This window comes from Streptomyces sp. NPDC091279, assembly GCF_044757465.1.
GTDB lineage: Bacteria > Actinomycetota > Actinomycetes > Streptomycetales > Streptomycetaceae > Streptomyces.
In genome coordinates, this window is record NZ_JBIVVA010000015.1 from 112,979 (window position 1) to 166,186 (window position 53,208).

A 53,208-nucleotide genomic window follows, 5' to 3' on the forward strand; every position below is an offset into this window, starting at 1 on the left:
CGGTGCGGGTGAAGCGCTCTCTCCGGGAACGGCGTCGAGGGCGGTCGGGGCGCGGCGGCTCAGCCCGCGTAGGGGTCGGCGACCTTGCCGGGACGGGACAGGAACGCGAAGTCGCAGCCGGTGTCGGCCTGCGTGATCTGCTCGTTGTAGAGGGCGCCGTAGCCGCGTTCGTACCGGGCGGGCGGCGGGGTCCAGGCGGCCCTGCGGCGCGCCAACTCCTCGTCGTCCACGTGGAGATGGAGGGCGCGGGCCTCGACGTCGAGGGTGATGGGGTCGCCGGTGCGGACCAGCGCGAGGGGGCCGCCGATGTACGACTCGGGGGCCACGTGCAGCACGCAGGCGCCGTAACTCGTGCCGCTCATGCGGGCGTCGGAGATCCGGACCATGTCGCGCACGCCCTGCTTGAGCAGGTGGTCGGGGATCGGGAGCATGCCGTACTCGGGCATGCCGGGTCCGCCCTTGGGCCCGGCGTTGCGCAGCACCAGCACACTGTCGGCGGTGATGCCCAACTCGGGGTCGTTGATGGTGCGTTGCATGGCCTGGTAGTCGTCGAAGACGACCGCGGGGCCGGTGTGCCTGAGCAGGTGGGGTGCGGCGGCGATGTGCTTGATGACGGCGCCGTCCGGGCAGAGGTTGCCGCGCAGCACCGCGACCCCGCCCTCGGCGGCGACCGGGTCGGTGCGGGTGCGGATGACGTCGTCGTTGTGGACCTGGGCGCCGGCGAGCTGTTCGCGCAGGGTGTCGTGGGAGACGGTCGGCCGGTCGAGGTGGAGCAGGTCGGTGACGCGGGAGAGGAACCCGGGCAGGCCGCCGGCGAAGTGGAAGTCCTCCATGAGGTAAGTACGGCCGCCGGGGCGGACGTTGGCGAGGACCGGAACGGTGCGGGCGATGCGGTCGAAGTCGTCGAGGGTGAGCCGGACGCCGGCCCGGCCCGCCATCGCGATCAGATGGATCACGGCGTTGGTGGAGCCGCCGAGCCCGAGGACGGTCAACACCGCGTCGGCGAAGGCCTCCTGGGTGAGGATGTCGCTCAACTTCCGGTCCCGGTGGACCAGTTCGACGATCCGCATGCCGGACTGCGCGGCCATCCGGTCGTGCCCGGAGTCGACGGCCGGGATGCTGGAGGCGCCCGGCACGGTCACGCCGAGCGCCTCGGCGGCGGCGGTGAGCGTGGACGCGGTGCCCATCGTCATGCAGTGGCCGGGCGAGCGGGCGAGGCCGCTCTCCAGTTCGGTCATCTCGCAGTCGCCGATGAGTCCGGCCCGCTTGTCGTCCCAGTACTTCCACATGTCGGTGCCCGAGCCGAGGGTCTCGCCCCGCCAGTGGCCCGGCAGCATCGGACCGGCCGGCACGAACACCGTCGGCAGGTCGACGGTGGCCGCGCCCATCAGCAGCGCGGGCGTCGACTTGTCGCAGCCGCCGAGCAGCACCGCGCCGTCGACCGGGTAGGAGCGCAGCAGCTCCTCCGTCTCCATGGCGAGGAGGTTGCGGTAGAGCATCGGGGTCGGCTTCTGGAACGTCTCGCTGAGGGTGGCGACCGGGAACTCCAGCGGGAACCCGCCGGCCTGCCACACCCCGCGCTTGACCGCCTGGGCCCGGTCCCGCAGATGGACGTGGCAGGGGTTGATGTCGGACCAGGTGTTGAGGATCGCGACGACCGGCTTGCCGAGGTGCTCCTCGGGGAGGTAGCCGAGCTGGCGGGTGCGGGCGCGGTGGCTGAACGAGCGGAGCCCGTCGGTGCCGTACCACTGGTGGCTTCTGAACTGCTCCGGTGTCCTGCGGGGCGCGTTCACACCGACCATCCGGCGGCTATCGCGGCGACCTCGGCGCGCTCCTCGGGCGGCAGCGGCCTGCTGGGCGGCCGGACGTCGCGGCGGCACAGGCCGAGGGAGGCGAGGGCCTCCTTGACGACGGTGACGTTGTTGGCGGAGCTGGAGTCCGCGCGCAGTTCCTCGAACCGGCGGATCTGCTCCCAGACCTTCATCGCGGCCGGGTAGTCCCCCGCGCGCAGCGCCTCGATCATCTGGAGGGAGACCGCGGGGGCGACGTTGACCAGGCCTGATGTGAAGCCGGTGGCGCCGGCGGAGAAGTAGGAGGGGGCGTACGGCTCGGCGAGCCCGGCGACCCACACGAACCGGTCGAGGCCCGCGTCCCGGGCGAACGCGGCGAACTTCGCGGCGTCCGGGACGGCGTACTTCACGCCGATGACGTTCGGGCAGGCGTCGGCGAGTTCGGCGAGCCGGGCACCGGCGATCTGCGGGTTGCGGAGGTAGGGGACCACCCCTAAGCCGGGCACCGCCTCGGCGATGGCCCGGTGGTAGTCCACCCAGCCCCCCTGGGAGACGTAGGGGTGTACGGGCTGGTGGACCATGACCATGGCGGCGCCCCGCTCCCCCGCGTGCCGGGCGGAGGCGATGGCGGTGGGCACGTCATGGCCGACGCCGACCAGGATCACGGCGCGGTCGCCGGCCTCGTCGATCGTCAACTCGGTGACCAGGTGCCGTTCTTGAGGGGAGAGCGCGTAGAACTCGCCGGTGTTGCCGTTGGGGGTGAGGGTGGTGATGCCGCCGTCGAGCAGGCGGCGCAGCAGGGCCCGGTGGGCGTCCTGGTCGACGGTGCCGTCGGCCGCGAAGGGGGTCACCGGGATCGCCACCACGTCGGCCAGCGCGGCCCGTTGGGTCTCGAAGGTCGCGCCGCTCATGCCTGGGCCTCCCTGGCCGTGTCGGTGTCGGTGTCGGTGTCCGTGGCCGTGTCGTGTCGGGGGTACGCGCGCTCCACGAAGGAGCCGATGTGGGCGTGCAGGGCGGCGGACGCGCCGTCGGCGTCACCGGCGAGCGCGAGCCGCAGGATCTCCCGGTGCTCGCCCGCCTCCCGCTCCCACGAGGGGGAGGAGGCCCAGGCGACGGCGGAGACGAGGGCGGCCTGGTCGCGGACCTCGTCGAGCATCCGGCCGAGCAGCGGGTTGCCGCACGGCAGGTAGAGGGCGCGGTGGAACTCCCGGTTGGCCAGGGACCGTTCGGCGGTGTCGGTGGCCTCGTCGGCCCGGGTGAGCGCGGCGCGGGCGGCGTCCAGGGAGGCTCCCCGGCGCACGGCCCGGCGCAGCGCCTCGGGCTCCAGCAGGAGGCGTACGTCGTAGACCTCGCGTGCCATGTCCGCGTCCACCATGCGCACGGTGACGCCCTTGTACTGGCTCATCACCACGAGTCCGGTCCCGGCCAGCGTCTTCAGCGCCTCGCGCACCGGGGTCTTGGACACCCCGAACCGCGCGGCGAGTTCGGTCTCGACCAGCGCCTGTCCCGGCGTCAACTGGCCGGTGAGGATGCGGCGTTTGATCTCCTCCTGCACATACTGCGTGCGGGAGGGGATCGGCGTGGGCACAGAGGTCATGCGCGCCTCTCGGAAGTCGCGGACTCAGATGCGGACTCGGATGCGGACTCGGATGCCGATATCGCGTATCTGATCTCGCGTATCTGATCTCGCGTATCGCGTCTCATATATGACGTACGAAGTACGACGCGATGAACGTAGGAGGGGGCGCGTGTTTCGTCAATGCTTCTGACTGATATCCGTGGGCGGATTAGGGGTTCACGGGGTGGGGGTCCCGTACGGGTCGCGGCCGCTGAGGCCGAGTGCGCGGTCCAGCAGCGGGGCGTCGGCGGGGACCGGGACCACGGGCCCGAACAGGCCACCACCTCGGTCGACGGCGACGGCCAACTCGTCGAGCGCCAGGGGCAGTCGGGCACGCCAGCCGGGTTCCAGGGCGGGCACGGAGTCGGCGGGGCTGGTGTCGGTGGTGGGCCCGAGGCCTTGCGGGCGGCGTCCCGGAAGGCGACGGCGAGCCCGGCCAGACGCCCGAGGAGATGCCGCAGGGCACGGTCCGGGAGCGGCGTCGGCGTCCCCTAGGGGACGCTTTCAGGACGTAGGGGGACGCTTTCAGGACGCCGGATCTTTTCCGGTCACCTTTCCCGGACTCCGGTATTCCGGATTCCGCCTCCGCCCTCAGCTCCCGGACGCCGAATGCCGCTGCGTTCTCCGCCGCGTTCTCCGCTCCGTTCTTCGCTGCGTTTCCCGCGCCCGGACGCCATTCCGGTTGACGGTTCTGAAGGGGGGACCGGAGACAGCTCGGAAATTCATCGCCGGTCCGCCCTCAGCCTCGGGCGACCGTCACGGCCTCGCCCGTCGTCGCAGCTCACCCGGGTTCCGTCCGACGGCACAACGACACAGCGCACGCACCGGTCCGCAGCTCACGCGCCCCCGCGAGGAGGCACCGGCAGAGGCAGTGATCGCGTTCCCCTTGAGGCAGCGCACGACGCCCTCACCGCCCCGCCAACGCCCCCCGTACCGTCTCCAGGTCCGCGTCCGACGCCAACCCGGCGTGATACAGCCGCACTTCGGTGGCGCCGAGCCGCCGCGCCTCGGTCAGGTGTGCCGCGAGGCCGCCCGGGTCGCCGCCCATGCCGGAGACGATCGGAAAGTTGGCGGCGATGACGGCGCCGTTTCGGCCCTGTTCGGCGAACGGGGTGAGCAGGGCGGGGCCGTCGGCACAGGGGACGACCACGCCGTCCGCGACGGAGAGGACGTGCGCGGGGTCGACACCCGGGTTGGCGCCGACGTGGAAGGGCACCGGGTCGGCGTGCAGCAGGACCTGGAAGCCGGTCGGTGCTGCCGCGCGGACGGCCGCGACCGCCGCCTCCTGGAGGGTGCGGGCGACCTCGTCGCGCCAGGCGCGGGTGGCCGCCGCCGTCGTTTCCCCGAGCAGCTTCTCGACGCCCGGCCAGCCCTCGACGGCGTCCGGCGCGCCCTGCCACAGGGGTTCCAGGGCGGTGCGCACTCCGGCCGCCAACGCGTCGGCGTCCAGGCCCTGTTCGCCGTATCCGGTGCGGCAGACCGGGCAGAAGCAGAGCGCCATCAGGTACTGGGCGGCCTCACCGAGGGAAACGCCGCCGGTCTTGTCGTGGGCGTGCAGATGGGCGAGGCCGTACCAGCCGAGGGACTCCAGTTCGGTGCCGCGCGCGCCGGGGCGGGTCGCGGCCTCGGCGGCCAGCTCCACCAGATAGGCCCGGGTGGCGGGTTGGGCGATGCAGGGGGCCCACGGGTAGCGGTCGCCGTAGGCGTTGACGAGGCAGGTGCCCGGATGGTCGGCGCCCAGACGGGAGTTGTGCGCGAGGACGACCCAGGTGTGGACCTCCAGACCGGCTGCGGTGAGCGCGGCCGCCGCCTCGCCGTAGGCGTCGCCCGGGGCCCAGTCGCCGGCCGGGCAGGGGCTCAACTCCCGCCCGTTCCAACGGTCGTCGGGCGGATACAGCACGGCCGCGTGCTCGGCGGTGACGATGCGGTGGCGCGGGTGGCGGGGGGTGAGGGCGCGGGTGGAGTGGTAGGCGGCGGCCAGCGTCACCTGGTCCACGCCGAGTGCGGCGATCCGGGCGGGCGCGGCGGGGTCGCCGTTGATGTCCCAGGGGTAGACGAAGGTCGAGGCTTTCACCGGTCCTCCTCCAGCAGCGCGTGGCCGCGTTCGATCAGCAGGGCGAGCTGCCGGACATGATCCTCGGTCGGCTCGTGCAGCGGCGGCCTGACCTCCCCCACGTCGAGCCCGGTCATCCGCACCCCGGCCTTGACCAGGGAGACGGCGTACCCGCGGCCCTGGGCGCGCAGTTCGACGAACGGCCGGTAGAAGCCGTCGAGCAGGCGGTGGGCGGTGGTGTCGTCGCCGGTGGCGAGGGCGCGGTGGAAGGCGAGGGCGAGGTCGGGCAGGAAGCAGAAGACGGCGGAGGAGTAGAGCGTGATGCCGATGCCCCGGTAGGCCAGCTGGGTCTGCTCGGCGGTGGGCAGGCCGTTGAAGTAGAGGAACCCACCCGGGACTTCGGTGCGGACGGCGCTGACGACGCGCTGCATGAGGTCGAGGTCGCCGACGCCGTCCTTGAAGCCGATGACGCCGTCGGTGCGGGCGAGGGCGACGACGGTGTCCGGGGTGAAGACGGCGTTGTCGCGCTGGTAGACGATGACGGGCAGGTCGGTCGCGGCGGCGATCTCCCGGTAGTGCCGCAGCAGCCCCTCCTGTCCCGCGACCACCAGGTAGGGCGGCAGGGCGAGCAGTCCGTCGGCGCCCGCGGCCTCGGCGAGCCGGGCGTAGCGGACGGCGAGCGCGGTCCCGTACCCGGCGCCGGCCACCACCGGCACCCGCCCGTCGACGGCCTCGACGGCGGCCCGCACGCAGCTCGCGAACTCCTCGGGCGTGAGCGCGTGGAACTCGCCGGTGCCGCAGCAGGCGAAGACGGCGGCGGCACCGGCCTCGACGCCGCGTCGCACGTGCGTGCGGTAGACGTCGAGATCGAGGGAGCCGTCGGCCCGGTAGGCGGTGACGGGGAAGAACAGCGGCCCGCTGGGGATGCTGAGCCGGGCGGCGAGAGGGGCAGGCGTCACGGACTCTCCCTGGAGGCAGGCGCATACGGTCCACGGTCAGGCGCGTACGTCCCGACGCGGGCACGTACGTTCTTCTGATCGATGTCCATATTCATGAACGTCGTCACCCTATGAAGGCGACTCCCGGCCGGTCAAGCGCGCACCGAGGCCGAACATCGGCCAATCACCAGCGGAAACGGCGTGGATGCGCGGGCTCCCCGCCACCCTTGACGAGGCCCACCACCCCTCCCTAGCGTGTCCACGCATGTGAACACCCCTCCCCCCTGACGTCACCCGCGCGTGACGTCGGGAGCACGTAGCGCCCCCCATCTGTACAGAGGAGACCCGCGGATGCCCGCACCCCGTACCGTCCTGCTCACCGGCGCCGCCGGCGGGCTCGGCACCCTGATGCGGGAACTGCTCCCGGCCCACGGCTACCAGCTGCGCCTGTTCGACCTGCTGCCCGTCGAGGGCGCCCCGGACGCGATCACCGCGGACCTGGCGGACCGGGCGGCGGTGCGGGAGGCCGTGCGGGGCGTCGACGCGATCATCCATCTCGCGGGCATCTCCCTGGAGTCGTCGTTCGAGAAGATCATGCGGGCGAACATCGAGGGCACGTACCACCTCTATGAGGCCGCGCGTGAGGAGGGCGTCGGGCGGATCGTGTTCGCCTCCTCCAACCACGCCGTGGGCTTCACGCCACGCCCCGAGGGCGACGACCCGCTCATCCCGGTCGACACCCCGCGCCGCCCGGACACCTTCTACGGCCTGTCCAAGTCGTTCGGCGAGGACCTGGCCCAGCTGTACTGGGACAGGCACGGCCTGGAGACGGTGTCGGTGCGCATCGGCTCCTGCTTCCCTGAGCCCACCAGCGTGCGGATGCTGTCGCTGTGGATGAGCCCCGCCGACGGCGCCCGCCTCTTCCACGCGGCGCTGACCGCCGAGCGGGTCGGCCACACCGTCGTCTACGGGTCGTCCGCCAACACCCGGCTGTGGTGGGACCTGTCCAGCGCGCGGGCGCTCGGCTACGACCCGCAGGACGACTCCGAGCCGTACGCGCCGAAACTGATCGCTGAGCAGGGTGAGCTGAATCCGGACAACGCCGGACATGCCTGCCTCGGCGGCCACTTCGTCAACGACCCACCGATCTGGCCGTACTGATCCTTCCGCACGGACGGTCCACCCCGGGGCGGGCAGCGAACGGGCCCGCCCTCGCCGCGTCCGGGCACCGCCCGTGCCCGCTCCCACGTCCCGCACAGCTGACGCGCAGGTCCGCACGGTGGCCCCGCGCCGTGAAACGGGCCCACCCGGGCAGCATCGGGCGTGCGACAGACCTGGTCAGTGCCGCACCGCCGCTGTAGAACTTCCCCCATGGGTCCCACCGGGCCCGAACGGGCAGGTTCTGCGGGCGGAGAGGCGGTTGTCAGCCATGGACGCGAGAACGGCGGAGGAACGCCAGCGCGAGATCGTGCGGGTCGCCCGGGCCACCGGCTCGGTCGACGTCACCGCGCTCGCCGACCGTCTCGGCGTCGCCAAGGAGACCGTACGACGGGATCTGCGCGCCCTGGAGGACCACGGTCTGGTCCGCCGCACCCACGGCGGCGCCTACCCCGTGGAGAGCGCCGGTTTCGAGACGACGCTCGCCTACCGCGCCACCAGTCACGTCCCCGAGAAACGCCGGATCGCCGTCGCCGCGGCCGAGCTGCTCGGGGACGCCGAGACGGTCTTCGTCGACGAGGGCTTCACCCCGCAGCTCATCGCCGAGGCCCTGCCCCGGGACCGGCCGCTGACCGTGGTCACCGCGTCCCTCCCGGTCGCGGGCGCCCTCGTCGAGGCCGAGGCGGTCTCGGTGCTGCTGCTCGGCGGCCGGGTCCGCCCCGGCACGCTGGCCACCGTCGACCACTGGACCACCAAGATGCTGGCCGGTTTCGTCGTCGACCTCGCCTTCATCGGCGCCAACGGCATCTCCCGCGAACACGGTCTGACCACGCCGGACCCCGCTGTCGGCGAGGTCAAGGCGCAGGCCGTCCGGGCCGCCAGGCGCACGGTGTTCGCGGGCGTTCACACCAAGTTCGGCGCGGTCAGCTTCTGCCGGTTCGCGGAGGTCGGCACGCTGGAGGCGATCGTCACCAGCACCCAGCTGCCGTCGGCGGAGGCCCACCGTTACTCGCTGCTCGGCCCGCAGATCATCCGCGTCTGAAAACGTTCGCCGGCCCTCCCCACCGGGGCACCCGCACCCCAGGAACCGCCCCGCGCTGCCCACGAACGCCCATGAAGTGCCGTTATCCACCCATATATTCAGGAGCGATCCATGCGCACCCCGAGCCGACGGAGGCCGCGAGCCACGCTCGCCATGGCCGCCGTAGGGACGCTGCTCGCCCCGCTGCTCTCCGGCTGTTGGGTCGGAGCGGGCGGGTCAGGTTCCGGCGGTGATTCCGTCAACATCCTGATGGTCAACAACCCCCAGATGGTGGAGTTGCAGAAACTCACCGCCGCCCACTTCACCCGAGAGACCGGCATCAAGGTCAACTTCACGGTGCTGCCGGAGAACGACGTCCGCGACAAGATCAGCCAGGACTTCGCCAACCAGGCCGGCCAGTACGACGTGGCGACCCTCAGCAACTACGAGATCCCGATCTACGCCCGCAACGGCTGGCTCCAGGACATGAACGGCTCTGTGGCCAACGACCCCGGCTACGACGAGAAGGACATCCTGGGACCGATGCGCGAGTCCCTGACCGGCGACGACGGCAAGCTCTACGGCCAGCCCTTCTACGGCGAGTCGTCGTTCCTGATGTACCGCAAGGACGTGTTCGAGGACCAGGGCCTGACCATGCCGGCCCATCCCACCTGGACGCAGATCGCCGACCTCGCCGCCCGGGTCGACGGCGCGCGACCCGGCATGAAGGGCATCTGCCTGCGCGGGCTGCCCGGTTGGGGCGAGCTGATGGCGCCGCTCACCACCGTCGTCAACACCTTCGGCGGCACCTGGTTCGACAAGGACTGGAAGGCCCGCCTCGACTCCCCCGGCTTCGAGAAGGCGACGAAGTTCTATGTCGACCTGGTCCGCAAGCACGGTGAGTCCGGCGCCGCCCAGTCCGGTTTCGCCGAGTGCCTGAACAACCTCACCCAGGGCAAGGTCGCCATGTGGTACGACGCGACCAGCGCGGCCGGCTCCCTGGAGGCCGCGAACTCGCCGGTCAGGGGCAAGCTCGGGTACGCCCCGGCGCCGGTGGAGAAGACCAGCTCCTCCGGCTGGCTCTACACCTGGGCCTGGGGCATCCAGAAGGCGTCCCGCAACCCCGACAAGGCGTGGAAGTTCGTCTCCTGGGCGTCCAGCAAGGAGTACGAGGAGCTGGTCGGGAAAACCAGCGGCTGGGCCAACGTGCCGGCCGGCAAGCGCGCGTCGACCTACACCAACGCCGACTACCGCAAGTCCGCCGCGTCCTTCCAGGAGATGACGAAGGAGTCCATCGAGAGCGCCCGCCCGAACGACCCCGGCGTGCAGCCCCGGCCCGCGCCCGGCATCCAGTTCGTCGACATCCCCGAGTTCACCGACCTCGGCACCAAGGTCTCCCAGGAGATCAGCGCGGCCATCGCGGGACGCCAGTCCGTCGACTCCGCCCTGAAGAAGTCCCAGCAGCTCGCCGAGAAGATCTCCGAGGAGTACGAGGGACGATGACCGCGACAACGGCGGCCCCCACGGCCGCGCCCGAGGCACGCACGTTCCACCACCCCCCGGCCCGGCTGCGCGCCTGGGCCACCCGGGCCCCGCTGCTGCCCGCCCTGATCTTCATGATCGCGGTGACCCAGCTCCCCTTCGTGGCCACCCTGGTCATCTCGTTCTTCGACTGGAACGCCCTCTACCCGAAGGCCCGCCGCTTCACCGGGTTCGCCAACTACCAGCAGGTGCTGACCGATGCCGACCTGCGCCACTCGGTGTGGACGACGGTGCTGCTGACCGCCGCCGTGGTACTGGCCAGCCTGATCCTGGGCCTCGGGCTCGCGCTGCTGCTCGACCGCAGGTTCCGCGGCCGGGGCGTGGTCCGCACGCTGCTGATCGCGCCGTTCCTGGTGGTCCCGGTGGCGGCGGCGCTGCTGTGGAAGCACGTCCTCTACAACCCCGAATACGGCCTGTTCAACGGCCTGTTGCACTATGTGGGCGGCCCGCAGCCGGACTGGATCTCCAGCACCCCGCTGCTCGCCGTCGAGGCGTCGCTCGTCTGGCAGTGGACGCCGTTCATGATGCTGATCCTGCTGGCCGGGTTGCAGAGCCGGGACGGGCAGCAGATGGAGGCGGCCCGGGTGGACGGCGCGAGCGACTGGCAGATCTTCCGCCATCTCACGCTTCCGCATCTGCGTCGTTACCTCGAACTGGGCGCGCTGCTCGGTTCGATCTACATCGTGCAGAACTTCGACGCCGTCTTCACGATCACCTCGGGCGGCCTGGGCACCGCCAACCTGCCCTACACCGTCTACCAGAGCTTCTACCAGGCCCATGAGAACGGCCTCGCCTCGGCCGCCGGGGTGCTGGTGGTCATCGGCTCGATCATCATCGCGACCTTCGCCCTGCGCGTGGTGTCGTCCCTGTTCCGCGAGGAGGTGGGCCGCGCATGAGCGCGACGACAGCAACGGCCGTACGCCGCAGGGGCGTTGGCCTCGGTCTGCTGGCCTGGCTGGCGGGGATCGTCTTCGTCCTGCCCCTCGCCTGGATGGTGCTCACGTCCTTCCACTCCGAGGCCGACGCGGCGACCAACCCGCCGTCCTTCGGGGCCGCGCTGACCCTGGACGGCTACCGCGACTTCTTCGGCACGGGCGGCGGCGCGAGCCCCTGGCCGGCCCTGGTCAACTCGACGGTGGCGTCACTGACCTCGACGGTGTGCGTGCTGCTCCTCGCCCTGCCGGCGGCGTACGCGCTGTCGATCCGGCCGGTGAAGAAGTGGACCGACGTGCTGTTCTTCTTCCTGTCGACCAAGATGCTGCCGGTCGTCGCGGGCCTGCTGCCGATCTACCTGTTCGCCAAGAACACCGGCATGCTCGACACCATCTGGCTGCTGGTCATCCTCTACACGTCGATGAATCTGCCGATCGCGGTCTGGATGATGCAGTCGTTCCTGGCCGAGGTGCCGGTCGCGATCATCGAGGCCGCGCGCGTGGACGGGGCCCGGCTGCCGACGATCCTCGCGCGCGTGGTGGCGCCGATCGCCCTGCCCGGCATCGCCGCCACCGCCCTGATCTGCTTCATCTTCAGCTGGAACGAGCTGTTGTTCGCACGCGTGCTGACGGGTGTGGTCGCCGAGACCGCCCCCGTCTTCCTGACCGGCTTCATCACCAGCCAGGGCCTGTTCCTGGCCAAGGTGTGCGCCGCGTCGCTCGTGATCTCCCTGCCGGTGCTCGCCGCGGGGTTCGCCGCCCAGGACAAACTGGTCCAGGGCCTGTCGCTTGGAGCCGTCAAATGAAGGCCGCCGTCATCGAGTCCGTGGGCCGTGCCGTCGTCACCGACGTCCCCGACCCGACGCCGGGCCCCCGCGAGGTCGTCGTCGAGGTCGCCGCGTGCGGCCTGTGCGGGACCGATCTGCACATCATGCAGGGCGAGTTCGCGCCGAAGCTGCCGATCGTGCCGGGTCACGAGTTCGCCGGGGAGGTGGTCGGGGTGGGGACCGGGGTCACCGAGGTCTCGGTCGGCGACCAGGTGGCCGTCGATCCGTCCCTGTACTGCTACGAGTGCCGGTTCTGCCGCGCGGGCCACAACAACCTCTGCGAACGGTGGGCCGCGATCGGCGTCACCACGGCGGGCGGCGCCGCCCAGTACGCCGTCGCGCCGGTCGCGAACTGCGTCAGGCTGCCCGAGCACATCCGCACCCAGGACGCGGCCCTGATCGAGCCCCTGTCCTGCGCGGTGCGCGGCTACGACGTCCTCAACTCCCGCCTCGGCGCCCACGTCCTGATCTACGGCTCGGGCACGATGGGCCTGATGATGCTGGAGCTGGCCAAGCGCACCGGCGCCGCCAGCGTCGACATCGTCGACCTCAACCCGGCGCGCCTTCAGACGGCTCAGCGCCTCGGTGTCTCCCAGTCCGCGGCGAACGCCGATGAGCTGGAGCGCCCCCAGGGCTGGGACGTGGTCGTCGACGCCACCGGCAACGCGGCGGCGATCCAGGACGGGCTGGGCCGGGTCGCGAAGGCGGGCACGTTCCTCCAGTTCGGGGTGGCCGACTACGCGACGCGCGTGACGATCGACCCGTACCGCATCTACAACCAGGAGATCACCATCACCGGTTCGATGGCGGTCCTGCACAGCTTCGAACGGGCGGCGGAACTCTTCGCGAACGGCGTCCTCGACCCGGACGTCTTCATCAGCGACCGCATCCCGCTGGAGAACTACCCGCAGGCGCTGGAGCAGTTCGCGGCGGGCAAGGGCCGGAAGATCGTGGTGGTCCCATAGGGCCGCGACCCCTCCCTCTCACCCGAGTGGATGTTCGATCCCAGGTAAGGGAACGGCAAAGTGATGTCGTTCGTTCCCTGTGCATGACCGCTATGACCCCCGGCTCGAACATCCCTCTCTCCACCGCGCGCGTGGCGGTGGACGTCGCCGCCCCCGTGCGGCTCGACGTGTCGGGCCTGCTGCTCACCGCCGACGGCAAGGTGCGCTCCGACGACGACTTCATCTTCTACAACCAGCCGTCCGGCCCGGGCGTGACCTACCGCTCGGGCGGCGGCACGGCGCCGGACGCGATCGTCGTGGACACCTCCGCGGTGCCGCCCGGCATCGAGAAGATCGTCGTCACCGCGAGCCCGGACGCGTCCGGCCAGACCTTCCAGGGCATCGAGCCGACGGCGACGATCCGCGGCGCCGACGACCACAGCGTCCTGGCCACCTTCACGCCCCCGCGGCTCGGCGCCGAGACGGCCCTCGTGATCGTGGAGATCTACTTGCGCAACGGCGCCTGGAAGGCCCGCGCGGTGGGCCAGGGCTACGCCAACGGCCTGGCGGGCATCGCCACCGACTTCGGCGTGACGGTGGAGGAACCCACCCCGACGCCGACGCCGACCCTCACCCCGGCCCCGCAGGTCACGGCACCGCCGATGCCGCCGACCCCGCCCGCCGGGGCCCCCGCCGCCGCGCCGGGCAGCGGAAAGATCAACCTGGACAAGGGCCGCGTCAGCCTCCAGAAGAACCAGACGGTGTCCCTGGTCAAGGCGGGCCGGCCGCTGCTGTCCCGGGTCAAGATGGGCCTCGGCTGGGAGCCCGCGTACCGGGGCAAGGACATCGACCTGGACGCGTCGGTCATCGCCTACGGCCCGCAGCGCAACCACCTCGACAGCTGCTACTTCGGCAAGCTGACGATCCTCGGCGGCGCGATCAAGCACTCCGGCGACAACCTCACGGGCGAGGGCGGCGGTGACGACGAGGTGATCGTCGTCGACCTCGGCCGCATCCCGCAGGAGGCCACGGGCCTGGTCTTCACGGTGAACTCCTTCTCCGGCCAGAAGTTCACCGAGGTCGCCAAGGCCTACTGCCGCCTGGTCGACGCCGAGACCGACCAGGAACTCGTCCGCTTCGACCTGACCTCGACGGAATCCCAGACGGGCGTCCTGATGGCCAAACTCGTCCGCCAATATTCCGGCGAATGGGACATGACAGCCATCGGCGACTTCGTGAAGGCCCGCACAGTCCGCAACATGGTAAAGCCGGGAGCCCAGGCGCTGTAGACGCCGAGGCTCCGGGCAAGAGAAACGCAGGCCAGGTCCCGGGTCGGACCCCTCGCCCACCGCTCCACTCCCTCTGGGTACCGGGAAGCCGGAGTAGGCGAGGGGCCCGGGGCCGCCGAGCACCAGAGCCGTCGGCATGGCCTCGGGCACAGAACGAGAGGAGCACGCAGTGGTCCAGTCCCCGCCCGCCCGTGCGGCGGTGTTCTCGGCCGGTTCCTGGGGCACCGCCGTCGGCAAGATCCTCGCCGACGCCGGTACCGGCGTCGTCCTGCACGCCCGCCGCGCGGAGGTCGCCGACGCGATCAACGGCGTTCACCGCAATCCGGACTACTTCCCCGACCACGAGTTGCCGCCCGCGCTGACCGCGACGACCGACCCGGCCGCCGCCCTCGACGGCGCCGACCACCTCGTACTGTCCGTGCCCGCGCAGCAGCTGCGGCACTGCCTGACCGGGTGGGCGCCGCACATCGGGCCCGGCACGGTGATCGTCTCGCTCATGAAGGGCATCGAGAACGGCACCCGGCTGCGGGCCAGCGAGATCATCCGGGAGGTGACCGGCGTCGGCGCCGAGCGGGTCGCCGTGCTCTCAGGACCCAACCTGGCCCGCGAGATCATGGCGGGACAACCCGCCGCCGCGACGATCGCCTGCGCCGACGAGGACACCGCCCGCCGCTTCCAACAGGCCTGCCGCACCCCGTACTTCCGCCCCTACACCAGCACCGACGTCATCGGCTGCGAGCTGGGCGGCGCGGTGAAGAACGTCATCGCGCTCGCGGTCGGTGTCGCCGCCGGGCTGGGTCTCGGGGCCAACGCCACCGCCACCGTCATCACCCGCGGCCTGGCCGAGGCCACCCGGCTCGGCACCGCGCTGGGCGCCGACCCGCTCACCCTCGCGGGCCTCTCCGGCACCGGCGACCTCGTGGCGACCTGCACCTCCCCGCTCTCCCGCAACCGCACCTTCGGCGTCCTGCTGGGCCGAGGCCTGAGCGTCACCGAGGCGACGGCCGGGACCCGGCAGACCACCGAGGGCGTCACATCGGCCGAGGCACTCCTCGCCCTGGGCCGCCGGCACCGCGTCGACCTGCCGATCACCGGCCTCGTCTCCGGCCTGCTGCACGGGCGCCTCACCCTCGACGAAGCCGTCACCGCCCTCCTGCGACGGCCCCCCAAGCCCGAACGCTGACCCCCACCCCACCCGGATCAGCCCACCGAACGCCCCGGCGGCGCGGTCGGTGGGCTCAACTCGGGCCCGCTGTACGGCTGGAGGCGACGCCCGCCCGTCTCCAGCCGTGAGGTGCGCTCCCGCGAGGAGAGGGCGAACGGCGCCCCGGTGCACCGGCACACCAGCGGCCCCCTCACCTCCTCGTCACATCTTCGTCGCCCCCGCTGCCAGGTCCCGCAGGAAGTGGCGGGAGCCGATGAGGAACACGACGATCAGGGGGACCACGCTCATCAACGCGCCCGCCATCACCACCGCGTAGTCCGTGTTGTAGGCGATGTTGAGGTTGGCAAGGGCGACCTGGAGGGTGACGCGGTCGGGGTCGATCATGACGACCAGGGGCCAGATGTAGTCGTTCCAGAGCTGGATGAACGTGAAGATGCCGAGGAACGCGAGGGCCGGGCGGAAGAGCGGCAGCGCCACCTGCCGGTAGAGGCGGAAGAATCCGGCGCCGTCGATACGGCCGGCGTCGAGGAGTTCGTCGGGCAGGGCGTTGGTGGCGTACTGGCGCATCCAGAAGATGCCGAAGGCGTTGGCCGCGCCGGGCACGACGAGGGCCTTCAGCGAGCCCGCCCAGCCGAACTCGGCCATGGTCACGAACTGCGGGACCAGGGACAGTTGGGCCGGGATCATATAGGTGGCCAGCAGGACGCCGAACAGGATCTTCCGGCCGGGGAACTCGTACTTGGCGAAGGCGAACGCGGCCAGCGAGTCGAAGAACAGCACCAGGACCGTGCCGACGACCGACACCACGACGGTGTTGAAGAGCGAACCGAAGAAGTCGATCCGGTGGATCACCGCCCGCATGTTCTCCAGCAGATGCGGCCCCGGTACCAGGCGCGGCGGATAGGCGTAGATGTCCTGTGTGGTCCCGGACGCCATCACCACCAGCCAGTAGAACGGGAACAACGACACCACCACACCGGCCAGCAGCGTCAGCCGCACGGCGATCCTGGACCGCCTGCTGCCGGAGCCGATGGCGAGAGGGGCGTGGGAGGAGGAGTGGTCAGCGGCCATGGCGGGCCCCCTTGCGCCAGGAGATACGGGGACGGTCCTCGCGTCCGGAGCCGGACACCAGCCGCCAGTTGATGATCGTGAAGACGGCGATGAGAGCGAAGAGCGACCAGCCGATCGCCGCGCCGTAGCCGAACTGGTGGTCGTTGAACGCCTTCTGCCACAGGTAGAGCACGATGGTCATGCCCTGCTGCCCGGGACCGCCGGTGGTGCCGGGGTCGTCGGAGTAGAACAGCACCTGGGACTCGGTGAAGATCTGGAGCCCGTTGATGGTGGACGTGATGACGGCGAACAGGATCACCGGCCGCAACTGCGGCACCACCACCCGGAACAGGGTCTGCCTGCTGTTCGCGCCGTCCATCCGGGCCGCCTCGAACAGCTCGGTCGGCAGCGCCTGGAGACCGGCGAGGAAGATCAGCGCGTTGTAGCCGACCCACCGCCAGATGATCATCAGGGAGAGGGCCGACTTGATCCCGAACGACGACGTCAGCCACCCCACTCCGTCCACACCGACGGCCCTGAGCACCGAGTTGGCAAGACCCGCCTGCGCGAACACCGAACCGAAGACGATCGTCATCGCGACCATCGACGTGACGTTCGGGACGAAGTAGGCCACCCGCAGCGCGGAGGCGTAGCGCACCTGGGAGTTGAGCAGGAACGCGATGGCCAGGGCCAGGAACAGCATCGGGACCGTGGACATGAACCAGATCTCGAAGGTGTTGAGGATCGAGTGCCAGAACACCGCGTCCCGCATCAGCCACGCGTACTGCTGGAGCCCCACGTACCGCATGGCCCCGATGCCGTCCCAGTCCTGGAAGGACAGGTAGAAGGAGAAGACCACCGGGAACGCGCCGAACACGGCGAACAGCACGTAGTACGGGGAGATCGCGAGGTACGGCGGGAGATGGCGCCGCCACCGGCCGCGCGGGGCGTCGGCGCGGGCGCCGCCGTCGGTCCGTTCGCCGCCGTCGGCCGCGGGCACCGGGGCCGTCCCGGTCGCCGTCGCCATGTCAGCTCACCCCCTGCTGGGACAGCGCCGACTCGGCGGCGTTCATGGCGTCCCGCCACGCCTTGTCAGGGTTCTTGCCGAGCGTTTCCACGTTGGTCAGCTCCTGGAAGACGGGGGTGTTGGCGGTGTTCTCGTAGGGGCTGAAGTAGAGGACGGGCGCCTTCTCGGCGGCCGGTCCGAACACGTCGACGGGGATCTGGCCGCCGAAGAACGGGTCGGGCCTGCGCATCTCGGGCCGGGTGTAGACGGCCGGCGTGGTCGGGAACAGCGCCATCTCCTGGTAGGCCTTGAGCTGGTTCTCAGGACCGAGCATCCACTTCAGGAAGGCGAACGCCCCCTGCGGGTCACGGCAGTAGCGGGTGACGGTGAGATAGGAGCCGCCGTAGTTGGTGGGGCCGTCGGGCAGGGCGGTCAGCCGCCAGCGGCCGGAGGTCTTCGGCGCGGTCATCTTCAGTCCGCCCACGTACCAGACCGCCGTGATCATCGTCGCGATCCGGCCATCGCTGACGGCCGCGTTGTAGTCGGGCGTGGAGTCGATGGTGCGGGCGCTCAGCCCCTGCCGGTAGGTCTCCACCGCGAGGTCCCAGGCCCGCTTGACGTGCGCCTGGTCACCGATGAACCGGTTGTCCGCGTCGACGAACTGCTTCGCGCTCTGGTACAGCGCCATCCGGAAGACATAGCTGATCTGCGAGACCAGAAACGGATGTCCGGGCGCCCTCGCCTTCAGCCGCTTGCCGACCTCCAGGTACTTCTCCCAGGTGGCGGTGGCGTCGGCGACCTCGTCGGGCTCGCTGGGCAGCCCCGCCTTCCGGAACAGGTCCCGGCGGTAGTAGAGCGCGGTGGGCCCGGCGTCCAGCGGGAACCCGATCATCCGGCCGCTCGGGCTGATCCCGCTCTTCCACTTCCACGGCAGATACTCCCCCTCGACGGCGTCGGCGCCGAGGTCCTTCAGGTCGAGGAACTCCTGCTCGTCGGGGAAGAACGTGGAGACGTCGGAGTTGGCGGCGGCCAGGTCGGGGACGTAGGCGCGGGCGGCGAGGCTGGTGCGGATCTTCGACCGGTAGTCACCGGCGATCGGCGAGCCCTTGACCTTCAGCCCGGGCACACCGGGTACGCCCCGGGCGGCGGTGGCCAGGAGCTTGTCGCTGAGGGAGCCGTTCCAGTACCAGAGGCCGAGGTGGTCGGTGCCCGCGGAGACCGAGCCCGAGGTGCTCCCGCACCCCGAAAGACCCAGCATCGCGGCGCCCGCACCGCCGAGGGAGGCGCCGAGCAGACGCCTGCGGGAGAGCGGGGGAAGAGGCATGGGCGCGCGCTCGCTTTCCGGAGGAAAAGTGAGGGGGACAACGCTGTCGGTGAGCGCCGTGAACGTTCACGGGAACGTTTCCGATGAGTATTGGGGTGGCTGAAAACGAGTGTCAAGACACCTGCACGGGACGGGCGTTCACAGGTTTCACCTGGTTCGACGGGTCGATCGAGGAGCGTGAAAGAGCGGTCCCGGGCAGGTGTTTCGAGGGGGCGCGGAGAGGTGTCGAGCGGGGCGTACGGGGAGGGCGCCTGCCCGTCGGAACGACGCCGAGGCCGCCGTTGGGCCACAGGGCACCGGGCTGTCGTCGGGCCCTCTCGGGCCGAGGCCCGGGCCTCCGTCGGGCGGCTCTCAGGCCGAGGCGCGGACCACCAGTTCGGGGACGACCCAGGCCTCCGGGCCCGTGAGGGGGTCCTCGCCCGCGCGGAGGCGGGCGACCTGTTCGACCGCGAGCCGTCCCAGGCGCCGTTTGTCGATGTGCAGGGTGGTCAGCGCGGGTTCGACCAGCTCGCCCAGCGAGAGTCCGTCGAAGCCGAGGACGGCCAGGTCGTCCGGGACCCGGCGGCCCGCGCGCCGGGCGGCCCGCATCGCGCCGACGGCGATCAGGTCGTTGAAGCCGACCACGGCCGTCACCCCGGGCCGGGTCGCCAGCAGCTGCGCCATGCCCGCCTCGCCGCCGGTGACGCTGTGCTCGGGGCAGAGCACGATCCAGCTGTCGTCGACCGGCAGCCCGTGCCGCCGCACCTCGTGCGCGAAGGCGGCGCGGCGCCGGCCGGGGATCTCGGGCTCGCCGTCGAGCAGGCCGATGCGGCGGTGTCCGGCGGCGACCAGATGGGCCACGCCCCGCTCGGTGCCGGCGGCGACGTCGATGCCGACGGCGCCGAACCGGGTGCGGCGCGGGTCGCGCTCCAGCACCACCAGCGGAACGCCGCCGAGGTGACGGGCGAGGACCTCGTCGTCGTTGCGGAAGTAGCCGACGACGGCGTCCGCCTGGTGGGAGAGCATGTCGAGGGCGTCACGCTCGCGCCCCGGGTCGGTGCGGGAGTCCCAGACGACGACCTGCCAGCCGCGCTGCTCGGCCGCCTCCAGGACCCCCGCGGCGACCTCGGGGAAGAACGGGTTCATCAGATCCGGGATGACAAGTCCCGTCGTCACCGCGCCCTTGCGGACCAGGCCCCGCGCGAACCGGCTCGGCCGGTAGTCGAGCCGCCTGGCCACCTCCAGGACCCGTTCCTTGGTGGCCGGGTCGATCTCGCCCTTGTCGTTGACCGCGCGGGAGACGGTCTGCCGGGAGACTCCGGCGAGGTGGGCGACGTCGTGGATGGTGGCCCGGCGCCGGGGCCCGTCCGCCCGCCCGGTCCGTGCCCCGCGCTGTTGATCGTCCGCCCGCACGCCGTGCACTGTATCCGGCCAGGGCGGATACGCGCCGTTGTTTTGGGTTCGGCTAGAAGAGGGCGCTGTACGCGTTCAGTGCGGGCTGTCCGCCGAGGTGGGCGTAGAGGACCGTGGAGTCGCGGTCGATCTCGCCCCGGGTGACCAGGTCGATGAGCCCGGCCATGGACTTGCCCTCGTACACCGGGTCGGTCACCATCCCCTCGGTGCGGGCCGCGAGCCGCATCGCCTCCATCGTCGTCTCGTCGGGTATCCCGTACGTCCCGGCGTGGTACCGCTCGTCCAGCTCGATGTCGTCTTCCGTCAACTCCTTTTGAACGTCGATGAGTTGTCCGGTGTTGTGGGCGATCCGGGCGATCTGCTCACGGGTCCTGGCCGGGGCTGCGGAACCGTCGATGCCGATCACCCGGCGCCGCCGGCCGCCCGCCTCCTCAAGCGCGGTGAACCCGGCGACCATGCCGGCCTGCGTGGAGCCGGTGACCGAGCAGACGATCACGGTGTCGAAGAAGACGCCGGTCTGGCGCTCCTGTTCGGCCACCTCGTAGGCCCAGTTGGCGAAGCCGAGCCCGCCGAGGGGGTGGTCGGAGGCGCCGGCCGGGATGGCGTAGGGCTTGCCGCCCGACTCCTCGACCTCCCGCAGCGCCTGCTCCCAGCTCTCCTTGAAGCCGATCCCGAACCCGGCCCGCACCAGCCGGACATCGGCCCCGGCCAGCCGGCTGATCAGGATGTTGCCGACCTTGTCGTAGACGGAGTCCGGCCACTCCACCCAACTCTCCTGGAGCAGCACGCACTTGAGCCCGGCGCGGGCGGCGACGGCGGCGACCTGACGGGTGTGGTTGGACTGCACGCCGCCGATCGAGACGAGGGTGTCGCAGCCCTGTGCGAGGGCGTCGGCGACCAGGTACTCCAGCTTGCGGGTCTTGTTCCCGCCGTACGCGATACCGGAGTTGCAGTCCTCGCGCTTGGCCCACAGGGCGGCGCCGCCGAGGTGCTCGGTGAGCCGGGGCAGCGCGTGGATCGGGGACGGGCCGAAGAGCAGCGGGTAACGCTCGTACGAGGACAGGGACTTGTTGGCTGCGGATGTCATCGTTCCTCCGAAGGGTCAGTCGTCGTGGGCGAGTTGGGCGAGGCTGTGCCAGATCTCGGCGGTGACGCGGACCGCGTCGGCCACGTCACCGCTCGCGCAGGCCTCGATCAACTGCTCGTGCAAGCCCGTCGAACGGCAGTTGCCGCCCTCGCCGAAGCGCCGCCGTTCCAGCCGGCGGATGACGGGGGTGTGGCGGGCGATGGTGGCGGCGGCGGCCCGGTTGCCCGCCACCCGGACGAGAACGTCGTGCAGGTCGTCGTCGGCGCGCAGGGCCGCGTCCACGTCACCCGCGCCGACGGCGTCGGCGAAGCGCTCGTTGGCCGTGCGCATCGCCTCGACGTCGGCGTCGGACAGCAGGGGCACGGCGCCCCGGGTGGCCAGTTCGTGCATGGCCCCGACCACGGCCGCCGCGTCCCGTACGTCGGCGGCGACGACGGGGGTGACCCGGGTGTAGCTCTGCGGCTTGCTCTCCAGGAGACCTTCGTCCACGAGCCGCGCGAACGCCTCGCGCACGGGCGCCCGGGACAGCCCGAGCCGCTCGGCGAGGTCGGCGTCCCGGACCACCGCGCCGGGCTCGATCTCCCCGGCGACGATGGCGTCCCGGATCGATGCGTAGGCCTGTTCCCTGAGCAGGGTGCGGCGGACGGGTCGCAAGGGCTCCATGAACTGAAATGTTAGATGTCAGTCCGCCGTACGACAAGAGCCCGATGATCGCGGGGCAGCGGGCGGGCGGGGCATGAGGGGCGGCCTACGGCGGGAGGGGGAGGCCGCACGGCCTCCCCCTCCGCTCTGCCGGTGCGCCGCCCGGCGGGCTCAACCGGCTTGCTGGGAACGGGCCTTGAACGCGGCCTTGCGGGCTTCCTTGGCGATCCGCTTGTCCGGGTGCAGCCGGCCCATCGCCTCCAGGACATCGGCGGTGGCGGGGTGCTCCACCCGCCAGGCGGCGTCGAAGAAGCCCGCGTGCTGGGCGGCGAGGCCCTGCACCAGGGCGCGCAGCTCCTCGGAGTTGCCCTCGGCGGCGAGCTGGGCGGCGATGGTGTCGATGGTCAGCCAGAAGATGAGGTCCTCGGAGGGCGCGGGCACGTCCCCGTAGCCGCCCTCGGCGAGCCAGACCCGGGCCAGACCGCCGAGTTCGGGGTCGTCGAGGACCTCGCGGAGCGCGGGTTCGGCCCCCGCGCCGACCAGCGACAGGGCCTGCTGGCAGTGCAGCCTGCGCAGCGGGGCGCCGAGGTCGTCACCGCGGGCGGCGGCGAGCAACTCCCGTGCCCCGTCGAGGGGTTCGCGACCGGCCAGCCACTGTTCGGTCTCGGCCCTGGCGGCGCTCTGCGGGTAGGCCGCGGTGCCGTCGAGCAGGACGTCGGCGCCCTTGTCCGCGAGGTCGCCGACGGCCGGTGCCGCAAGGCCCGCGTCCAGGAGCCGGGCCCGGATTCCGTAGCGGCCGAGGGGGGTGAGGCGGACCATGCCGTAGCGGGAGACGTCGGTGTCGTCGAGGGGCGCGGCGGGTTCCTCGTCGGCGTCGCTCATCAGGGCCTCGTCGACGGGCTGGTACGCGACCAGGCCGACGGGTTCCAGGAGCCGGAACTGGTCGTCGAGACGCATCATCGCGTCGGACACCTGTTCAAGGACGTCGTTGGTGGGCTCCCCCATGTCGCTGGGGACGATCATCGAGGCGGCCAGCGCGGGCAGCGGGACGGGGGCGTCGCCGGGGCCGTCCTCGGAGACGGTGAGGAGGTAGAGGTTGCCGAGGACGCCGTCGAGGAAGTCGGCCTCCGCCTCCGGGTCCCAGTCGAGGCCGGACAGGTCGAGGGTGCCGCTCTCCAGGGCCTCGTCGTCGATGAGTCCGTCCAGGTCGGGGACGGTGGCGTCGGCGAGGACGGTGTCGAGGGCGCCGAGCCAGACGGTGAGGATGTCCTGCGGGGCGCCACCGGCCAGCAGGGCCAGCTCCTCGCCCGCGGCGACGGTGCCCTCGTCCTCGTCGACGACCTCCACCAGACCGGTGTCGACGGCGACCCGCCAGGCCTCGGCGGCCTGCGCGAGGGCGTCCTCGCCGGTCAGCGCGAGGGTGTCGACGGCGGCCGGGAGCTGCTCGTCGACGAGTTCGCCCCCGGCGTCGACGCGGGTGTCGGGTCCTGCCCAGCGGGCCAGCCGGGCGGCCCGGGAGAGCAGGGGCGTGGACAGCGCGTCCCGCGCCAGCTCCGTGTCGGAGGTCAGCCGCACCGGCGGCAGGGGGGAGCTGTCTGGCATCGGCTGGTTCTCCTCGGGCCCGGGAAAGTCTCAGCCGCTCAGCCTAGACGGGTTTGGGCGCATGCCGCCCGGTTCACCTCCTGGCCGGCCTGCGTACATGGCTGAAACCTTGACAACGAATGGGGCCAGGAAGGAGATTGACGCGCGTAGAGAGGAAAAGGACTCCCTGTCCACCGCACTTTCTACGCGCGTCGCCACCGCCCCCACCGGTCGCGGCTCCCGACGTACCCGCACCACTCGTCCCGGCGCCCCTGATGTTCCCCGGAGGGATCACGTTGCCGAGCAAGTCTTCCGCCCGCCACGCCGCGCTCACTGTCGCCGTCGTCTGTTCCGCCGCGTCCACGCTCGTCCTGACCGCGCCGGCGCACGCCGACTCGGTGCGCATCCATGACATCCAGGGCACCACCCGGACCTCCCCGTACGCGGGTCAGCAGGTCAGCGGGGTGCCCGGGATCGTCACGGGGGTGCGGACCTACGGTTCCTCGAAGGGCTTCTGGTTCCAGGACCCGAACCCGGACAAGAACCCCGCCACCAGCGAGGGCGTCTTCGTCTTCACCAGCTCCGCCCCCAAGGTCGCCGTCGGCGATTCCGTCACGGTGACCGGTACCGTCTCGGAGTACGTCCCCGGCGGCACTTCGTCCGGAAACCAGTCCGTCACGGAGATCACCAAGCCCACGGTCACCACCGTCTCCACGGGCAACGAGGTCCCCGCCCCGACGGTGATCGACTCCCGCTCGGTGCCGTCCCGTTACACCCCGGCGGGCGACAGCGCGGCGAACGGCTCGGTCAACGCGCTCACCCTGCGTCCCGCGCGGTACGCCCTGGACTACTACGAGTCCCTGGAGGGCATGAACGTCCAGGTCAAGAATGTCCGGGTGACGACGGCGACCGACCCGTACGCCGAGCTGTGGGCGACGGTGAAGCCGTCCGAGAACCGCAGTGAGCGCGGCGGTTCGCTGTACGGCTCCTACGACTCCCAGAACACCGGCCGGATACAGATCCAGTCGCTGGGCGCCACGGCCGACTTCCCGGTGGCGAACGTCGGCGACACCCTGTCCGGCGCCACGACAGGACCGCTGGACTACAACCAGTTCGGCGGCTACACCCTCGTCGCGAGCGAGCTGGGGACGCTGAAGAGCGGCGGTCTGAAGCGGGAGACGACGAAGAAGCAGGCGCGGGACGAGCTGGCGGTCGCCACCTACAACGTCGAGAACCTGGACCCGTCCGACACCACCTTCGCCGCGCACGCGTCCGCGATCGTGAACAACCTGCGCTCGCCCGACGTGGTGTCCCTGGAGGAGATCCAGGACAACAACGGCGCCAAGGACGACGGCACGGTCGCCGCCGATGTGACGGTGAACAAGCTGATCGACGCGATCGTCGCGGCGGGCGGCCCCAGGTACCAGTGGCGTTCGATCGACCCGGTCAACGACCAGGACGGCGGCGAGCCCGGCGGCAACATCCGTCAGGTGTTCCTCTTCAACCCGGAGCGGGTCTCCTTCACGGACCGCGCGGGCGGCGACGCGACCACCGCGGTCGGCGTCACCACGGTGCGCGGCAAGGCCCGGTTGACGGCCTCCCCGGGCCGGATCGACCCGGCGAACGCGGCGTGGGCGAACAGCCGCAAGCCGCTGGCCGGCGAGTTCGTCTTCCACGGCCGGACGGTCTTCGTGATCGCCAACCACCTCAACTCCAAGGGCGGCGACCAGGGGCTGACGGCGCAGTACCAGCCCCCGACGCGCAGCTCGGAGACCCAGCGGCACGCGCAGGCGACGCTGGTCAACACGTTCGTCAAGAGCATCCTGAAGGCGCAGAAGAACGCGGACGTGATCGCCCTCGGCGACATGAACGACTTCGAGTTCTCCGGCACCGCCAAGGTTCTGGAGGACGGCGGCGCGCTCTGGTCGGCGATCAAGTCCCTGCCGAAGAACGAGCGGTACACCTATGACTACCAGGGCAACCAGCAGGTCCTCGACCAGATCCTGATCAGCCCGGAGATCCGTCGGGACCGCGCGTTCTCCTACGACAGCGTGCACATCAACTCGGAGTTCCACGACCAGATCAGCGACCACGACCCGCAGGTGCTGCGCTTCCGCCCGTAGCCCCCGTAGCCCCCGTACCTCTCGGGCACGACCGCAGGGCCGGCCGAACGTCTCGTTCGGCCGGCCCTGTCGGCGTTCTCGGCGCCCCCGGTCAGTCGGCGGCCAGCCCGAGGACGTGGTGGTACCGGCGGACCGTGCCGCTCTTGAGTCCCGGCCAGGTCTGGACGCGCCGCCAGCGGTCGGCGGGCGAGCCGATGCCGTCGCCGGGGACGGCGAGGGCGTCGATGTGGTCCTGGGCGCTCTCCCACTCGGCGTAGTTGAGGACGCGGGCGCCGTCGGTGCTGAGGTGGACGTGGGTCGATATGGCACCGGGGTGCGGGGCGGGGTCGTGGGTGAGCGCGTCGGCGACGGCGTCGGCCCAGGCGCGCTGCCGCTCGGGGTCGGGCCCCTCGAAGTCGACGTCCACGACGACCACGCACCCGGGCACCCGCCCGCCCCGGTCGGCGGGGCCGAGGCTGCGGTAACGCCGGAACCGTCCGAGGCCGAGCCGTTCGATGCCGGGAACGGCGGTGTCGATCGCGTCGTTGCGTTCCTGGCGGTGGATCTTCACGAAGGTCGCGTGGGCCGGTTCCGAGGCCCACTGGGAGTAGTGCAGGACGGTGGCGCCGTCGAGCCCGGCGTAGACGTGGTAGCTGAGCAGGTCGGCGCTGGGCCAGGGCCGGGACTCCCAGGTCCGGGCGATCGCCTCGACGGCCTCCGCCTGGCGCCCGTCCACCCGCCAGGAGCTGACGAAGACGGCGGCGGCGCGGGGATCGGTGTGGTCGGGGTGGGTGTCGATGCGGTGTGTCATGACCCCAGCCTGTGATCTCAAGTGAAGTTGAGGTCAAGGGCCCCGAGGGAAGATCTCCGTGGCGTCCGGCGCCCCGGACCCACGGGAGCGCCCCGCCGGTGCTGCTCGGCGGGGCGCTCGGGTGCGGTGCGCAGGTGGTGGACCGGCGTGCGGTGCGGCTCAGTTGTGGGCGTGCAGGATGTCGTTCAGACCGCCCCACTCGGCGTTGTTCGGGACGGCCTGCACGGAGCCGGTGACCGAGTTGCGGCGGAAGAGGATGCTGTTCGCGCCGGACAGCTCGCGGGCCTTGACGATCTGGCCGTCGGGCAGCGTGACCTTGGTGCCGGCGGTGAGGTAGAGACCCGCCTCGACCACGCAGTCGTCGCCGAGCGCGATGCCGACGCCCGCCTCCGCGCCGACCAGGCTGCGCGCGCCGATGCGGACGCGTTCCGTGCCGCCGCCGGAGAGGGTGCCCATCGTGGACGCGCCGCCGCCGATGTCGGCGCCGTCCTCCACCACGACCCCCTGCGAGATGCGGCCCTCGACCATGGAGGTGCCGAGGGTGCCGGCGTTGAAGTTGACGAAGCCCTCGTGCATGACGGTGGTGCCGGCCGCGAGGTGGGCGCCCAGGCGCACCCGGTCGGCGTCGGCGATGCGGACGCCGGCCGGGGCGACGTAGTCCGTCATGCGCGGGAACTTGTCGACGCCGGAGACCGAGAGGTGCAGGCGGTGCGCGCGGGCGGCGAGCCGGACCGTCTCCAGGGTGTCCACGGCGACCGGGCCGAGGGAGGTCCAGGCGACGTTGGCGAGGTGGCCGAAGATGCCGTCGAGGTTCTGCTCGTTGGGCCGGACCAGGCGGTGCGAGAGCAGGTGGAGGCGGAGCCAGACGTCGTGCGGGTCGAGGGGCTTGTCGTCCAGGGAGGAGATGACCGTACGGACCGCGACGATCTCCACACCCCGGATGGCGTCCGTGCCGAGGGCCTGCACGCCGTGCTCGCCGAGCAGCTCACGGGTCCGGTCGGCGTCGAGCCGCTCGGTGCCGGCCGGGCCGGGCTCCCCGGTGAGTTCGGGCGCGGGGAACCAGGTGTCGAGGACGGTGCCGTCGGCGGCGATCGTGGCGAGGCCGGCGGCCACGGCGCCGGTGGTGCGAGGAGCAGTCGTGTCGGTCATGAGGGCAACCTAACCGGCCGGGGCGGGCGGAGGCGAACTCGCGGCAGCGGTGTCTCAGGAGCCGGTCCGCCGCCCCCGCGCACCGGCGAGAACCGGTCCGCCCCCGCCCCGAGGGGCTGCGGGCTACGGCGTGGTCACCGCGCTGCCCCGGGCGTTGTAGACGACGGCGTCGTCGCGTGCGCCGTAGCCGCGGAAGACCTCGATCGCCTCGTCCCGCAGGACCCCGCGCACCACCTCGATGCCCCGCTCGTCGAACTGCTCGGCCCAGTCCTCGCGCATCGGGCCCTCGTCGAAGCCGGTGAGGACCTCGACCTCGGGCCCGTCCCCGGCGATCAGCAGCCGCCGTACGCCCGACCACATGGCGGCGCCGTAACACATCACGCAGGGGCGCCAGTTGACGACGAGTTCGAGGTCGGGGCCGCCGGGCGCGCCGAGGTCCCAGGCGGCGAGGCGGGTCTGGGCGAGGGAGAGGGCGACGACCTCGGCGTGGGTCGAGGAGAGCCCGGAGGCGAGGACGAGGTTCACGCCGGCGGAGACGATCCGTCCGGTGCCGCTCTCCACCACGAGGGCGGCGAAGGGGCCGCCGGTGTCCTCCCGGTGGTTGCGTTCGGCGAGCCGGTTGACGAGCCGGACCCGGTCCTCGTCGGTGGGCAGCGTCTCGGGTATGTCGGCGAGTTCGGCCGGGACCCAGTCGGGCAGCCGGGCGCCGAAGGAGGTCGCGAGGGCGGATGTGTCCATGGTGCAGCAACTCCGTGGGGTGCGGGGGCGGTTCAGAGGCCGAGGACGAGTTCCGGGGTGCGGGCGCGGGAACAGCACAGGGTGATCTGCGTGTTGGCGGCGTGCTCCTCGGGGGTCTGCACGTCGTCGCGGTGGTCGGGTTCACCGGCCAGGACCGGGGTGAGGCAGGCGCCGCACATGCCCTGTTCGCAGGAGAGCTCGATCTCGACGCCGTGGTCGGTGAGCACCTCCGCGATCGTCCGGTCGGCGGGAACGGCGTAGCAGGCGCCGGTGGAGGCGATGCGCACGCTGAACTCGCCGTCGTCGGTTGGCTGTTCGTCGGTGCGGGCGGCCGGGGCGAAGCGTTCGAGCCGGATCTGCCCGTCCCGCCAGCCCAACTCCCCGGCCCGCTCGGTCACATGGGCCATGAAGCCGGCGGGTCCGCAGACATAGACCGCCGACTCGGCGTCCGGGGCGTGCAGTTCGGCGGGGAGTCCGGCGCGCACGCTGTCCCCGGCCGCGCTGTGGTGGACGGTGACCCGGTCCGCGAAGGGCGCCTCCCGCAGCCGCTCCAGCAGGGGCGCGTCCGCCTCGCCGGTCGTGTAGTGGTGCAGGGTGAAGGCGGCGCCCCGGGCGGCCAGGGTCTCCGCCATGGAGAGCAGCGGGGTGACGCCGATGCCGCCCCCGAGCAGGATGTACCGCTCGGCGTCGACCAGTGCGAAGAGGTTGCGGGGGGCCGAGATCCGCAGCCGTTGCCCGACGGCGATGTCCCGGTGCATCGCCTGGGAACCGCCGCGCCCGGTGTCGTCCCGGCGGACGCAGATCAGGTAACGGTCCTTCTGCTGCGGGGAGTTGAGGAGGGAGTAGGAGCGGACCAGGGAGGGTCCGAGGTGGACGTCGACATGGGCGCCGGCCTCGAAGGGCGGCAGCGTGCCCCCGTCGGCGGCGCGGAGTTCGTAGCAGCGGCTGGCGCCGGAGGAGGAGGCGAGGGAGATCGCGTGGACGACGGTGTCGAGGGTCTGCGTGGTCACCGGTGCCCCCTTATGCCGTGAAGAAGTGGCTGAGGCCCAGGTCGCGCAGGCCGCGCCGGTAGGCGATGGAGCTGCGGTCGGCCGGGATGTGCACTTCGAGTTTCGGGTCGAGGGGGAGGTTCTCGGGTTTCTGGACCTCGACGATGACCCGGTCCTCCTCGAAGACCGTCCGGTTGAAGTCGTATACGCCCTGCACGGGTTGGTCGGTGTCGAAGTCGCGGGCGATGGGGGCGAACATCCGGGTCATCCGGGCCGACACCGGGGAGGCGGCGTTCATGATGTTCAGCCGGCCGCCGCCCGGGAAGTGCACGACGAGGGTGGCGGTGAAGGGCAGGTGCACATCGAAGTGGCGCAGCCACTGGAAGCCGGGCGGGGCCTGGAGGTCGCTGTCGTGCGCGTAGTTGGAGACGGTGCTCCAGTAGTCGACGGAGAACCCCTTGTCGTGCCGGACGGGCGCGTAGTCGGGCACCTCGGTGTTGTCGGGGTCCCCGAAGGAGTCGAGGTGGACGAAGCCGAAGTGGGCGACGTCCAGGAACCCTTCGAGCTGCCGCCCCGCGAACGCCGCGATGTCGATGCTGGGGCAGGTGATCTGCTGGAACCCGGGCTCGTCCCAGTGCGCCATCGCCGGGATGTCGGGAGCGGCGTCCGGCTCCGGGCGCAGACACGTCCACACCAGGCCGTAGCGCTCGACGACGGGGTAGGAGCGCAGGTTGAGGCGGGCCGGGATCTTCGAGGCGGGGTGCGCGGGAACGTCCGTGCAGCGCCCGCCCGCTCCGAAGCGCAGGCCGTGGTAGGGGCAGCGGATGCCGGTGCCGTCACCGGCGGGGAAGCCCTTGCTGAGCGGGACACCGCGGTGCGGGCAGATGTCGTTGGCGACGACGGTCTGGCCGTCGGCCCGGTAGACGACGAGGGTCTCGTCGAGGAGCCGCACGGAGACAGGCTCGTCGCCGATCTCACGGGACAGCGCGACCGGGTACCAGTACCGGGCGAGGATCGCCCAGTCGTCGGGGTCGAAGGTGCACTCACGGGGCAGGGCCGGAGCGGAAGTCGAGGTCGGGGCGGCGGGCCGGGACACGGCAGCAGTGGTCATGAAGGGTCCTCGTACGGAACCCGGCCGAAGACGTCACGGGGACGCGGGGCCGGTCAGGGGAAGGGAGGCTCAGCGGGAGGGAACGGCGCTCGGGCGCGCGCCCTCGTGCGGTCCCTCATGGCCGTGGGCCACCCGGCCGCGCGTCCACGCCGACCGGTGGACGCGTGCGCGGAGGTCGCCGGCTCGTCCGGGTTCCAGACTCATCGCACGCCACCTCCCTCACCGCGGTCTCCCGCACCGGCCCTGGCCTCCCCGCACCGCAGGGGGCTCCGTGAACCGACAGTGACGGACGGCCGTCTCACGCCCGTTCCGAGATCGTTAACTCCACGTTTCGCCACCCGTGCCGACATCCCGGACCGGCACGACCCCGGTCCCGTGCCCGGCACCCGGCGATCTCACCAACTACCCTGTGCACAAAGCCCGTTGGACCTTCTCGCCTTCTACACTGAGCATCCCCCACCGAGAAGGCACCCCGGCACCGGCTCGCTGAAACGGCCAGCGGAAACGGCTCCCCGCACCCCTCCCGCTCCACTAGTGTTTCACCGCTCACTCACGTCCCCCTCACATCCCCGGCCGCCGCCTCGGGCGCCGCTGGAGGAATCCCGTATGCCTGAAAACACCCCCCGACCGCCGCAGCACCACCCCTGGGAGACCGGCTGGACCGACACCTCCCGGGCCCCCGGGACCCGGCGCCTGTGGCTGGCGGGCGGGCTCGCCCTGGCCACGGTCGTCGGCTGCGCCACCTCGATCGCCGTCATGGACCGGGGCGCCGACCGCACCGCACAGGCCACCGACGCCCCCTCGCCCTCCGACCCGGTGAACGACCCAGGGCTGATCTCCTTCGGCTCGCCCTCCCCGACCGACGCCCCGTCCCCCTCGGGCGGCAAGAACGGAAAGGGCGGCAAGGCCGACGGGGACGACAAGGACGGCGAGGACGACGCGGGCGGCGACGCCCCGCAGACCGCCGGCACCCCGACTCCGGACTCCCCCGCCGGTGCCGAGCCGTCCACGTCCCCTGTCCCGCACCCCAGTTCAGCGGCGCAGCCGAAGCCGACCGTCGCCTGGCGCTCGGTGCGCTCGACCAACTTCCCCTACCGCTACTGGCAGGTCGACGGCGGACTGGTGAAGCTGGCCCAGGCCAACTCCGCGTCGGAGCGCCGCAATGCGACCTTCAAGCTGGTCAAGGGCCTGGCCGACGGCGCCTGTTACTCCTTCGCCACGGCCGACGGCAGCTATCTGCGCCACCGTGCCTTCGTGCTGCGCTCCGAACGGGACGACGGCTCGGCCCTCTTCGAGAAGGACGCCACCTTCTGCCCCCGCGCCACGTCGGTCTCCGGCGCGGTCCGGCTGGAGTCGGTGAACTTCCCCGGCCGCTTCCTGCGTCACCAGCACTTCCGGCTGCGCCTCGACCCGTTCCGCGCGGACGCCGGATACCGCGCGGACTCGACGTTCCGCCTGGTGGACGGGGTGGCCTGAACCCGGCCCAGACCTCCTGAGACGACGAGAAACGGCCATACCCGGAGGGAAGATCCCTCGGGTATGGCCGTTTCTCGTACCGCTCGTGCCACGCTCAGACGTTGAACCCCAGCGCGCGCAGCTGCTCGCGGCCGTCGTCCGTGATCTTGTCCGGGCCCCACGGCGGCATCCAGACCCAGTTGATGCGCAGTTCGTTCACCAGGCCCTCGGTGGCCGACTTCGCCTGGTCCTCGATGACGTCCGTGAGCGGACAGGCCGCCGACGTCAGGGTCATGTCGATCGTCGCGATGTTCGCGTCGTCGATGTGCACGCCGTAGATCAGCCCGAGGTTGACGACGTCGATGCCCAGTTCGGGGTCGACGACGTCGAGGAGGGCCTCGCGGACCTCCTCCTCCGAGGCGGGCTTGATCTCCATGGTCTCGGTGTCGCTCATGCCGTCTTCCTTTCGAACGCCTGGGCCGTCGCGTCCTTCCAAGCCATCCAGCTCAGCAGCGCGCACTTGACCCGGGCCGGGTACTTGGAGACACCGGAGAACGCCACCGCGTCCTCCAGCACGTCCTCCATCGCGTCGTCCGGCTCGATCCTGCCCTTGGACTGCATCAGCTCCAGGAACGTCTCCTGGATCTTCTGCGCGTCCGCCAGGTCCTTGCCGACCAGCAGGTCGTTCAGCACCGACGCCGAGGCCTGGCTGATCGAACAGCCCTGGCCCTCGTAGGAGACGTCGGCGATCGTGGTGCCGTCGTACTTCACGCGCAGGGTGATCTCGTCGCCGCACGTCGGGTTGACGTGGTGCACCTCGGCATCGCCGTCCCGCAAGCCCCGCCCGTGCGGGTGCTTGTAGTGGTCCAGGATGACTTCCTGGTACATCGAGTCAAGCTTCACGGTGTCAACTCACGCCCCTCAGCCGAAGAAGTTCCGTACGTGCTCCAGACCGTCGACCAGTGCGTCGATCTCGGCCGGCGTGGAGTACAGATAGAACGACGCTCGGGTGGTCGCGGGAATTCCGTACCGCAGGCAGACCGGACGCGCGCAGTGGTGGCCGACCCGGACCGCGATGCCCTCCTCGTCGAGGACCTGACCCACGTCGTGCGGGTGGATGTCGCCGAGCGTGAAGGAGATCGCCGCGCCCCGGTCCTCGGCCGTCGTCGGGCCGATGATCCGCAGATCGGGGACCTCGGCCAGGCGGCGCACCGCGTAGTCGGTCAGCGCGTGCTCATGGGCGAGGATCTTGTCCATGCCGATGGCGTTCAGATAGTCGATCGCCGCCCCGAGCCCGACCGCCTGCGCGACCGGCGGGGTGCCCGCCTCGAACTTGTGCGGGGCGGGAGCGTACGTCGACGAGTGCATCGACACCGTCTCGATCATCTCGCCGCCGCCGAGGAAGGGCGGGAGATCCTCCAGCAGCTCCTGGCGGCCCCAGAGGACGCCGATGCCGGTCGGGCCGCACATCTTGTGCCCGGTGAAGGCCACGAAGTCGGCCTGGAGCGCCTGCACGTCCAGCGGCATGTGCGGGGCGGCCTGCGAGGCGTCGATGCAGACCAGCGCGCCGACCTCCTGCGCCCGGCGCACGATCGCCTCGACCGGGTTGAGGGTGCCGAGGATGTTGGAGACCAGCACGAAGGAGACGATCTTCGTCTTCTCGGTGATGATCTCGTCGATGTTGGAGAGGTCGAGGCGGCCGTCGTCGGTCAGCCCGAACCACTTCAGCTTCGCACCGGTGCGCTGCGCGAGCAGCTGCCACGGCACGATGTTGGAGTGGTGCTCCATCTCCGTGATGACGATCTCGGTCTCGTGGTCGACCCGGTAGGGCTCGTCGGCCCAACCGAGCATGTTGGCCACGAGGTTGAGCGACTCGGAGGCGTTCTTGGTGAAGATCACCTCGTCGCGGGAGGGCGCGTTGATGAACGCGGCGACCTTGTCCCGCGCGCCCTCGTACAGCGCCGTGGCCTCCTCGGCGAGCACATGCACACCGCGGTGGACGTTGGCGTTGTAGCGCTCGTAGTACTCGTTCAGGGCGTCCAGCACCTGGCGCGGCTTCTGCGAGGTCGCCGCGTTGTCCAGGTACACGAGCTTCTTACCGTCGTGGACCGTGCGGTCCAGGATGGGGAAGTCCTTGCGGAGCGCCTCGGTGTCGAGGAGGCCCGGCAGCAGCGTCACGCGGATACGCCACCCTTCGTGGTGTAGCTCTCGTAGCCCTCGTTCTCCAGCTTGTCGGCGAGTTCGGCGCCGCCGGACTCGACGATCTTGCCGCCCGAGAAGACGTGGACGTAGTCGGGCTTGATGTAGCGCAGGATGCGCGTGTAGTGGGTGATCAGCAGGGTGCCGACCTCGCCGGACTCGCGGACGCGGTTCACGCCCTCCGAGACGATCCGCAGGGCGTCGACGTCGAGGCCGGAGTCGGTCTCGTCGAGGATCGCGACCTTCGGCTTGAGCAGCTCAAGCTGGAGGATCTCGTGGCGCTTCTTCTCACCGCCGGAGAAGCCCTCGTTGACGTTGCGCTCGGCGAAGGCGGGGTCCATGTTGAGGCGCTGCATGGCCTCCTTGACCTCCTTCACCCAGGTGCGCAGCTTGGGGGCCTCGCCGCGGATCGCGGTGGCGGAGGTGCGCAGGAAGTTGGAGACCGAGACGCCGGGGACCTCGACCGGGTACTGCATCGCCAGGAACAGGCCCGCGCGGGCGCGCTCGTCGACGGACATCTCCAGGACGTCCTCGCCGTCGAGCAGCACGGTGCCGCCGGTGATCGTGTACTTCGGGTGACCCGCGAGGGAGTAGGCGAGGGTCGACTTGCCGGAGCCGTTGGGGCCCATGATGGCGTGCGTCTCGCCCTGCTTCACGGTCAGGTCGACCCCCTTGAGGATCTCCTTCGTGGCGTTGTCGGCCTCGACGGTGACATGCAGGTCTCGGATTTCAAGCGTTGCCATGGGTGCCTCAGGACTCCTGGGTGAGGGAGACGAGCACGTCGTCCCCTTCGATCTTTACGGGGTATACGGGGACGGGGCGCGTCGCGGGTAGGCCGGACGGCTTGCCGGTGCGGAGGTCGAACGCGGAGCCGTGCAGCCAGCACTCGATCTGGCAGTCCTCGACCTCGCCCTCGGAGAGCGAGACGTTCGCGTGGGAGCAGATGTCGTGGATGGCGAACACCTCTCCCGCGGTACGGACGACCGAGACCGGCGTGCCGTCGAGCTCCACCCGCTTGGGGGTGTCCTCCAACAGCTCGCCGAGGCCACAGGCGCGAACGAAGGTGGTCATGCGACCGACGCCTCCAGCTCCTCTTCGATCTTGGTGAGGAGGCGCTCCTCGATGTCCGCGACACCGATCTGCTGGACGAGTTCGGCGAAGAAGCCACGGACCACGAGCCGGCGGGCCTCGTGCTCGGGGATGCCGCGCGCCATCAGGTAGAAGAGCTGCTCGTCGTCGAAGCGGCCGGTGGTGGAGGCGTGCCCGGCGCCGACGATCTCGCCGGTCTCGATCTCCAGGTTCGGCACCGAGTCGACCCGGGCGCCGTCCGTGAGGACGAGGTTGCGGTTCATCTCGTAGGTGTCGGTGCCCTCGGCCTTGGCCTCGATCAGGACGTCGCCGATCCACACCGCGTGGGCGCTCTCGCCCTGGAGGGCGCCCTTGTAGACGACGTGCGAGGTGCAGTGCGGGGTGTTGTGGTCGACGAGGAGACGGTGTTCCTGGTGCTGGCCGGCGTCGGTGAAGTAGAGGCCGAACAGCTGGGCCTCGCCGCCGGGGCCCGCGTAGGCGACCCGGGGGTGCAGCCGGACCAGGTCGCCGCCGAAGGTGACGACGACGGACTTGAAGGAGGCGTCGCGGCCGATCAGCGCGTTGTGCTGGCCGACGTGCACGGCCTTCTCGTCCCAGTCCTGCACGGAGACGACGGTGAGCTTGGCGCCGTCGCCGAGGACGTAGTCGACGTTGGCGGCGAGCACGCCGTCACCGGTGTGGTCGATGATGACGACGGCCTCGGCGAACGCGCCCAGCTCGATGACCTGGTGGCCGTAGGCGACACCGCCCTCGCCGTGCACGGCGATCCGGATCGGCTCGGTGAGCACCGTCTCCTTGGGGACGGTGACCACGCCGGCCTGCTCGAACGCCGAGTAGGCCTGGGCGGCGACCCGGTCCACCGGGGTACCGGCGCGGCCGATGCGGGCGTCGTCGCGGCCGACCCGTTCGACGGTGACGCCCTCGGGGGCCTCGACGGCGACCTTCACGCCCTCGCCGGTCGCGACGGCGGTGCCGTCGTGCAGCCCGCGCAGGCGCTCCAGCGGGGTGAACCGCCACTCCTCCTCACGGCCGTGCGGGACGGGGAAGTCCGCGACGTCGAAGGAGGGGGGCGCGCTCATGCGGGTGGCGACGGTCGACTCGGCGGCCACCGCGATCGATCCGGCGGTGGTGGAGGACCCCACCGTGGAGTTCTGAGCCTCAGCCATGGCTGTCGTAGTGCTCGCTTTCTGTGATCAAGAAGTGTGTCGGCCGACGGGCCGGGTCAGCCGACCGAGCCTTCCATTTGCAGCTCGATCAGCCGGTTCAGTTCGAGCGCGTACTCCATGGGCAGCTCCTTGGCGATCGGCTCGACGAAGCCGCGCACGATCATCGCCATCGCCTCGAACTCGGTCATGCCCCGGCTCATCAGGTAGAAGAGCTGGTCGTCGCTGACCTTGGAGACGGTCGCCTCGTGCCCCATGGACACGTCGTCCTCGCGGACGTCGACGTACGGGTACGTGTCGGAGCGCGAGATGGTGTCGACGAGCAGCGCGTCGCAGAGCACGTTCGACTTGGAGCCGTGGGCGCCCTCGCCGATCTCGACGAGCCCGCGGTAGGAGGTGCGGCCACCGCCGCGCGCCACGGACTTGGAGACGATGTTCGACGAGGTGTTCGGCGCCATGTGGACCATCTTGGAGCCGGCGTCCTGGTGCTGGCCCTCGCCCGCGAAGGCGATGGAGAGGGTCTCGCCCTTGGCGTGCTCGCCCATCAGGTAGACGGCCGGGTACTTCATGGTCACCTTGGAGCCGATGTTGCCGTCGACCCACTCCATGGTGGCGCCCTCGTAGGCGACGGCGCGCTTGGTGACGAGGTTGTAGACGTTGTTCGACCAGTTCTGGATGGTCGTGTAGCGGCAGCGCGCGTTCTTCTTGACGATGATCTCGACGACGGCGGAGTGCAGCGAGTCCGACTTGTAGATCGGCGCGGTGCAGCCCTCGACGTAGTGCACGTAGGCACCCTCGTCGACGATGATCAGGGTCCGCTCGAACTGGCCCATGTTCTCGGTGTTGATGCGGAAGTAGGCCTGGAGCGGGATCTCGACGTGCACGCCCTTCGGCACGTAGATGAAGGAACCGCCGGACCACACGGCCGAGTTCAGCGACGCGAACTTGTTGTCGCCGACCGGGATGACGGTGCCGAAGTACTCCTTGAAGAGCTCCGGGTGCTCCTTCAGGGCGGTGTCGGTGTCGAGGAAGATGACGCCCTGCTCCTCCAGGTCCTCACGGATCTGGTGGTAGACGACCTCGGACTCGTACTGGGCCGCGACACCGGCGACGAGGCGCTGCTTCTCCGCCTCGGGGATGCCGAGCTTGTCGTACGTGTTCTTGATGTCCTCGGGCAGGTCCTCCCAGGACTCCGCCTGCTTCTCCGTGGAGCGCACGAAGTACTTGATGTTGTCGAAGTCGATGCCCGAGAGGTCCGAGCCCCAGTTCGGCATGGGCTTCTTCTCGAAGAGCTTCAGACCCTTGAGGCGCAGCTTGGTCATCCACTCCGGCTCGGACTTCTTGCTGGAGATGTCGAGGACGACGTCTTCGTTGAGGCCGCGCTTCGCTGCGGCACCGGCCACGTCGGAGTCCGCCCAGCCGTACTCGTACTTGCCCAGTCCTTCGAGCTCGGGGTGGGCAGTCTCCTCGATGGGGAGCGTCATGCGGGGTTCCTCCCGGCGGTGCGTGCTGATGCGTTGTGGGTGGTCTTGGGGGTGGTGCGGGAAACCTTGGGGATGAACGTCGTGCAGACGCCGTCACCGTGTGCGATGGTCGCCAGTCGCTGGACGTGGGTGCCGAGCAGCTGGGAGAACATCTCCGTCTCCGCGTCGCAGAGCTGCGGGAACTTCTCCGCGACATGGGCGACCGGGCAGTGGTGCTGGCAGAGCTGCTCGCCCTGCTGCGGGGGCGGCGCGCTGCGCGCAGTGGCAGCGTACCCGTCCACGCTCAACGCCTTGGCCAGGGCTTCCGTGCGGTCTTCGGGCGCCGCGGCGGCGACCGCCGCGCGGTAGGCGCCGGCCTGTTCGGCGATCCGGGCGCGGGCGAACGCGACGACGGCCTCGTCCCCGCCGCAGCGCTCCTGAATCCAGCGCAGGGCGTCGGCGGCGAGCTTGTCGTAGGACTGGTCGAAGGCGTCGCGCCCGCAGTCGGTGAGGGCGAAGACCTTGGCGGGACGGCCCCGGGTGCGCGCGCCGTAGATCCGCTGTTCGCGGGCGGCCACGACGTCGTCGGCGGCGAGGGCGTCCAGGTGGCGGCGGACGGCGGCGGCGGTGAGGCCGAGCCGCCCGGCCAGTTCGGTGACGGTCGAGGGGCCGTGGTCCAGGATGGATCGCGCGACGCGGTTGCGGGTGGACCGCTCACCGGTCGCCAGCTCCTCCTGCGGTGCCCCCGTGGGGGTCTCCCGAGCCTCGCCGACGTTTTTCACAACGCCATTGTTGCGTAATTCATCGGGGCCGGGCAAGCCACGTCGGCCCCGACGGCGGTGCCCTGCGTCACTTAGGCTTACCTAATCTGACCTGCGGAAACGATCACCGCCGGGCCAATTCGGTGGCGCCCCAGGGCCCCGTCGGCCAGACTCCCCGACCATGCCGACACCCCCTCCGACCGGCCCGCTTGTCACCCGGGACAGCCTCGCGGCCGAGCTGCGTCAGCTCGGCGCGGCCCCCGGCGAGACCCTCCTCGTGCACGCTTCCCTCAGCAGCCTCGGCTGGGTCAACGGCGGTGCCGTCACCGTCGTCCGGGCGCTGCTGGACGTGCTCGGCCCCGACGGCACCCTGGTCGTGCCCACGCAGTCCGCCGATCTCACCGACCCCGCGCTGTGGAGCCGGCCGCCGGTGCCGGAGGCGTGGTGGGAGCAGATCCGGGCCACCATGCCGGGCTACGACCCGGCGCTTACGCCCAGCCGGGGGGTCGGGGTGGTCCCGGAGACGGTCCGCACCTGGCCCGGCGCCCTGCGCAGCGCCCACCCGCACACCTCCTTCGCCGCGCTCGGCGCCGGTGCCGCCCGCGTCGTCGACGGCCATGCCCCGGACTGCCGGCTCGGCGAGGCGAGCCCGCTGGCCCGCCTGGAGGAGGTCGGCGCCCGGGTGCTGCTGCTCGGCGCCGGGTACGACAGCTGCACCGCCTTCCACCTCGCCGAGTACCGCATACCGGCGCCGCTGGTGACGGTCGGGCGGCCGGGTCCTGGCGGCTGGGAGACGGTGACGGAGGTGTCGATCAGCGCGGAACGGTTCGACGAGCTGGGCCACGATTTCGAACGTGACCGGGCTGTCGCGCGCGGCCGGGTGGGCGCCGCCGAGGCCCGGCTCTTCCCGGTCGCGGACGCGGTGGCGTACGCGGCGCGCTGGCTGGCGGTGCACCGGCCCCGGGACGAGGAGCCTCCACCGGGGCCGGTTCCCGCACCCGCCGGTCCACCGCGCGGCCCGCGTCCCTAGACTCTGGACCCATGCGAAGCGAGCCCGTGGTCCAGGTGCAGGCCCTGGTGAAGCGGTACGGCACGAAAACCGCGGTGGACGGCCTCGACCTGGTGGCCGAGGCGGGCGTGACCGCCGTGCTCGGCCCGAACGGCGCGGGCAAGACCAGCACCGTGGAGACCTGCGAGGGCTACCGGAGACCGGACGCGGGAACGGTGCGGGTGCTCGGCCTCGACCCGGTGCGCCAGGCCGCCGAGCTGCGCCCCCGGATCGGCGTGATGCTCCAGTCCGGCGGCGTCTACCCGGGCGCGCGGGCCGACGAGATGCTCCGGCACGTGGCCCGGTTGCACGCCCGTCCGCTGGACGTGCCCGCGCTGATCGAGCGGCTCGGCCTCGGGAGCTGCGGCCGGACCACCTACCGCAGGCTGTCCGGCGGGCAGCAGCAGCGCCTCGCCCTCGCCCTCGCGGTCGTCGGCAGGCCCGAGCTGGTGTTCCTGGACGAGCCGACGGCGGGCCTCGATCCGCAGGCCCGCCGGGCCACCTGGGACCTGGTGCGCGACCTGCGTGCCGACGGCGTCTCCGTCATCCTCACCACGCATCACATGGACGAGGCCGAGCAGCTCGCCGACGACGTCGCGATCATCGACGCGGGCCGGGTCATCGCCCACGGCTCCCCCGAGCAGCTGTGCCGGGGCGGCGCCGAGAACACCCTGCGCTTCTCCGGCCGTCCCGGACTCGACGTCGGTTCCCTCCTCAAGGCGCTCCCGGCGGACTGCACGGCCGCCGAGCTGACGCCGGGTTCCTACCGGGTCGTCGGCAAGGTGGACCCGCAGCTGCTGGCGACGGTGACGTCCTGGTGCGCCCAGCACGGGGTGATGCCGGACCGCATCTCGGTGGAGCGCCACACCCTCGAAGACGTCTTCCTGGAGCTGACCGGCAAGGAGCTGCGCTCGTGACGACCACCGCCGACCCTGCCGACCCTGTCGGCCGCTACGCCCCGCAGCCCGGCGCGGCCCCGCTCCCCCGCATGATCGCGGCCCAGGCGGCCCTGGAGACCAAGCTGCTGCTGCGCAACGGCGAGCAGCTGCTGCTGACCGTCGTGATCCCGGCGCTGCTGCTCGCGCTCTTCGGCTCCGTCGACATCGTGGACACCGGCGCGGGCAACGCCGTCGACTTCCTCGCCCCCGGCGTCCTCGCCCTGGCCGTGCTGTCGACGGCGTTCACCGGGCAGGCCATCGCGACCGGCTTCGAACGCCGTTACGGCGTCCTGAAACGGCTCGCCGCGTCGCCGTTGCCGCGCTGGGGTCTGATGGCCGCGAAGACGGTGTCCGTGCTGGTCACCGAGGTGCTCCAGGTGGTGCTGCTGACGGCGATCGCGTTCGGCCTCGGCTGGTCGCCGCACGGCAACCCGCTCACCGTGCTGCTCCTGCTGGTCGTCGGCACCGCCGCCTTCTCGGGCCTCGGCCTGCTGATGGCGGGCACCCTGAAGGCGGAGGCGACCCTTGCCGCGGCCAACCTGGTGTTCCTGCTGCTCCTGGTGGGCGGCGGGGTGATCGTGCCGCTGGACAGGTTCCCGGCGGGCGTCCAGGACGCGCTGGCGCTGCTGCCGGTCTCCGCGCTCTCCGACGGCCTGCGGGAGGTGCTCCAGCACGGCGCCGGTGTCCCCTGGGCCGACCTCGGCATCCTCACCGGCTGGGCGGTCGTGGGCCTCGCGGCGGCGGCCCGCTTCTTCCGCTGGGAGTAGCGGGAACGACGGTGCGGGCGGCCCTGCCGGGGGCGGCGGGGGTGCCCCTCGTGAAAGCGTGCACAAGCCTCGCCCTACGATGGTGCGCGTGCCGAAACTGACCCGCGCCGACGCCGTTGCCGCCGTACGCAACCCGCTCGACTTCATCGCCGAACGCTGGACCCCGACACCCCGGACCGTGCGCCGGGCGGCGCTCGCCGCGCTCGTCATGTCGGTGGTCATCGTGGCGACCGGCGGCGCGGTGCGGCTGACCGGGTCCGGGCTCGGCTGCCCGACCTGGCCCAAGTGCACCGCCGACTCGCTCACCACGACCAGTGCGATGGGCCTGCACGGCGTGATCGAGTTCGGCAACCGCATGCTCACGTACGTGCTGTGCGCGGCCGTCGGCTGGGCGATCGTCGCCGCCCGCTCCGAGAAGCCGTACCGGCGTGCGCTGACCCGGCTGGGCTGGACGCAGTTCTGGGTGGTGATGGGCAACGCGATCCTCGGCGGGATCGTGGTCCTCGTCGGCCTCAACCCGTACACCGTCGCCGCCCACTTCCTGCTCTCCTCGGCGCTCATCGCCGTCGCCACGGTGATGTGGCAGCGCACGCGGGAGGGGGACGGGGCGGGGCGGCCGGTGGTCGGCGCGGCGGTGCGGCAGCTGGTGTGGTTCCTCGTCGCGGCGACGGTGCTGTTGATCGCCGTGGGCACGGTGGTGACCGGGGCCGGGCCGCATGCCGGGGACTCGCGCGAGGTCGAGCGGATGCCGCTGGACTGGGAGACGGTCGCCAAGTTGCACGCGGTGCTGGCGTGGATCGTGGTGACGTTGGTGTTCGCGTTGTGGTTCGTGCTGAAGGCTGTGGACGCGCCGAAGGAGCCGCTCGTTCGCACCCGCGAGCTGTTCTTGATCCTGCTCGCGCAGGGGGCGATCGGGTATGTGCAGTACTTCACGAACTTGCCCGAGGTGTTGGTCGGGGTGCATATGTTCGGGTCCTGCCTGGTGTGGATCGGTGTGCTGCGCGTACTGCTGTCCCTGCGGGAACGCTCCGCTGGGGGTGGGGCGTTGTCGGCGCCCGCCGTCGACGGGGTTGCGGTCGGCACACGCGCGTAGCGCTTCGCTGATAGTGCCGGACCAGGTTGTCGTTCGACTGCAACGCCGTCGTGGCTGGTCGCGCAGTTCCCCGCGCCCCTTAAAAACAGGGCGTTGCCCAGCCGTTGGCAACCTGCTCGGGACAGCTGGTCGCGCCCGCGCGGCGGAGCCGCAGATCGGCACAGCCCCGCGCCCCTTAGAAACAGCGGCGTTGCCCGGCTGTCTCTCTCTGTCTGCACGTTGTAGCGGGCGGGCGGGCAGTGCGGTTCGAGAGCGAGCAGGGGTGGGCGCCAGCGGCGGACCGCGAACCCGGTCCGGCTGTCGAAGAGCGTGGTGCCCGGCGCCGGTGGTCCCTCGGTACGGGCGAGCCGGGCCTCGAAGGTGGCGAGGCCCAGCCCCGTTCTCAAGGGCTCCCCGCGTGGCTCGACCGTGCGCTCCTCATGGTCCTGACGGGGTGAGCCCGTGTCAGGTGTTGCTCGGGCCGCCCAGCTGAATCCCGGCCATCCGCGTCCACTCGTACGGGCCGGTGCGCACCTTCGCCGCGAACTCGCCGTCGAACGTCTCGTGAACAGTGATGCCCGACCGGGTGACGGCCTGCTCGGCGATCGCCTGGCTGGGGGCCACCAGGTCGCCCCAGCCGCCGTCCGCGCCGACCAGCACGATCCGGGTGCCGCGCTCCCCGATGTAGGCCAACTGCCCCTCGGCACCGCCGTGCGCCGCGGCGAACGCCTCGATCTGCCGGGCCAGCTTCGCCGCCCTGCGCTCCGCCTTGGGGTCGGTCACGGCCGGGGACTCGTCCTGCTGCGTGTCTGCCATGGCCAGGATGCTACCGACGGGTAGATCGAACGGCGACGGGCGGGGTGCGTGGCCTTGACCACGCACCCCGCCCGTCGGGAACGTTCGAAAGGTTCTCTCGCGGGAACCCGGGCTCTATCGCAGGAAGGGGTCGACCGCGACGGCCACGAAGAGCAGCGAGACATAGGTGATCGACCAGTGGAACAGCCGCATCTCCTTGAGCTTGACGCCCGTCGCCTCGGACTTGGCCCGGTGCTGGAGCGCGTGCGCCTCCCACAGCCACCAGCCGCCCGCGGCCAGCGCGACGGTCGTGTAGAACCAGCCGGTGTAGCCGAGCGGGGTCAGCAGCAGGGAGACGGCGACCATCACCCAGCTGTAGATGACGATCTGCCGGGCGACCGTCTTGTTGGAGGCGATGACCGGCAGCATCGGCACGCCCACGCGCGCGTAGTCGTCCTTGACCTTCATGGACAGCGGCCAGTAGTGCGGCGGCGTCCAGAAGAACATCACCAGGAAGAGCACGATCGGCGCCCAGGACACCGAATTGGTGACAGCCGACCAGCCGATCAGCACCGGCATGCAGCCGGCGATGCCGCCCCACACGATGTTCTGCGAGGTGCGGCGCTTGAGGACCATCGTGTAGACGACCACGTAGAAAAGGAGCGCCCCGAGGGCGAGCCACGCGGACAGCCAGTTGACGGTGAACCCGAACAGCAGCGTCGAGATCACCGCGAGGGAGATGCCGAAGGCGAGGCACTCCCGGGGGCTGACCATGCCGGTGACCAGCGGACGCTGCGCGGTGCGGTCCATCAGCGCGTCGATGTCACGGTCGATGTACATGTTCAGCGCGTTGGCACCCCCCGCCGACAGGAAGCCGCCGAAGCAGGTGAGCAGCACCAGCGTCAGGTCGGGCACGCCCTGCTGGGCGAGAAACATCACCGGAACGGTGGTGATGAGCAGAAGCTCGATGATCCGTGGCTTGGTCAGCGCCACGAACGCTTTGACACGGGCCCCGAACGGCCGGTGACTCGGGCTCGTACTCGCACCGGGCTCCCCCACTGCCTCAAGGGCGTGGGGGGTGCCCCCACCCGCTGGACGGGATTCGACGGCCGTCACGCACACCCCTACAGAGACATCCCAGCAAGCCTCACCCCGTGTGAAGTACCGGTAAAGGCCCGCGCGTACCACGCCACTGTAGACGTTGCCCACACCTCGCCCTTCGCGGGGGTGGGGTCGTGTTGAAGGGGGGCTCGGGGGAGCAGGACACCCCTTCGATTGAGCACTCGGATGAGCGGGTCCGTATTCAGTTGCCGAACCCGATCGTGCCCGGTCGGGAGGCGGATGTGCGGGAGTCCGGTCAGTCTGGAATGACTCGAAAAAATGCACGTTCTCGCGGGGGTAGGCTCGACAACGGCCGGTGGGCGCCCAGTGCACCGGCATTCGAACATGTGGAGAGGAGCCCTGACCCAGGGTGAGCACCAAGCCGACCACCACAGACCTCGACTGGACCGAGTTGGACCAGCGCGCCGTGGACACCGCCCGCGTCCTGGCCGCCGATGCCGTACAGAAAGTCGGCAACGGCCATCCCGGTACCGCGATGAGCCTGGCTCCGGCCGCGTACACCCTCTTCCAGAAGGTGATGCGGCACGATCCGGCGGACGCCGACTGGGTCGGACGCGACCGGTTCGTGCTGTCCGCGGGCCACTCGTCCCTGACGCTCTACACGCAGCTGTTCCTCGCCGGGTTCGGCCTGGAGCTGGACGACCTGAAGGCGTTCCGCACCTGGGGCTCGAAGACCCCCGGCCACCCCGAGTACGGCCACACCACGGGCGTCGAGACGACGACGGGCCCGCTCGGCCAGGGTGTCGCCAACGCGGTGGGCATGGCGATGGCCGCCCGCTACGAGCGCGGTCTGTTCGACCCCGAGGCGCCGCAGGGCGAGTCGCCCTTCGACCACTTCATCTTCGCGATCGCCGGTGACGGCTGCCTCCAGGAGGGCATCTCCGCCGAGGCGTCCTCGCTCGCGGGCCACCAGCGGCTGGGCAACCTGATCCTGCTCTGGGACGACAACCACATCTCGATCGAGGGCGACACCGAGACGGCCGTCTCCGAGGACACCCTCAAGCGGTACGAGGCCTACGGTTGGCATGTGCAGCGCATCGCGCCGCAGCCGGACGGCGACCTCGACCCGCACGCCCTCTACAACGCCGTCGAGGCCGCGAAGAAGGTGACGGACAAGCCGTCGTTCATCGCGATGCGCTCGATCATCGCCTGGCCCGCCCCGAACGCGCAGAACACCGAGGCCGCGCACGGCTCGGCGCTCGGCGACGACGAGGTCGCGGCGACCAAGCGGATTCTCGGCTTCGACCCGGAGCAGTCCTTCGAGGTCTCCGACGAGGTCCTCAAGCACACCCGGCAGGCGCTGGAGCGCGGCCGCGAGGCGAAGGCCGCGTGGGGGACGTCGTTCCAGGCGTGGCGCACCGCCAACCCGGAGCGGGCCGCCGAGTTCGACCGGATCAGCGCGGGCGAGCTGCCGGCCGGCTGGGAGGAGAAGCTCCCGGTCTTCGAGGCGGGCAAGGGTGTCGCCACCCGCGCCGCGTCCGGCAAGGTCCTCCAGGCGCTCGGCGCGGTCGTGCCGGAGCTGTGGGGCGGCTCGGCCGACCTGGCCGGCTCCAACAACACGACGATCGACAAGGACAGTTCGTTCCTCCCGGCGGGCAACCCGCTGCCCGAGGCGGACCCCTACGGCCGGACCGTGCACTTCGGCATCCGCGAGCACTCGATGGCCGCGGAGATGAACGGCATCACCCTGCACGGCCACACCCGTGTCTACGGCGGCACCTTCCTGGTGTTCTCCGACTACATGCGCAACGCGGTGCGACTCTCGGCGCTCATGCACCTGCCGGTGACGTACGTGTGGACGCACGACTCGATCGGCCTCGGCGAGGACGGCCCCACCCACCAGCCGGTGGAGCACCTGGCGTCGCTGCGCGCGATCCCGGGCCTGAACGTGGTCCGCCCGGCCGACGCCAACGAGACCGTGATCGCCTGGCGCGAGATCTTCCGCCGGTACACCAAGGAGTTCGGCAAGGGCGCCCCGCACGGCCTCGCGCTGACCCGCCAGGGCGTGCCGACGTACGAGCCCCACGAGGGCGTCGCCAAGGGCGGGTACGTCCTGTTCGAGGCCGACGGCGGCAGCCCCGAGGTCATCCTGATCGCCACCGGTTCCGAGGTGCACGTCGCCGTCGAGGCGCGCGAGCAGCTCCAGGCCGACGGGGTGCCGACCCGGGTCGTGTCGATGCCGTCGGTGGAGTGGTTCGAGGAGCAGGAGCAGGGGTACCGGGAGAGCGTGCTCCCGCCGGCCGTGAAGGCGCGGGTCGCCGTGGAGGCGGGTGTCGGGCTGACCTGGCACAAGTACGTCGGGGACGCCGGCCGCATCGTCTCCCTGGAGCACTTCGGTGCTTCGGCGGACGCCAAGGTTCTCTTCAAGGAGTTCGGTTTCACCGCCGAGAACGTGGCCGCCAAGGCGCGGGAATCCGTCGACGCCGCGCGACGCTGACGCTCACATACGACACGTAGGAGATGTAATTCCATGACAGACGCACTCAAGCGCCTCTCCGAGGAAGGCGTGGCGATCTGGCTGGACGACCTGTCGCGCAAGCGGATCACGTCCGGCAACCTCGCCGAGCTGATCGACCAGCAGCACGTCGTGGGCGTCACCACCAACCCGTCGATCTTCCAGAAGGCGATCAGCAGCGGCGACGGTTACGAGCAGCAGCTCACCGACCTCGCGGCCCGCAAGGTCACCGTCGAAGAGGCGATCCGCATGATCACCACGGCGGACGTCCGCGACGCCGCCGACATCCTGCGCCCGGTCTTCGACGCCACCGGCGGGACCGACGGCCGCGTCTCCATCGAGGTCGACCCGCGCCTGGCCCACCACACCGCGCCGACGGTCGCCGAGGCCAAGCAGCTGGCCTGGCTGGTCGACCGGCCCAACACGCTCATCAAGATCCCGGCCACCAAGGCGGGTCTGCCGGCGATCACCGAGGTCATCGGCCTCGGGATCAGCGTCAACGTCACGCTGATCTTCTCCCTTGAGCGGTACCGGGAGGTCATGGACGCCTACCTGGCCGGCCTGGAGAAGGCCAAGGAGCGCGGCCTGGACCTCTCGCTGATCCACTCCGTGGCGTCCTTCTTCGTGTCCCGCGTGGACACCGAGATCGACAAGCGGATCGACGCGCTGGGCACCGACGAGGCCCGTGCCGCCCGCGGCAAGGCCGCCGTCGCCAACGCGCGCCTCGCCTACCAGGCGTACGAGGAGGTCTTCTCCTCGGACCGCTTCACCGCGCTCGCCGGCGCCGGTGCCGGTGCCAACAAGCAGCGCCCGCTGTGGGCGTCGACCGGTGTGAAGGACCCGGCCTACAAGCCGACCCTCTACGTCGACGACCTGGTGGCGCCGAACACCGTCAACACCATGCCGGAAGCCACTCTCCAGGCCACCGAGGAGAGCGGCGAGATCACCGGCAACGCCATCGTCGGTACGTACGCGCAGGCCCGCGCCGATCTCGACGCCGTCGAGAAGCTCGGGATCTCCTACGACGAGGTGGTGCAGCTCCTGGAGGACGAGGGCGTCGAGAAGTTCGAGGCGTCCTGGAACGACCTGCTCAAGTCCACCGAGGCGGAACTCAAGCGCCTCGCCCCGTCGGAGGGCTGAGAACGTTGTCGAGCAGCAACCCGCTGCGTGACCCCGCAGACCGACGGCTCCCGCGTATCGCGGGGCCGTCGGGCCTGGTCATCTTTGGCGTCACGGGCGATTTGTCACGTAAAAAGCTGATGCCCGCCGTGTACGACCTCGCCAACCGGGGGCTGCTGCCGCCGGGCTTCTCGCTGGTCGGGTTCGCCCGCCGGGAGTGGCAGCACGAGGACTTCGCGGCCGAGGTCCATGACGCGGTCAAGGAACACGCCCGCACGCCGTTCCGTGAGGAGGTCTGGCAGCAGCTCATCCAGGGGATGCGCTTCGTCCAGGGCACCTTCGACGACGACGACGCGTTCGAGCGGCTGCGCGGCACCATCGAGGAACTGGACAAGGCGCAGGGCACGGGCGGCAACTTCGCCTTCTATCTGTCGGTGCCGCCGCGCTCGTTCCCGGTGGTCATCCAGCAGCTGAAGAAGCACGGCCTCGCCGACCAGAGCAACGGCTCCTGGCGGCGCGCGGTGATCGAGAAGCCGTTCGGCCACGACCTGACGTCGGCCGAGGAGCTGAACAAGGTCGTCCACGAGGTCTTCGCGCCCGACCAGGTCTTCCGCATCGACCACTACCTCGGCAAGGAGACCGTCCAGAACATCCTGGCGCTCCGCTTCGCCAACACGATGTTCGAGCCGATCTGGAACCGGTCCTTCGTGGACCACGTCCAGATCACCATGGCCGAGGACATCGGCATCGGCGGCCGGGCCGGGTACTACGACGGCATCGGCGCCGCCCGTGACGTCATCCAGAACCACCTGCTCCAGCTGATGGCGCTGACCGCCATGGAGGAGCCCGCGGCGTTCGACGCGGACGCGCTGGCCGCCGAGAAGACCAAGGTGCTCGGCGCGGTACGGCTGCCGAAGGACCTGGGCAGCGCCACCGTGCGCGGCCAGTACGCGGCGGGCTGGCAGGGCGGCGAGAAGGCGGTCGGCTACCTCCAGGAGGAGGGCATCGACCCCAAGTCGAAGACCGACACCTACGCCGCGATCAAGGTCGAGGTCGACAACCGCCGCTGGGCGGGCGTCCCCTTCTACCTGCGCACCGGCAAGCGCCTCGGCCGCCGGGTCACCGAGATCGCCGTCGTCTTCCAGCGGGCCCCGCACTCCCCCTTCGACCACACGGCGACGGAGGAGCTGGGCAAGAACGCGATCGTCATCCGCGTCCAGCCCGACGAGGGCGTCACGGTCCGGTTCGGCTCGAAGGTGCCGGGCACCTCGATGGAGATCCGGGACGTGTCGATGGACTTCGCGTACGGCGAGTCCTTCACCGAGTCCAGCCCGGAGGCGTACGAGCGGCTCATCCTCGATGTGCTGCTGGGCGACTCGAACCTCTTCCCGCGCACCGAGGAGGTCGAGCTGTCCTGGAAGATCCTCGACCCGATCGAGCAGTACTGGGACCGGCACGGCAAGCCCGCCCAGTACGCGTCCGGCACCTGGGGGCCGGTCGAGGCGGACGAGATGCTGGAGCGAGACGGACGGAGCTGGCGCCGGCCATGAAGATAGATCTGACGGACACCACGGCCAGCAAGATCAACAAGGCGCTGGTGCAGGGCCGCCGGGCGATCGGCACACCGGCCGTCGGCATGGTCCTGACCCTCGTCATCGTCACCGACGAGGAGAACGCCTACGACGCCCTGAAGGCGGCGAACGACGCCTCCCGCGAGCACCCCTCGCGCACCCTCGTCGTCGTCCGGCGCGTCTCGCGCACCTCCCGGGACCGCACGGCGTCCCGCCTGGACGCCGAGGTGCGCCTCGGGGTCGAGGCGGGCACCGGCGAGACGGTGGTGCTGCGCCTGTACGGCGAGGTGGTGGACCACGCGCAGTCGGTGGTCCTGCCGCTGCTGCTGCCGGACGCCCCGGTGGTGGTCTGGTGGCCGGTGGACGCGCCGCTGGACCCGGCGAAGGACCCGCTGGGCGCTCTCGCCCAGCGCCGGGTGACGGACACCTACGCGTCCGAGCAGCCGGTCCGGGACCTCGGTGCCCGCGCCGACACCTACACCCCCGGCGACACCGACCTGTCCTGGACCCGCATCACGCCCTGGCGTTCGATGCTGGCGGCCGCGCTCGACCAGGTCACCTGTGAGGTGGCCGCGGTCGAGGTGGAGGGCGAGGAGTTCAACCCGAGCTGCGAACTGCTGGCGATGTGGCTCGCGGACCGGCTCGACGTGCCGGTGAAGCGGTCGCTGTCCACGGGCCCGGGTCTGACGGCGGTCCGCATGGACACCGACTGCGGCCCGATCGTCCTGGACCGCGCCGACGGTGCGCTGGCGACGCTCTCCATCGAGGGCCAGCCGGACCGCGGGGTCGCGCTGAAGCGCCGCGAGACGGCCGAGCTGATCGCGGAGGAACTGCGTCGGCTCGACCCGGACGACACCTACGCCTCGGCCCTGCGCTTCGGCGTGGACCGGCTGAACGCGGAGGCGGAGAAGGCGGAGGCCGAGGCGGAGTCCAAGGCGGAGTCCAAGGCCGAATCCACGGCGGGGTCGGCGGCTCCGGCCGAGGCCGGGGCCGGGGCCGGTGCGTCGGGAACGGCGGCGAAGTCGTCGTCGGCCGCGACGCCCGCGAAGAAGGCTCCCGCCAAGAAGACCGCGGCGAAGAAGGCGGCGGCGAAGTGAACACGCCGCAGCTGGTCGTGCACCGCGACAAGGAGCTGATGGCCGAGGCCGCCGCGGCCCGCCTGATCACGCGGATCGTGGACGCGCAGGCCTCCCGGGGCTCCGCGTCCGTGGTCCTCACGGGCGGCCGCAACGGCAACGGCCTGCTCGCCGCGCTGGCGTCGGCTCCCGCCCGGGACGCCGTCGACTGGGCCCGCCTCGACCTGTGGTGGGGCGACGAGCGCTTCCTGCCGGAGGGCGACCCGGACCGCAATGTCACGCAGGCCCGCGCGGCTCTGCTGGACGCGGTGCCGCTGGACCCGGAGCGCGTGCACGCCATGCCCGCCTCCGACGGACCGTACGGCTCGGACGTCGACGCGGCGGCCGAGGCCTACGCGGCCGAACTGGCTCGCGCCGCCCGGCCCGAGGACCACGGCCCGGTGCCCTCCTTCGACGTGCTGATGCTCGGCGTCGGCCCGGACACCCACGTGGCGTCGCTCTTCCCCGAGCTGCCCGCGGTCCGGGAGACGGAGCGCACGGTGGTCGGCGTCCACGGCGCGCCCAAGCCGCCGCCGACCCGGGTGACCCTCACCCTGCCGGCGATCCGGGCGGCCCGCGAGGTGTGGCTGCTCGCGGCGGGCGAGGACAAGGCGGAGGCGGCGGAGATCGCCCTCTCCGGCGCGGGTGAGATCCAGGCACCGGCGGCAGGCGCGTACGGCCGCCGCCGCACCCTGTGGCTCCTGGACGCGGCAGCGGCCTCCCGGCTCCCCCGAGCCCTCTACCCCCCGGCGACGTCGTAGCGAGCACCCGCGCAGAACACCACCAGTGCGGCGGAGGTCCCAGGACCACCGCCGCACTGGCGTGTCCGGGGGGCGCGGCCTTACCCAACGTCCGTACAGCGAACGCCGGTTGGCCGCTCCCCGGCCGGGCCGACCGGAACGGAGCACCGGAGGCTCGCGCCCCTCGCCCCGCTTCCCCGCGCGAAGACCCTGGGCAACGAGCGTACGGCTCACGCCCGTTGCGGGAGCCCCGGCCGCGACGACCGAGGCGAACCGCCAAAGACCCCGCACCCCGCCCCGCACCCACCCACGAAGACTCCCCACCCTCCTCAACGACCTTGCCGCGCGGGCCGGTTGAGGGGAGGCCCCACGGGGACGGGGAGGCCGGGCCGGAACGACGGAGACCCCGCGCCCCCGCCCCACGTCCGCGTACCGAGACTCTCCGCCCCGCCCAACAGCCCTACCGCGAGCCCCGGTTGTGCCGGCACCTCAACGACCTTGCCGCACAGGCCGGTTGAGGGGACGCCCCACGGGGACGGGGAGACCGGGCCGGAACGCCAAAGACCCCGCACCCCGCCCCGCACCCACCCACGAAGACTCCCCACCCTCCTCAACGACCGCACCCCCGGCACCTCAACGACCTTGCCGCACGGGCCGGTTGAGGGGACGCCCCACGGGGACGGGGAGGCCGGGCCGGAACGACGGAGACCCCGCGCCCCCGCCCCACGTCCGCGTACCGAGACTCTCCGCCCCGCTCAACAGCCCTACCGCGAGCCCCGGCTGCGCCGGCACCTCAACGGCCTTGCCGCACAGGCCGGTTGAGGGGATGCCCCACAGGGACGGGGAGGCCGGGCCGCAACGACGGAGACCCCGCGCCCCCGCCCCACGTCCACGTACCGAGACTCTCCGCCCCGCTCAACAGCCCTACCGCGCACCCCGGTTGTGCCGATTCCCCGGCTGCGGTGGCCACGGCAGATGCGGGGCGCTGTACGGGTTGCCGTGGGGATGCGCGTACGGGTTTCCCTGGGGCGGGACGGGGCCGTGGCCCGGTATGGAGGACGGGGGCGCCGGGGTGAGCCGGGGCAGGGTCGCCGGGTGGGCGGCGAGGCGGATGCCGTACCGGGAGCGCAGACGGCGCAGTTCCAGGAGGGCGATGCCCGTGACGGTGACCGGCGCGCCGAGGATGAAGATCACGCCCATGGTGAGGCTCAGGCCGTGCAGATCGCCGGTGAGCAGGTCGGGGAGGGCCATCAGCCAGGTCGTCACCATGGCCAGCAGCGCGGGCAGACCCCGGTGCACGGCGGCCGTGCCGAAGAAGTTGCCGGTGAGCCGGACGGCACCGGCGACCACGAAGACGACCAGCCAGAGCACCACGAACTTCAGCAGAAACCCGGGCAGCGCCCCGAAGACATCGCTCCACCGCAACAGCAGATAGGTGACAAGGACCGAGCCGACGAACAGCGCCAGCAGCTTGAACGCGTCGGACAGCGGCCCCCGCAGCTGTCCCACCGTCCCAGAGCGCCGCCACACCCACAGCATCACGCCGACCGTGAGCGGGGTGAGGAGGAAGAGGACGACCGACGCGGTCGCCGCGTTCCCCACGATCTCGTCGAAGGAGAACCCGCCCTCGACGTAGGTGTAGACGCCGAGGGCGGCGAACGCCCCGGCGACGACCCTGATCCGTTTGAGCTTCTCCACGGTCGGGTCGACCGATTCCGGAATCCAGGCCGGGTGGAACACCGCCCGCGCCACCTGATGCGGCTTCAGCAGGCTCTTGGCGGTCAACGTGCCGCCGGTCCACCGTCCGCGTGCGTTCGTCACTGCGCTCCCCCGAGCGGTCGTGCGGATGATCGACGGGAGTCTACGGGAACGGCCGGCCCCGCGCCGCCCGCTCCCGGCTCCCCTTGGCGCTAACGGCCGCGCAGCTCCCGGTACTTGGCGACCAGGGCGACGCTCGACGCGTCCAGTCCCGGTACCTCCGTGCCCTCGGTGAGGGCGGGTTCGACGCGCTTGGCGAGGACCTTGCCCAGCTCCACGCCCCACTGGTCGAAGGAGTCGATGTGCCACACCGCGCCCT

At 71.2% G+C, this 53,208-nt stretch carries 48 protein-coding genes and 2 pseudogenes; 19 read left to right on the forward strand and 31 right to left on the reverse strand.

What is annotated here, in order from left to right:
- Positions 1-59: 59 nt before the first annotated feature.
- The 6 genes and pseudogenes from araD to ACIQOU_RS31955 form a co-directional block, all read right to left on the reverse strand.
- A complete protein-coding gene (araD, locus tag ACIQOU_RS31930; protein ID WP_401542462.1) occupies positions 60-1,802 on the reverse strand; it encodes an L-arabinonate dehydratase in 1,743 nt (580 codons plus the stop codon).
- The gene (locus ACIQOU_RS31935) at positions 1,790-2,701 is read right to left on the reverse strand and encodes a dihydrodipicolinate synthase family protein (protein ID WP_401542465.1); all 912 of its coding nucleotides are present in this window, start codon (positions 2,699-2,701) and stop codon (positions 1,790-1,792) included. The genes araD and ACIQOU_RS31935 overlap by 13 nt, the downstream gene beginning before the upstream one ends.
- Positions 2,698-3,387: a GntR family transcriptional regulator gene (locus ACIQOU_RS31940; protein WP_401542468.1), complete on the reverse strand. Its 690-nt coding sequence runs from the start codon at positions 3,385-3,387 to the stop codon at positions 2,698-2,700. The genes ACIQOU_RS31935 and ACIQOU_RS31940 overlap by 4 nt, the downstream gene beginning before the upstream one ends.
- Before the next feature lie 198 nt (positions 3,388-3,585).
- Positions 3,586-3,893: pseudogene (locus tag ACIQOU_RS31945) on the reverse strand (TIGR03086 family protein); the annotation flags it as partial.
- 422 nt (positions 3,894-4,315) lie between these two features.
- Positions 4,316-5,482, reverse strand: a complete 1,167-nt coding sequence (locus tag ACIQOU_RS31950; protein ID WP_401542471.1) for a hypothetical protein — start codon at positions 5,480-5,482, stop codon at positions 4,316-4,318.
- The gene (locus ACIQOU_RS31955; protein ID WP_401542473.1) at positions 5,479-6,420 is read right to left on the reverse strand and encodes a 5-dehydro-4-deoxyglucarate dehydratase; all 942 of its coding nucleotides are present in this window, start codon (positions 6,418-6,420) and stop codon (positions 5,479-5,481) included. Before ACIQOU_RS31955 ends, ACIQOU_RS31950 begins: the two co-directional genes overlap by 4 nt.
- 330 nt (positions 6,421-6,750) lie before the next feature.
- Between ACIQOU_RS31955 and ACIQOU_RS31960 the strand changes: the two genes are divergently transcribed.
- The 8 genes from ACIQOU_RS31960 (at position 6,751) to ACIQOU_RS31995 (ending at position 15,295) form a co-directional block, all read left to right on the forward strand.
- Entirely contained in the window at positions 6,751-7,560 is an 810-nt protein-coding gene (locus ACIQOU_RS31960; RefSeq protein ID WP_401542476.1) for an NAD-dependent epimerase/dehydratase family protein, read from the forward strand.
- A 268-nt stretch (positions 7,561-7,828) separates the two neighbouring features.
- The gene (locus ACIQOU_RS31965; RefSeq protein WP_401542478.1) at positions 7,829-8,599 is read left to right on the forward strand and encodes a DeoR/GlpR family DNA-binding transcription regulator; all 771 of its coding nucleotides are present in this window, start codon (positions 7,829-7,831) and stop codon (positions 8,597-8,599) included.
- A 111-nt stretch (positions 8,600-8,710) separates the two neighbouring features.
- A complete protein-coding gene (locus ACIQOU_RS31970; RefSeq protein ID WP_401542480.1) occupies positions 8,711-10,081 on the forward strand; it encodes an ABC transporter substrate-binding protein in 1,371 nt (456 codons plus the stop codon).
- On the forward strand, positions 10,078-11,016 hold the full coding sequence (locus tag ACIQOU_RS31975) for a carbohydrate ABC transporter permease (RefSeq protein ID WP_401542483.1): 939 nt from the start codon (positions 10,078-10,080) through the stop codon (positions 11,014-11,016). Before ACIQOU_RS31970 ends, ACIQOU_RS31975 begins: the two co-directional genes overlap by 4 nt.
- Positions 11,013-11,858, forward strand: a complete 846-nt coding sequence (locus ACIQOU_RS31980; RefSeq protein ID WP_401542486.1) for a carbohydrate ABC transporter permease — start codon at positions 11,013-11,015, stop codon at positions 11,856-11,858. Before ACIQOU_RS31975 ends, ACIQOU_RS31980 begins: the two co-directional genes overlap by 4 nt.
- Positions 11,855-12,844 carry a zinc-dependent alcohol dehydrogenase family protein gene (locus ACIQOU_RS31985; protein ID WP_401542490.1) on the forward strand — a complete coding sequence of 330 codons (990 nt, stop codon included), beginning with the start codon at positions 11,855-11,857 and terminating at the stop codon, positions 12,842-12,844. The genes ACIQOU_RS31980 and ACIQOU_RS31985 overlap by 4 nt, the downstream gene beginning before the upstream one ends.
- A 92-nt stretch (positions 12,845-12,936) precedes the next feature.
- A complete protein-coding gene (locus ACIQOU_RS31990) occupies positions 12,937-14,112 on the forward strand; it encodes a TerD family protein (protein WP_401542589.1) in 1,176 nt (391 codons plus the stop codon).
- 136 nt (positions 14,113-14,248) lie between these two features.
- Positions 14,249-15,295, forward strand: coding sequence for an NAD(P)H-dependent glycerol-3-phosphate dehydrogenase (locus tag ACIQOU_RS31995; RefSeq protein WP_401542493.1), 1,047 nt, complete (start codon positions 14,249-14,251; stop codon positions 15,293-15,295).
- A gap of 183 nt (positions 15,296-15,478) precedes the next feature.
- On the opposite strand, the gene ACIQOU_RS32000 is transcribed toward ACIQOU_RS31995, so the two are convergent.
- The 7 genes from ACIQOU_RS32000 to ACIQOU_RS32030 all read right to left on the reverse strand — a co-directional run bounded on the left by ACIQOU_RS32000 (position 15,479) and on the right by ACIQOU_RS32030 (position 23,380).
- A complete protein-coding gene (locus tag ACIQOU_RS32000) occupies positions 15,479-16,348 on the reverse strand; it encodes a carbohydrate ABC transporter permease (RefSeq protein ID WP_401542496.1) in 870 nt (289 codons plus the stop codon).
- Positions 16,338-17,354, reverse strand: a complete 1,017-nt coding sequence (locus ACIQOU_RS32005; RefSeq protein WP_401542499.1) for a carbohydrate ABC transporter permease — start codon at positions 17,352-17,354, stop codon at positions 16,338-16,340. The genes ACIQOU_RS32000 and ACIQOU_RS32005 overlap by 11 nt, the downstream gene beginning before the upstream one ends.
- A gap of 1 nt (position 17,355) precedes the next feature.
- Positions 17,356-18,657: an ABC transporter substrate-binding protein gene (locus ACIQOU_RS32010; protein ID WP_401542502.1), complete on the reverse strand. Its 1,302-nt coding sequence runs from the start codon at positions 18,655-18,657 to the stop codon at positions 17,356-17,358.
- Positions 18,658-19,008: 351 nt separating this feature from the next.
- Positions 19,009-20,058: a LacI family DNA-binding transcriptional regulator gene (locus ACIQOU_RS32015; protein WP_401542504.1), complete on the reverse strand. Its 1,050-nt coding sequence runs from the start codon at positions 20,056-20,058 to the stop codon at positions 19,009-19,011.
- A 43-nt stretch (positions 20,059-20,101) separates the two neighbouring features.
- A complete protein-coding gene (locus tag ACIQOU_RS32020) occupies positions 20,102-21,136 on the reverse strand; it encodes a 1-aminocyclopropane-1-carboxylate deaminase (RefSeq protein ID WP_401542507.1) in 1,035 nt (344 codons plus the stop codon).
- Between the two features lie 15 nt (positions 21,137-21,151).
- Positions 21,152-21,799 carry a GntR family transcriptional regulator gene (locus tag ACIQOU_RS32025; RefSeq protein ID WP_401542509.1) on the reverse strand — a complete coding sequence of 216 codons (648 nt, stop codon included), beginning with the start codon at positions 21,797-21,799 and terminating at the stop codon, positions 21,152-21,154.
- Between the two features lie 150 nt (positions 21,800-21,949).
- The gene (locus tag ACIQOU_RS32030; protein WP_401542512.1) at positions 21,950-23,380 is read right to left on the reverse strand and encodes a hypothetical protein; all 1,431 of its coding nucleotides are present in this window, start codon (positions 23,378-23,380) and stop codon (positions 21,950-21,952) included.
- 275 nt (positions 23,381-23,655) lie between these two features.
- Between ACIQOU_RS32030 and ACIQOU_RS32035 the strand changes: the two genes are divergently transcribed.
- Entirely contained in the window at positions 23,656-25,482 is a 1,827-nt protein-coding gene (locus ACIQOU_RS32035; RefSeq protein WP_401542514.1) for an endonuclease/exonuclease/phosphatase family protein, read from the forward strand.
- Between the two features lie 91 nt (positions 25,483-25,573).
- Here the strand turns inward: ACIQOU_RS32035 and ACIQOU_RS32040 are convergent, their stop codons facing one another.
- The 5 genes from ACIQOU_RS32040 to ACIQOU_RS32060 all read right to left on the reverse strand — a co-directional run bounded on the left by ACIQOU_RS32040 (position 25,574) and on the right by ACIQOU_RS32060 (position 30,259).
- Positions 25,574-26,272 carry an antibiotic biosynthesis monooxygenase gene (locus ACIQOU_RS32040; RefSeq protein ID WP_401542517.1) on the reverse strand — a complete coding sequence of 233 codons (699 nt, stop codon included), beginning with the start codon at positions 26,270-26,272 and terminating at the stop codon, positions 25,574-25,576.
- A 159-nt stretch (positions 26,273-26,431) separates the two neighbouring features.
- On the reverse strand, positions 26,432-27,421 hold the full coding sequence (dapD, locus tag ACIQOU_RS32045; protein ID WP_401542520.1) for a 2,3,4,5-tetrahydropyridine-2,6-dicarboxylate N-succinyltransferase: 990 nt from the start codon (positions 27,419-27,421) through the stop codon (positions 26,432-26,434).
- 123 nt (positions 27,422-27,544) lie between these two features.
- Positions 27,545-28,159, reverse strand: coding sequence for a nucleoside deaminase (locus ACIQOU_RS32050; protein WP_401542522.1), 615 nt, complete (start codon positions 28,157-28,159; stop codon positions 27,545-27,547).
- Positions 28,160-28,191: 32 nt separating this feature from the next.
- Positions 28,192-29,169 (reverse strand): PDR/VanB family oxidoreductase, encoded by a 978-nt coding sequence (locus ACIQOU_RS32055; protein ID WP_401542525.1) that lies wholly within the window; start codon positions 29,167-29,169, stop codon positions 28,192-28,194.
- A 10-nt stretch (positions 29,170-29,179) separates the two neighbouring features.
- Entirely contained in the window at positions 29,180-30,259 is a 1,080-nt protein-coding gene (locus tag ACIQOU_RS32060) for a Rieske 2Fe-2S domain-containing protein (RefSeq protein WP_401542528.1), read from the reverse strand.
- A gap of 606 nt (positions 30,260-30,865) precedes the next feature.
- On the opposite strand from ACIQOU_RS32060, the gene ACIQOU_RS32065 reads away from it, so the two are divergent.
- Positions 30,866-31,735, forward strand: coding sequence for an AbfB domain-containing protein (locus ACIQOU_RS32065; RefSeq protein ID WP_401542531.1), 870 nt, complete (start codon positions 30,866-30,868; stop codon positions 31,733-31,735).
- A gap of 94 nt (positions 31,736-31,829) precedes the next feature.
- On the opposite strand, the gene ACIQOU_RS32070 is transcribed toward ACIQOU_RS32065, so the two are convergent.
- From ACIQOU_RS32070 to ACIQOU_RS32105, 8 genes are read right to left on the reverse strand one after another with little or no spacing between them, the layout of a single operon-like run.
- Complete coding sequence (locus ACIQOU_RS32070) at positions 31,830-32,168, reverse strand: metal-sulfur cluster assembly factor (RefSeq protein ID WP_401542533.1); 339 nt, start codon at positions 32,166-32,168, stop codon at positions 31,830-31,832.
- Positions 32,165-32,617 carry a Fe-S cluster assembly sulfur transfer protein SufU gene (gene sufU, locus ACIQOU_RS32075; protein ID WP_401542535.1) on the reverse strand — a complete coding sequence of 151 codons (453 nt, stop codon included), beginning with the start codon at positions 32,615-32,617 and terminating at the stop codon, positions 32,165-32,167. Before sufU ends, ACIQOU_RS32070 begins: the two co-directional genes overlap by 4 nt.
- Positions 32,618-32,635: 18 nt before the next feature.
- A complete protein-coding gene (locus ACIQOU_RS32080; protein ID WP_401542538.1) occupies positions 32,636-33,892 on the reverse strand; it encodes a cysteine desulfurase in 1,257 nt (418 codons plus the stop codon).
- Complete coding sequence (sufC, locus tag ACIQOU_RS32085) at positions 33,889-34,656, reverse strand: Fe-S cluster assembly ATPase SufC (protein ID WP_401542541.1); 768 nt, start codon at positions 34,654-34,656, stop codon at positions 33,889-33,891. The genes ACIQOU_RS32080 and sufC overlap by 4 nt, the downstream gene beginning before the upstream one ends.
- A gap of 7 nt (positions 34,657-34,663) precedes the next feature.
- Positions 34,664-34,984, reverse strand: a complete 321-nt coding sequence (locus ACIQOU_RS32090) for a non-heme iron oxygenase ferredoxin subunit (RefSeq protein ID WP_401542543.1) — start codon at positions 34,982-34,984, stop codon at positions 34,664-34,666.
- On the reverse strand, positions 34,981-36,168 hold the full coding sequence (sufD, locus tag ACIQOU_RS32095; RefSeq protein WP_401542546.1) for a Fe-S cluster assembly protein SufD: 1,188 nt from the start codon (positions 36,166-36,168) through the stop codon (positions 34,981-34,983). The genes ACIQOU_RS32090 and sufD overlap by 4 nt, the downstream gene beginning before the upstream one ends.
- Positions 36,169-36,224: 56 nt before the next feature.
- On the reverse strand, positions 36,225-37,649 hold the full coding sequence (gene sufB / locus ACIQOU_RS32100; protein ID WP_401542549.1) for a Fe-S cluster assembly protein SufB: 1,425 nt from the start codon (positions 37,647-37,649) through the stop codon (positions 36,225-36,227).
- The gene (locus tag ACIQOU_RS32105) at positions 37,646-38,410 is read right to left on the reverse strand and encodes a helix-turn-helix transcriptional regulator (protein WP_401542552.1); all 765 of its coding nucleotides are present in this window, start codon (positions 38,408-38,410) and stop codon (positions 37,646-37,648) included. Before ACIQOU_RS32105 ends, sufB begins: the two co-directional genes overlap by 4 nt.
- Before the next feature lie 160 nt (positions 38,411-38,570).
- Between ACIQOU_RS32105 and ACIQOU_RS32110 the strand changes: the two genes are divergently transcribed.
- The 4 genes from ACIQOU_RS32110 (at position 38,571) to ACIQOU_RS32125 (ending at position 42,235) form a co-directional block, all read left to right on the forward strand.
- On the forward strand, positions 38,571-39,419 hold the full coding sequence (locus tag ACIQOU_RS32110; RefSeq protein WP_401542555.1) for an aminoglycoside N(3)-acetyltransferase: 849 nt from the start codon (positions 38,571-38,573) through the stop codon (positions 39,417-39,419).
- 11 nt (positions 39,420-39,430) lie between these two features.
- The gene (locus ACIQOU_RS32115) at positions 39,431-40,354 is read left to right on the forward strand and encodes an ABC transporter ATP-binding protein (protein WP_401542558.1); all 924 of its coding nucleotides are present in this window, start codon (positions 39,431-39,433) and stop codon (positions 40,352-40,354) included.
- Between the two features lie 71 nt (positions 40,355-40,425).
- Positions 40,426-41,142: an ABC transporter permease gene (locus ACIQOU_RS32120; RefSeq protein WP_401542592.1), complete on the forward strand. Its 717-nt coding sequence runs from the start codon at positions 40,426-40,428 to the stop codon at positions 41,140-41,142.
- 79 nt (positions 41,143-41,221) lie between these two features.
- Entirely contained in the window at positions 41,222-42,235 is a 1,014-nt protein-coding gene (locus tag ACIQOU_RS32125) for a heme A synthase (protein WP_401542561.1), read from the forward strand.
- Between the two features lie 161 nt (positions 42,236-42,396).
- Here ACIQOU_RS32125 and ACIQOU_RS32130 read toward each other — a convergent pair.
- The 3 genes and pseudogenes from ACIQOU_RS32130 to ACIQOU_RS32140 all read right to left on the reverse strand — a co-directional run.
- A pseudogene (locus tag ACIQOU_RS32130) lies at positions 42,397-42,621 on the reverse strand (amidohydrolase); the annotation flags it as partial.
- A gap of 58 nt (positions 42,622-42,679) precedes the next feature.
- Entirely contained in the window at positions 42,680-43,030 is a 351-nt protein-coding gene (locus tag ACIQOU_RS32135) for a hypothetical protein (RefSeq protein ID WP_401542564.1), read from the reverse strand.
- 114 nt (positions 43,031-43,144) lie between these two features.
- Positions 43,145-44,131: a heme o synthase gene (locus ACIQOU_RS32140; RefSeq protein ID WP_401542566.1), complete on the reverse strand. Its 987-nt coding sequence runs from the start codon at positions 44,129-44,131 to the stop codon at positions 43,145-43,147.
- A gap of 349 nt (positions 44,132-44,480) precedes the next feature.
- Here ACIQOU_RS32140 and tkt point away from each other — a divergent pair, with 349 nt between their 5' ends.
- From tkt to pgl, 5 genes are read left to right on the forward strand one after another with little or no spacing between them, the layout of a single operon-like run.
- Positions 44,481-46,568: a transketolase gene (gene tkt, locus ACIQOU_RS32145; RefSeq protein ID WP_401542569.1), complete on the forward strand. Its 2,088-nt coding sequence runs from the start codon at positions 44,481-44,483 to the stop codon at positions 46,566-46,568.
- A gap of 33 nt (positions 46,569-46,601) precedes the next feature.
- Positions 46,602-47,726, forward strand: coding sequence for a transaldolase (gene tal, locus ACIQOU_RS32150; RefSeq protein ID WP_401542572.1), 1,125 nt, complete (start codon positions 46,602-46,604; stop codon positions 47,724-47,726).
- Positions 47,723-49,255, forward strand: a complete 1,533-nt coding sequence (gene zwf / locus ACIQOU_RS32155; RefSeq protein WP_401542594.1) for a glucose-6-phosphate dehydrogenase — start codon at positions 47,723-47,725, stop codon at positions 49,253-49,255. Before tal ends, zwf begins: the two co-directional genes overlap by 4 nt.
- The gene (gene opcA, locus ACIQOU_RS32160; protein WP_401542575.1) at positions 49,252-50,373 is read left to right on the forward strand and encodes a glucose-6-phosphate dehydrogenase assembly protein OpcA; all 1,122 of its coding nucleotides are present in this window, start codon (positions 49,252-49,254) and stop codon (positions 50,371-50,373) included. The genes zwf and opcA overlap by 4 nt, the downstream gene beginning before the upstream one ends.
- The gene (pgl, locus tag ACIQOU_RS32165) at positions 50,370-51,152 is read left to right on the forward strand and encodes a 6-phosphogluconolactonase (RefSeq protein ID WP_401542578.1); all 783 of its coding nucleotides are present in this window, start codon (positions 50,370-50,372) and stop codon (positions 51,150-51,152) included. Before opcA ends, pgl begins: the two co-directional genes overlap by 4 nt.
- A gap of 903 nt (positions 51,153-52,055) precedes the next feature.
- Here the strand turns inward: pgl and ACIQOU_RS32170 are convergent.
- Entirely contained in the window at positions 52,056-52,952 is an 897-nt protein-coding gene (locus ACIQOU_RS32170) for a hypothetical protein (RefSeq protein WP_401542580.1), read from the reverse strand.
- An 89-nt stretch (positions 52,953-53,041) separates the two neighbouring features.
- Positions 53,042-53,208, reverse strand: a 167-nt coding sequence (locus tag ACIQOU_RS32175; RefSeq protein ID WP_401542597.1) for a hypothetical protein, incomplete at its 5' end; no start/stop codon positions are given.

What these genes read in the sequence shown, in the direction of transcription:
- araD (WP_401542462.1), bottom strand. Translation starts at nt 1,802, where the DNA reads ATGGTCGGTGTGAACGCGCCCCGCAGGACACCGGAGCAGTTCAGAAGC.
- ACIQOU_RS31935 (WP_401542465.1), bottom strand. Translation starts at nt 2,701, where the DNA reads ATGAGCGGCGCGACCTTCGAGACCCAACGGGCCGCGCTGGCCGACGTG.
- ACIQOU_RS31940 (WP_401542468.1), bottom strand. Translation starts at nt 3,387, where the DNA reads ATGACCTCTGTGCCCACGCCGATCCCCTCCCGCACGCAGTATGTGCAG.
- ACIQOU_RS31960 (WP_401542476.1), top strand. Translation starts at nt 6,751, where the DNA reads ATGCCCGCACCCCGTACCGTCCTGCTCACCGGCGCCGCCGGCGGGCTC.
- ACIQOU_RS31965 (WP_401542478.1), top strand. Translation starts at nt 7,829, where the DNA reads ATGGACGCGAGAACGGCGGAGGAACGCCAGCGCGAGATCGTGCGGGTC.
- ACIQOU_RS31970 (WP_401542480.1), top strand. Translation starts at nt 8,711, where the DNA reads ATGCGCACCCCGAGCCGACGGAGGCCGCGAGCCACGCTCGCCATGGCC.
- ACIQOU_RS31975 (WP_401542483.1), top strand. Translation starts at nt 10,078, where the DNA reads ATGACCGCGACAACGGCGGCCCCCACGGCCGCGCCCGAGGCACGCACG.
- ACIQOU_RS31980 (WP_401542486.1), top strand. Translation starts at nt 11,013, where the DNA reads ATGAGCGCGACGACAGCAACGGCCGTACGCCGCAGGGGCGTTGGCCTC.
- ACIQOU_RS31985 (WP_401542490.1), top strand. Translation starts at nt 11,855, where the DNA reads ATGAAGGCCGCCGTCATCGAGTCCGTGGGCCGTGCCGTCGTCACCGAC.
- ACIQOU_RS31990 (WP_401542589.1), top strand. Translation starts at nt 12,937, where the DNA reads ATGACCCCCGGCTCGAACATCCCTCTCTCCACCGCGCGCGTGGCGGTG.
- ACIQOU_RS31995 (WP_401542493.1), top strand. Translation starts at nt 14,249, where the DNA reads ATGGCCTCGGGCACAGAACGAGAGGAGCACGCAGTGGTCCAGTCCCCG.
- ACIQOU_RS32000 (WP_401542496.1), bottom strand. Translation starts at nt 16,348, where the DNA reads ATGGCCGCTGACCACTCCTCCTCCCACGCCCCTCTCGCCATCGGCTCC.
- ACIQOU_RS32005 (WP_401542499.1), bottom strand. Translation starts at nt 17,354, where the DNA reads ATGGCGACGGCGACCGGGACGGCCCCGGTGCCCGCGGCCGACGGCGGC.
- ACIQOU_RS32010 (WP_401542502.1), bottom strand. Translation starts at nt 18,657, where the DNA reads ATGCCTCTTCCCCCGCTCTCCCGCAGGCGTCTGCTCGGCGCCTCCCTC.
- ACIQOU_RS32020 (WP_401542507.1), bottom strand. Translation starts at nt 21,136, where the DNA reads ATGACATCCGCAGCCAACAAGTCCCTGTCCTCGTACGAGCGTTACCCG.
- ACIQOU_RS32025 (WP_401542509.1), bottom strand. Translation starts at nt 21,799, where the DNA reads ATGGAGCCCTTGCGACCCGTCCGCCGCACCCTGCTCAGGGAACAGGCC.
- ACIQOU_RS32030 (WP_401542512.1), bottom strand. Translation starts at nt 23,380, where the DNA reads ATGCCAGACAGCTCCCCCCTGCCGCCGGTGCGGCTGACCTCCGACACG.
- ACIQOU_RS32040 (WP_401542517.1), bottom strand. Translation starts at nt 26,272, where the DNA reads ATGACACACCGCATCGACACCCACCCCGACCACACCGATCCCCGCGCC.
- dapD (WP_401542520.1), bottom strand. Translation starts at nt 27,421, where the DNA reads ATGACCGACACGACTGCTCCTCGCACCACCGGCGCCGTGGCCGCCGGC.
- ACIQOU_RS32050 (WP_401542522.1), bottom strand. Translation starts at nt 28,159, where the DNA reads ATGGACACATCCGCCCTCGCGACCTCCTTCGGCGCCCGGCTGCCCGAC.
- ACIQOU_RS32060 (WP_401542528.1), bottom strand. Translation starts at nt 30,259, where the DNA reads ATGACCACTGCTGCCGTGTCCCGGCCCGCCGCCCCGACCTCGACTTCC.
- ACIQOU_RS32065 (WP_401542531.1), top strand. Translation starts at nt 30,866, where the DNA reads ATGCCTGAAAACACCCCCCGACCGCCGCAGCACCACCCCTGGGAGACC.
- ACIQOU_RS32070 (WP_401542533.1), bottom strand. Translation starts at nt 32,168, where the DNA reads ATGAGCGACACCGAGACCATGGAGATCAAGCCCGCCTCGGAGGAGGAG.
- sufC (WP_401542541.1), bottom strand. Translation starts at nt 34,656, where the DNA reads ATGGCAACGCTTGAAATCCGAGACCTGCATGTCACCGTCGAGGCCGAC.
- ACIQOU_RS32090 (WP_401542543.1), bottom strand. Translation starts at nt 34,984, where the DNA reads ATGACCACCTTCGTTCGCGCCTGTGGCCTCGGCGAGCTGTTGGAGGAC.
- sufD (WP_401542546.1), bottom strand. Translation starts at nt 36,168, where the DNA reads ATGGCTGAGGCTCAGAACTCCACGGTGGGGTCCTCCACCACCGCCGGA.
- sufB (WP_401542549.1), bottom strand. Translation starts at nt 37,649, where the DNA reads ATGACGCTCCCCATCGAGGAGACTGCCCACCCCGAGCTCGAAGGACTG.
- ACIQOU_RS32110 (WP_401542555.1), top strand. Translation starts at nt 38,571, where the DNA reads ATGCCGACACCCCCTCCGACCGGCCCGCTTGTCACCCGGGACAGCCTC.
- ACIQOU_RS32115 (WP_401542558.1), top strand. Translation starts at nt 39,431, where the DNA reads ATGCGAAGCGAGCCCGTGGTCCAGGTGCAGGCCCTGGTGAAGCGGTAC.
- ACIQOU_RS32120 (WP_401542592.1), top strand. Translation starts at nt 40,426, where the DNA reads ATGATCGCGGCCCAGGCGGCCCTGGAGACCAAGCTGCTGCTGCGCAAC.
- ACIQOU_RS32125 (WP_401542561.1), top strand. Translation starts at nt 41,222, where the DNA reads ATGGTGCGCGTGCCGAAACTGACCCGCGCCGACGCCGTTGCCGCCGTA.
- ACIQOU_RS32135 (WP_401542564.1), bottom strand. Translation starts at nt 43,030, where the DNA reads ATGGCAGACACGCAGCAGGACGAGTCCCCGGCCGTGACCGACCCCAAG.
- tal (WP_401542572.1), top strand. Translation starts at nt 46,602, where the DNA reads ATGACAGACGCACTCAAGCGCCTCTCCGAGGAAGGCGTGGCGATCTGG.
- opcA (WP_401542575.1), top strand. Translation starts at nt 49,252, where the DNA reads ATGAAGATAGATCTGACGGACACCACGGCCAGCAAGATCAACAAGGCG.